The sequence below is a fragment of the Mesoterricola sediminis genome (genome assembly GCF_030295425.1).
Classification (GTDB): domain Bacteria; phylum Acidobacteriota; class Holophagae; order Holophagales; family Holophagaceae; genus Mesoterricola; species Mesoterricola sediminis.
In genome coordinates this window covers 3033079-3088245 of the sequence record NZ_AP027081.1, presented here as the reverse complement: position 1 = coordinate 3088245, position 55167 = coordinate 3033079, and the positions used below count along the sequence as shown (strand labels likewise).

Sequence of the window (55167 nt, the reverse complement as noted above, 5' to 3'; positions counted from 1 at the left end):
GACGGCCCCGGCGGCGGCGATCATGGCGCCGTTGTCGGTGCAGAACCGGGGCTCGGGCACGGCCAGGACGATGCCCAGCTTCGCGGCCAGGGCCTGGGCCTGGGCCCGCAGCTCGCTGTTGCAGGCCACGCCGCCGGAGACCACGAGGCTCCGGGCGCCGGTCTCCTCCCGCCAGCCGGGGACGGGCTTGAGAAGCCAGGAGGCCACCGTCTCCTGGAGGCTGCGGCAGAGGGCGCCCACGCGCGGGTCCTCCGCGCCGGCCGCGTCCAGCCCGGGCTCCTGGCCGATGCGGAGCCGCACGGCGGTCTTGAGGCCGGAGAAGCTCCAGGACGCCTTGCCGTCCCGGAACTTGGGGGGGGTGAAGGGGGCCGCGGCCTTGGCGGCCTTCCGGGCGCAGGTGTCCACGATGGGGCCGCCGGGATAGCCCAGGTTCAGCATGCGGGCCGTCTTGTCGAAGGCCTCGCCCGCCGCGTCGTCCCGGGTCTTCTGGAGGAGCTCCAGGCTCGTCCAGTCCCGGGCCAGGTACAGGTGGGTGTGGCCGCCGGAGACCAGGAGGGCCAGGGCCGGGAAGGGCAGGTCCGGCGCGCCGAAGCGGGCCGCGTTGAGGTGGCCGAGGAGGTGGTGGACCCCCACCCAGGGGATCCCCTCCCGCCAGGCCATGGCCTTGCTGGCGGAGAAGGTGGTCAGGAGGCAGCCCACGAGGCCGGGGCCCCGGGTGACCGCGATGCGGTCCATGGCCTTGAGGGGCAGGTCGGCCTTGGCGAGGGCGTCGGCGATGACGCCCCGGAGCTGGAGCAGGTGCTCGCGGGCCGCCAGTTCGGGCACGACGCCGCCATAGGGGCCGTGGATCTCGTCCTGGCTCTTCCGGGCCATGGAGAGGAGCTTCGGCCCCTCGGGGGTCTCGCGGATCACCGCCGCGGAGCAGTCGTCGCAGGAGGATTCGAGTCCGAGTACCAGCATTCAAGGATTCTACCGGAAACCCTCCCACCTTTCCGGGGGATGGAACCGGCACCGCCAGCCCGCCCAGCTGACCCGCTGGAAGGAGATGTGGAAGGGCCAGGGGACCCGGGCCAGCCAGGCCCGGAGCGCCAGCTGGAGGCGGAGCCGCTGGGCGGGTCCCAGGGCCGTGTCGGCCCCGGTCCAGGCCCCCGGGGCCCGGGCCTTCACTTCCACCAGGCGCAGCTCCCGCCCCCGCACGGCCAGCAGGTCCAGCTCGAAGCGTCCCGCCCGCAGGTTCCGCCCCACCAGGTCCCAGCCCCGGGCCCACAGGAGCCAGGCGGTCCCCGTCTCGCACATCCGCCCGTACCTGCGGGCCGCCGCGCCGCGATCCATGCCCCCGGGTGCCCCGGGGCGGACCCCGGTTCCCGGCCCCTGCCGGAGTCCCCCTCCGGCTTGGTAGACTGGCCCATGGCCGTCGTCCGGACCAACATCGACCGCAGTCCCGCCCTCCAGCGCAAGCTGGGGGACCTCCCCACCCAGCCCGGGGTCTACCTGTACCGGGACCAGGAGGGGGAACTCCTCTACGTGGGCAAGGCCAAGGTCCTGCGGAACCGGGTGCGGAGCTACTTCCACACCAAGGTCCTGGACGCCAAGACCCGCCGTCTGGTCGCTCGGATCTGGGACCTGGAGTTCATCGTCTGCGCCACGGAGCTGGAGGCCCTGGTCCTGGAGAACAACCTCATCCGGGAGCACCGCCCGCCGTACAACATCATGCTGCGGGACGACAAGAGCTACCCCTACGTGAAGCTCACCTGGAAGGACCCCTACCCCCAGGTCTTCGTCACCCGGAAGGTGCGGAAGGACGGCAGCCTCTACTTCGGGCCCTTCTTTCCGGCCTCGACGGCCTATCGAACAGCCGAGCTGGCCTACCGCTTTTTCCAGATCCGGGACTGCGACATCGACATCGACGGGAAGCGGGGCCGGGCCTGCATGAAGTACCAGCTCCACCGCTGCACCGCCCCCTGCATCGCCGCCGTCACCCAGGAGGCCTATCGGGAGCAGGCCAAGGAGGCCCGGCTCTTCCTGGAGGGCAAGCGGGACGAGCTCAAGACCCGGCTGGAGGCCGCCATGTGGGCGGCGGCGGAGAACGCCGCCTTCGAACAGGCCGCCCAGTACCGGGACACCCTGGCCCAGGTCGACGCCTGGTTCAACCGCCAGAAGGCCGCCACGGTGGACCAGGAGGACACGGACTACTACGGGAGCGCCGTCCTGGACGGACGCGCCTGCGTGCACCGCCTGGAGATGCGGGAGGGCCGCATGGTGGGGCGCCGGGAATACGTCCTGGAGGACGTGGAGGCCTTCGACGGGGCCGTCCTCGCCGAAGTCCTGAAGCGGGTCTACGCCGAGGAGCCCGTTCCCGCCCGCATCCTGGTGGAGACGGAGCCCGAGGACCTGGAGCTCCTGCGGGAGTGGCTCGGCGGCATGCGCGGCGCCCGGCCCCACGTGGCCGTGCCCCAGCGGGGCGAGAAGGTGGAGCTGCTGGCCATGGCCCAGGAGAACGCCCGCCTGGCCCTGGAGCGCAAGTTCGAGCCCGCCCGGCTCAACCAGGCCGTGCTGGAGGGCCTCCAGGCCTTCCTGGGCCTCGCGCGGCCGCCGCGGCGCATGGAGTGCTTCGACATCAGCCACGGCCAGGGCCGGGAGGTGGTGGCCAGCTGCGTCGTGTTCACGGACGGCGTCCCGGACCGCAAGGCCTACCGGCGCTTCAAGATGACCAATGAGCAGAACGACGACTTCGCCAACATGGCCGAGGCCGTGGGCCGGCGCTACCGGCGCATGCTGGACGAGGGGCGGGACCTGCCGGACCTGGTGCTCATCGACGGCGGCCTGGGCCAGCTCCACGCCGCCGAGGCGGCCCTGGCCGGCCTGGGCCTGGACCAGCTGGAGCGCGCCTCCCTGGCCAAGAAGGAGGAGCTGGTCTTCCGCCCCGGTTCCAGCGAGCCCCTGCGCATCCCGAGGACCAGCCCGGTGCTGCAGCTCCTCCAGCGCATCCGCGACGAGGCCCACCGGTTCGCCATCACCTACCACCGCATGCTGCGGGCGAAGCGGACCCTCCAGACGGAGCTCACCACCATCCCCGGGGTGGGGCAGGCCACCGCGAAAAAGCTCCTCCAGGCCTTCGGCTCGGTGAAGGGCGTGAAGGAGGCCGGGGAGGAGGCCCTGGCCGGGGCCGTGGGCAAGGCCGCCGCCGCCAAGGTGCGGGCCTGGGCCCAGGCGCAGGAGCCCTGACCCGCCCGGAAGCCGTTCCCCGCGACCCGGGTCCCGGATGAAAAACGGGGATGGGGCGGCGCGCCCCGACCCGGGGGCGCCGTCCCATCCCTGCCGTTCCATCCCCCCGGGAAGAGGGGGATGCGCCTACCGGACCCGGTTGGCCAGGCTGAAGGTCTGGGTCTGGCCCCAGGCCACGGCGGCGCCCTTGGTGTTGGACTTGTTCCAGAGGCACTCGCGGACCGTGAACTCCTTCTTCGCGGGATCGATGGTGACCACGTTGAAGGCGAGCTTCTTGGCGTCCTTGCCGGAATCCTTGCCCTTCACGGGGGAATCGCAGCGGAAGACGGGGATGGAGAGCTGGGTCATGCTGTTGTTGATCAGCACCGAGTTCTCGCCGTTCCAGGTGCGGTACTGGGTGAAGTTGTCATGCCCGTTGAACCAGGCGATGACGTTCTTGCGGGCCTTGAGGAAGGCGGCGAGGTCGGCGACCTCCTTGGTGGGCACGGTGGCCGTGGTGATCGTGGTGGCGGGGGCCACGATGTTCGAGGCGCTCATGGGATCGCGGAACAGGTTGGCGAAGCCCGCGCCGAAGGGGAAGTCGACGCCGGTGGTGGAGGGGTCGCGGAAGTTGGCGCCGTTCTGCTCCGGAGGCATGTGGGCGAAGAGCATCACCGGGGTGGAGGTGCCGACGCCGGACAGGTAGGCGGCGAGCTTCTCCTGCATCTCCGCGTCCAGCCACTGGTTGAGGAACACGAAGTGGACGCCGCCGTAGACCTTGGTGAAGAACACCTTGTGCTGGTTGTAGTCGAAGGTGGCGTTGGTGACGGGGGTGGCCGGGTTCATGCCCAGGTTGTAGATGCCCGCCAGGGCGGTGGGATCGATGCCGCCGATCAGGGTCTCGGGGCCGCCGAGGGCGTTGGCGACGTCGTGGTTGCCGGGGGTCAGGTGCTGGGGCAGGGCGTTGCCGTTGTTGTCCTTGAGGGTGACGCCCTCCAGCCACACCTTGGTGAACTGGGCCCAGCTCTGGGCGGCGGTGTTGCCGTTGTAGGAGCCGGACTGGGTGCGGCTGGCCATGTCGCCGGTGTTCGCCATGAAATCGAAGCTGCCGAAGACGGTGCCGGCGCCCACTCCGTAGTCGGAGGGGGCCGTGGCCGTGGACAGGGTGTTCACCGCGTCGCGCATGGCGGTGTTGACGTCCAGGGCGTCCACGGTCGTGCTGGCGCCCTGGAAGGCCGCCGCGGCGGCCAGCGCGTCGCCGAAGTGCAGGTCGGACACGTGGATGAACTGGATATAGGGGACCTGCTTGACGGTGACGGTGAAGGTGCGGGTCTGGGTCGAGGCCTCCTGGGCCAGGGTCGCGGTCAGGGTCACCTGCTTGTCGGCGCCGTAGGGGGGGCGGCGCACGACGCCCGCCGGGGAGACGACGCTGGGCAGGCTCGAGGTCCAGGTCACCGCGCAGCCGCTCCAGGTGCCCTTGGTGGGCAGCGTGAGGTTCTTGGTGACCGCCGCCGCGCTGTCGCCGGAGGCGTACGTGATGTCCAGGATGGAGGCGTCGGCCTCCACCTGTTCGGTGGACGAGGCGCGGTGCAGGTCGGTGCAGGCCACGGGGCCGAGCAGCATCCCGAGGACGAGGGCCGCGGGCACGAGGAGCTGGCCGGGGCGGCGGGGCCTCCGGAAGGGGAAGAAGGGGTGGGTCAAGGCATGCCTCCAGGGGTGGGCCGCGGAGCGTCCGCGGGCAGGGCTTCGCCGGGGCGGGGTCGCCCGGGCATCGGGAATGGGGAAGGGGTTCAGGCGGTGCGGAAGGCCTCGGTCAGGCGCTGAAGTTCGGTGGCCAGGAAGGCGAGTTCCTCGGCCGTTCGGTTCGTCTCCTGCATGGTCGCCACCAGCTCCGTGGTGGCCGACCCATGCCGTTCGGTGAGGGTGCCCATGGCCTCCAGGTGCGTCAGGAGGCGGCGGGTCAGGTCCGACTGGTCCCCCATGGCCCCGGCGATGTCGCGCACCTGGGCCCCGTTCTCGCGGATGTGGCCCTGGATGGTGTCGAGCCCGTCGTTGACCAGGGCCACGGCCTGGATGCCCAGGCGGACCCGTTCGGCGCTCTCGCCCACGAGGGAGGAGATCTCCTTGGCCGCGACCGCGCTGCGCTCGGCGAGCTTGCGGATCTCCTCGGCCACGACGGCGAAGCCCTTGCCCTGGGCGCCGGCCTTGGCCGCCTCGATGGCGGCGTTCAGGCTCAGCAGGTTGGTCTGGCGGGCGATGTCGGCGATGACCCCGGTGATCCGGCCGACCTGCCCGGAGCTCTCCTGGATCGCCTCCATGGCCTTGTCCGATTCGGAGGCGCTGGCCTGGGAGGCCCCCGCCGCGGACTCGGAGGCCTCGGCGATGCCGGAGAGGCGGGTGGCGCCTTCCTGGACGCGGCCGGTGATCCGGCCCATGTCGCGGACGAGGCCGTTGCCCTCTTCCATGATCATCCGCTGCTCCTGGGCGGAATGGCCGATCTCGTCGGTGGCGCCGGCGACCTCGCCCACGGTGGCGCTGAGCTGGGTGGCGGAGGAGGCGACCCGGTGGCTCACGTCGGTGATGGTGCGGATGTGGCGCTCGAGGTTGTCGATGACCTGGTTGAGGGCGTCGCGGGTGCGCCCCAGCTCACCGCCGCCCGGGGCCTCGCAGCGGCGGGAGAGGTCCCCCTCCTGGACGGCGCGCATGGAGGCCAGGAGCTGGGCGGCCTGGCGCTGGACCCCCCGGCCCAGGTAGGCCGTGAAGCCGAGGCCGATGACGACGGCGGTCATGGAGCCGGCCAGGATGGCCATCTCCCAGCGCCACGCCGCGGCCTGGTCCCGGACCACCAGATCCTCCCCCTCCTTCTGGAGCGCCTGGATGAGCTGGAGCAGGCGGTTGTAGCCCTCGCGCCGGAGGGCCGTATTGGCCTCGATGAGGGCGGGCAGGTCGGCCTGGCCCGCCTTGCGGGCCTGGTCCAGGATCGGCGGGAAGGCCTTCAGGTAGCCGCGCATGCCCTCGGCAATGACGCGCACGTCCTCCCGGGCCTGGGCGGACCAGTCCAGGGCCTCCAGGCGGGCCAGGGACTTCTCCAGGTCCGCCTCCACTTCGGCCAGGCGCCGCAGGCGCTTCTCCACGTACTCCGGGTTCCGGCCGGCCCCGATGAGGGACACGTGGATCACCCGGAGCACATCCGAATCGTGGAGCACCTGGGCGGCGGCGGCTTCCTTGGGAAGCTGCCCGCCCAGGACCCCCTGGCCGGCCCGGAGCCGGTGGAGGCCCTCCACGGCGAGCACGGACACCACCGCGAGGAGGAAGAGCTGGGAGGCCAGCAGGGCGAGGAACTGGGCGCCCAGATCGAGGTTGCGGAGGCGGCGGAGGGGGTTCATGGCGGGAGGCTCAGAGGAGGATCAGGGCATAGATGAGGGAGAGACCCACGAGGCCGGCCATGCCCGCGGCGGCGAGGTGGGCCGTTCTGCGGGTCCCGAAGATGTAGGTGTAGATGGCCTTCAGGATGTTGTTGCTGGCCGTGGCGATCACCACCGCCTGGATGACCTGGGTCCGGTCGATGCCCAGATCGCCCTGGAGGACGGTCACCACGAAGGGGGTGATGTCCGTGAAGCCGACGATGAAGGACATGGCCCGCAGGCCCATCTCCTTGAAGAAGAGCAGGGCGTACTTGGTGGAGAAGGAGACGGCCATGAACATGGCGGCGAAGAAGAGGGCCGAATTGATCTCCAGGGGGTTCCTGCGGAAGGACTCCTCGCCGGGCTCGGGGGCCGGCGGAAGGGGGGCGCTCGCGGCGTCCGGCGCGGGCGCGTCGGCGGGTGGCGCGGGCTCGGGCGGGGCGTCGCGGTTGATCCAGAGGCCGTAGGCGGCGGAGAGGAGGGCCAGGACGAGCAGGACCGGGGCCACGCGCAGGGCGTCCCGGGTCCGGAAGATGGCGACCAGGACGAGCACCCGCAGGTACATCATGGCGACCGCCAGGAGGATGGCGGCCGCGGCCTGGCGGTCCTTGCCTGGCTGTCCCTTGGAGCGCTTGGCCAGGACGAGCACTGCGACGGTGCTGGAATAGACGCCCCCCACCAGGCCCGTCAGGAGCATCCCCCGGCGGGGGAACAGGTAGGTCTGGAGGACGTAGCCGAGGTACGAGATGGTCGTGGTCACCACCACGGCCATCCAGATCTGGCGCGGCGTCAGGGGGAGGACGGTGAAGATGTGGCCCAGGGCGCCCGTGGTCGGGGCGGTGGCGGGGATGAGCGGGAGCACGACGCCGGCGATGGCCAGGAACTTGCACGCCGTCACCACCTCCCCCGTCTCCAGGCGGTCCGTGAACCGCCGGATGCGGCCCTTGGAGTGGAGCACGAAGAGGATGGAGACGGCGAAGAGCACGACGAACCAGTGCGGCTGGTGGAGGGTCACCGGGCCGATGGCGTACGTGAGCAGGGCGATGAGCACGCCGATGAGGCCCGGGCTCTTCTTCTGCCGGACCTTGTTGTTGTAGTAGACGATGAGGAAGGGGACGATCGCCGCCAGCCCCGTGAGGAACACGAACGGGCCGATGCCGGGCAGCTGGTAGAGCATGAAGCCCAGCATGCCGAAGAACACGAAGGTCCGGACGGTGCCGAACGTGTCGTACTTGCCCTCGCCCTCGTAGTAGTCCCGGAGACCGATCCCGATCAGGAAACTGGCAGCGATGGTGAGGAGGAAGGAGGCTACGAGGGGAGGAATCAAGGATGGCTCCCTGGGGGATCGGGCGCGGGGACGGATCCCCGCGCCCTCCGGTTGCTAGGCTTCCATGCCGATGACGCGCTTGGCGGCCCTGAGGTAGTTGGTGTTGGGCATCTCGGCGATGCCGAGGCCCTCGATCACCGTCTTCATGCCGGCGTAGTTCTCGCTCTCGGCGCAGGCGGACTCGACGAGGGCGCCGTTGAACCACACCTGGGCGTACTCGCAGATGATGCCTTCGATGGTGAAGCCGTAGCGCATCTTCTCGACCTTCACGGGCGTGAGGTCGGGGTGCTGGCGGGCCATGGCGATGAAGGCGTCGATGGTGTAGGTCTCCTCGGTGAGGTCCATCTCGACCTTGAGGTGGGACAGGATGGTGGCCAGGTCCTCCTTCTTGACGGGGAACTGGAACTTGCCGCGGGGCTGGAAGATCTCGTAGCCCTCGGGGGTCTCGCCGGTCTTGGTCTTGATGTCGAGGAGGCCGTCGCGCACCTTGACGTTGGCCTCGTTGGTGCGGGTGGAGAGGAAGTAGGTCTCGACGGGCATCTTGCGGGCCTGGAAAAGGACGGTCTTGCCGTTCCAGATCTTCGACTTGACCAGGTCGATGACGCCGTGGCCGAAGACGCGGAACTCGGCGCGGGGGAAGATCTTGGCGGCATCCTCGGCGGAGGTTGCGGTGTTCTTGGCGAAGGGGTCGGCCATGACGGCTCCTGTGGAAAGGGGGTGGGGGGACCGGGTCAGAAGGCCACGGCCACGTAGGCGAAGGAAAGCACGGCTGTCGCGCCCATGCCCGCCGCCACCAGGACGGCCGCTTTGCGGTTTCCGAAGAGGTGGGCGTAGACGGCCTTCATGAGGTTGTTGCTGGCCGTCGCGATGACGACGGCCTGGAGGACCTGGGGCTCGGAGATGCCCAGGTTGCCCTGGAGGACCGAGACGATGAACGGCACGATGTCCGAGGCGCCCACCAGGAAGGAGAGCATCCGGAGGCCCAGGTCCTTGAAGTGGAGGAGGACGTACTTCGTGACCACGGAGACCGTGATGAACATCAGCGCGAACAGGAGGGCGGCGTTGAGCTCCAGGGGGTTCTTCTCCTTGATCTCGGGTCCGTCCTCGGGGGTCTCGGCGCCGGCCTCCCGCGCTCCGCCGCGCCGGACGATCCAGGCCCCCGCCGCCGTGATGGCGGAGAGCACGAGGAAGGGCGGAACGAGCCGGAGGGCGCCCAGGGGCATGAAGGCGGCCACGAGGAAGAGGATCCGCAGATACATGGTGGGCGTCGTGAGGAGGATGGCCGCGGCGGTCTCCCGGGCGAGGGAGGGCTGGTGCCGGGTCTGCTTGGCGAGCACCAGGGTGGCCATGGTGCTCGAGTAGAGCCCGCCGATGACGCCGGTCAGCAGCATGCCCTTCCTGGGGTAGAGGTAGGTCTGCAGCACATAGCCGGCGTAGGAGATGGCGGTGGTGACGACGACGGCCATCCAGATCTGCCGGGGCGTCACGGGCAGGATCGTGAAGACCCGCCCCGCGAATCCGGTCTGGGGCACCGCGACCGGGATGAGGGGCAGGACGACCCCGGCGATGGCCAGGAACTTGCACGCCGTCACCACCTCCCCCGTCTCCAGGCGGTCCGTGAACTTCCGGATGCGGCCCTTGGAGTGGAGGACGAACAGGATGGTGACGCCGGTCGCGGCCAGGTACCAGTGCGGCTCGTGGATGGCCACCGGCCCGATGCAGTAGGTGAGCAGGGCGATGAGCACGCCGATGAGGCCGGGGCTCTGGCGCTGGGTCACCTTGTGCCGGTAGTAGACGACGAGGAAGAGCCCGAGGACGCCCATCGCCACCAGGAAGGCCCAGGGCCCCAGGACGGGGATCCGGTAGACCGTGATGCCGAGCATCCCGATGAAGATGAAGGTCCTGACCGTCCCGAACGTGTCGAACTTGGCCTCCTGCTCGTAGTACTCCCGGAGGCCGACGCCGATGAGGGCGCTGATGGCCAGGGTGAGCAGGAAGGGGGACAGCTGGGGTGGCAACAAGGAAACCTCGATCGATGGGACCCGGCCTTCAGGCCGGGCCCATGGGGGAAGACGGGGACATCAGGCCTTGGAGGAGGTCATGTCCCGGAACAGGAACAGGTAGAGCGCCGAGATGGCCGCGCCGAAGACGAGCCACAGGAAGGAGCGCCTGCGGGGAACGGCTTCGAGGAGCATGCTGGCCGAGTCGCCCTGGTCCGCGTCGTTGATGCGGAGGAGGGCCGTTTCGCGGCCCTCGGTCCGGCCGAGGCGGACGCGGGGTTCGATCTCGGTGCGGCCGGCCTTGGGCAGCGCCTCCTTGATGGTCTGGAAGCGGTAGCCCTGGGGAAGGCGGACCTCGACGGCGTAGTCGCGGATGACGGCGGCCTCGGTGTTGACGAAGGCGTGCTGCACCAGGCGGCTGTCGGCGGGGATGGTGGGCTTGGCGCCGGCCTTCGGGCGTTCGGCCTTGAACACCCCCTCCGCGGTGAACGCGAAGGAGAAGGTGCAGGCCGCGGACCCGGGCGGGAGGGTGACCTTCACCCCGCCGTGCTGGGCCTCGAGGCCCAGACCTTGGGGACCGTCCAGGGTCCGCAGGGCGGACATCCTGAACCCGACGGGGAGGTTGAAGGGGGCGCCGGAGGCGTCGGCGACGGAGACCGTCGCCACGGCGGAGGCCGTGCCGTCGGGGGCCACGTCGACCCGGGTGGCGTACTGGCGGATCTCGGCGGCGCCGGAGGCCAGGGCGCAGGTGAGGAGGAGGAGGCTCGGACGGATCATTTCGGCATCGCCCAGAAGGAAGGCGTGATCCCGAGCCAGTGGAACCAGGTCGCGGCCGAGGCCACCAGCAGGAGGAGGCCCACCGTGCAGGTGGCCATCCCGAACTTGAAGTTGTCCATCACGGAGTACTGGTTGGTGGAGAAGAGGATGACGTTGGGCTTGCCGCTGATGGGCAGCCCGACCACCCAGTCGATGCAGAGGGCGGCGGGGAGGGCCATGGAGACCGGGTCCCAGCCCAGGGCCTTGGACATCGAGATGATGATGGGGATCATGATGATGGTCCGCACCGTCTTGGACGTGGTCAGGAGGTGGCTGTACATCATCACCGCCATGACGATCGTGAAGGCCGCGCCGAAGGGGATGGAGCGGAGGTTCATGCCGCCGAAGAGCGTCCGGACCCCCCACTCGGCCGCGCCGGTGTCCTCGAGGGCCAGGCCCCCGGCGTAGGCGCCGGCGGAGAAGATGAGGAGGTGCCAGGGGATGTCCGCCTCGGCCCACTGCAGCACGCCGTAGCGGGGGAAGAGGACGAGGACCGCGCCGATCAGGGCCGCGAAGGGCGCGCTGATCTCCACGCCGAACCAGCGCATGTGGAAGATGTCCGTCATCCAGAGGAAGAGCACAATGCCGAAGATGACGATGGCCTTCTTCTCCTGGCGCCCGAGGGGGCCCATGGCGCGGTGCTGTTCCTCCACGAGGGCGAGGCCGCCCTCGATGTGGGGCACCTGGTCCTCGGGCTTGATCGGGAAGATGAACTTCTGGCCGATGAACCACATGATGAGCATGGACATGATCGCGATGGGCGCGCCCAGCCGCATCCAGTCCATGTAGTAGACCCGGTGGCCCGTCATGCTCTGGATGAAGCCGACGGCCACGAGGTTCGCGGAGGACCCGGTCATGGTGATGGAGCTGAGCACCGAGATCCCGGCCAGGTTCAGGAGGAGGAGGTTCCGACCGAAGTTGGTGGGGTTCTGCTCCGTCGAGCCGTAGATGGTGGCCACGACGATCATCAGGGGGAGGGTCATCACGCAGCGGGCCGCGGTGGCCGGGATGAGGGGGGCCAGGGCCAGCTGGAGGATCACGAAGGCCAGGAGGGCCCAGGAGGCCTTGCGGCCGAAGCGCAGGATGAGCCAGAGGGCCATGCGCTTGGCCATGCGGGTCTTCACCAGCATGGAGCTGAGGATGAAGGCCAGGAGGTTGAGCCAGATCACTTCCATGCCCAGCACGTCCATCAGCGGCTTCGCGGGGGAGGTCCGCGTGATCAGCAGCAGGAACATGAGGATGAGGGAGGTGACGTAGGTCGGGAAGGGCTCGGTCACCCACCACACCAGGGCCAGCGCGAAGCAGGCCGCGCCCGTCTGGGCGGCGCCGGTCAGGCCGGCGCCCGCGGGGAGGTAGAAGACCAGGAGGAAGAGGGCGATGCCGCCCGGAAAGCCCAGGTAGCGCATCCACCGCTCGGTGGGGCTCTGGGCGGCCCGCGTCTTGGAGGAGAGGACCATCTTCTCCATGTCCAGGAGTTCCTGGAGCGTCGGGGCTGCGTTTGCTTCAGCTGCCATGAGTCCGTCCGGAAAGCCGGGCCGCCCATCGAATGGGCGGCCCGGAAGGGATTATGCCTTGCCCCAGCTCTTGAAGGGGTTCTTGAGCAGGTTGGAGTTGAAGTAGCGGGGGTCGCTGGAGACTTCGGCGCCGATGAAGGCGGGCAGCTCGATCTTCTCGTCCTCGGAGGCCAGCTCGACCTCGGCGACGACCAGGCCCTCGTTGTCCCCGTGGAAGACGTCGATCTCCCAGGTCTTGCCGCCGTGGACTTCCTTGTGGCGGTGCTTGTCGATCAGGGGCTGCTCGCAGAGGTTGTCGAGCAGGATGGCGGCGTCCTCGACGGGGACCGCGTACTCGAACTCGGACCGGGTGACGCCGGTGGTGACGCCCTTGATGGTGAGCTTGGCCTTGGTGCCCTCGATGCGCACGCGCACCACGCGCTCCTTCTGGGAGTTCAGGTAGCCCTGCTTGAAGTGCACGCCGCCGTCCTGAGGGACCCAGGTGTCCAGCTTGACGAGATACTTGCGTTCGATTTCTTTGGCCATGCGGGGCCTCCTCGGTGGGAATGGAAGGGGGGTGCTCCGGAAGGCCGGGGGGGCCTTGGAGAGGGAAGGCCCGCCCGGAGGGCGCCGGAGCGCCTCCGGGCGGGGTCTGTCCGGTCTAGAAGTTGACCTGGACGCGCGCGGAGTAGATGTCGAAGCGCTCGTACGGGAGCTTGCTGCCGGTGGGGCTGTAGGCCTTGTTGGCCATGGCGTTCTCGTTGTTGCTCACGTGGGTGCGGTTGAGCATGAAACGGACGTTCTTGTTCAGGTAGTAGGTGAGGCCCACGCTCAGGTTGTGGGCGATGCCGCCCTTGACGGGGTCGACGGCGGTGAGGTCGTCCTGGTTCATGCGGCTGTAGCGGGCCACGATCTCCAGGGCCCCCTTCTTGCTCGGGCTGACCTTGCCGAAGAGGCCTTCGCTCTGGTCGTAGGTGCGCTGCCCGCCGAACATCCAGGACACCTGGCCGTAGTAGGTGTCGAACTTGTGGTCGATGACGCTGGCGGCCTGCTCAGCGGCGCTGGTGGCCACGAGCTTGGTGCCGTCCCACTTCTGCATCTGGGTGCCGCGGCGGAAGACCTTGGTCTGCTGGTACTCGCTCTGCCAGGAGAAGGGGCCCCAGACGCCCACGAACTCGAAGCCGTACTGGCTCCACTTGTCCACGTTCGTGACGGAGGCGTTCAGGAACTTCTCGCGGGCGACCTTGTTCTGCTCGGGGCGGCCCGAGAAGTCCACGGCGTAGACGCCGGGGGCGGCCGCGTTGGGCTTGCGGGTGACGGTGGCGACGCCGAGGTGGATGGCCTTGGCGGCGGACTTCATCACGGGGGTGAAGGCGGCGCGGGCGGCGTAGCCCCAGCCGTGGTTGTCGATGATCTTGTAGGACTTCACCAGGCCGGTGGAGTCGGTGTTGCTGTCCGCGGCCTCCTGGGCGTCGGAGGTGTCGTCGATGGCCTGGCCGAAGAAGTTGGCCTTGACCATCCAGCGGGTGCCCCAGGTCTGGTAGGCGATGCCGACGTGGCGATCAGGCGTCCAGATGTCGCTGTAGGAGCGCTCCATGAACCAGGTGGCGTTGGAGGAGGTGAGGGTGTCGAAGCCGAAGGGGGCCTTGAACTGGCCGATCTGGATCAGGGTGTTGTCGAAGCCCTGGTAGCCCAGCCACATGTCCTTGATGCCCACACTGCTCTCGGCGAAATCCACATCGCCCTCGGCCGCCCAGTCCTTGCCGAAGCCGGCCTTGAAGCTGATGCGGGCGCGGCGCATGAAGGTGCCGGCGGGGAGACGGTTGCGGGCGCCGTCGAACTGCACGGCGTCCAGGTGGAAGCGGCCGCCGAACTTGACGGTGACGCCGGACTCCTTGGCCTCTTCCTTCTTGGATTCGGCCTTGGTCAGCTTCTCGATCTTCTTCTCCAGGTCCGCGATGCGCTTCTCCGTGTCCGTGGACTGGGCGCAAAGGGGGCCGGCCATGAGGGCGAGCGCCAGGGGCGTGATGGGGAACTTCATGTTGACCTCCGGTTGGAAGGGGGCGAATCGGGGTTGGACATCCCGGTGGATGAGAAATAGGAAGATCCGTGCCAGAACGCGGCAGGGACCAACGGCTAGCAACTGCGAGGGAAGGGAGGGCGCTTGCTGCGGCGCGGTGCGGAATTCCACACGACCTTCATGCGGTGGCCCGCACGCGCCGGGGTTCAGCCGGCCTTTTCGGTGAGCGCGCCCAGGATGGTCTGGACGATGGTCGAGGTCTCCAGCTCCCGCACCTGGAGGAGGAGGCCCGTGCGCTCATAGTGGCCGACGAGGGCCGCGGTCTGTTCGCCATACACCTGCAGGCGGCGGGCGATGGCCTCGGGGGTCTCGTCCTCCCGCTGCACCACGGGCGCGCCGCAGAGGCGGCAGCGGTCGCCCTCCGCGGGGGGCTGGGTGCGGATGTTGTAGATGGCGTTGCAGGCCGTGTTGAAGCAGGTCCTGCGGGTGGACAGGCGATCCACGAGGACGGCCTCGGGGACCACGAGGTTGACGACCCGGTCGAGGGGACGATCCAGGCCCTTCAGCAGCAGGCCGAGGCTCACGGCCTGGGGGATGGTCCGGGGGAAGCCGTCCAGGATGAAACGGTCGCCGTAGCCCGCCTGGAACCAGGCTTCCATGAGCTCCTTGATCAGGCGGTCGGGGACGAGGTCCCCCCGGGCCATGAAGCCCTCCGCCTCGCGGCCCAGAGGCGTTCCGGCCTTCACGGCGGCCCTCAGCAGATCCCCGGTGGACAGGGTCTGGGACCCGTCCACGGCCGCGAGGGCCCTGGCCACCGTGCCTTTGCCGGCTCCGGGGGCTCCCAAAAGAACGATGCGCATGATCGTGTTCTCCAGCATCCCGCGGGGCCGGGTCCGCGGGGGACCCGGCCCCTCAGGGGGTTACTCGCCCAGGTTCTTGGCGCCGGGCCAGCGGTAGAGGTAGGGGTTGCCGTCCTTGTCGAGCTCGCGCTTGTCGGCGTCGGTGGTGACGGATTTCTCGTAGTCCAGGATGGCGTCGCCCAGGAAGCGGATGGCTTCGGCGCGCTCCTTGAAGCCGGTGGAGGACAGGAGCAGCTTGCCTTCCTTGTCCCGGCCCTTGTACGAGGTGAACCAGGTCTGGAGGATCGAGGTCACGCCGGGGAACTTGGCGTCCAGTTCGGCGATGCCCTTGCAGGCGAAGAAGGGGGTCCCTTCCATGGCCACGACGAGCTTGTTGTCCACTTCGCCGGTGTCCGTGAGGACGAGGATGCCGAGGGGGCGGCACTTCACGACGCTGCCCGTGGGCACGGAGGGGCCCAGGATGAGGACGTCGACGGGATCGCCGTCCCCGCCCTTGGTCTTGAGCAGGACGGAGCGGGGAACCGCGCCGTAGTTGCAGGGGTAGCCCAGGTACTGGACGTACCGGGGGGCGCCGTTCTTCTGCTCGATGGCGATGAGGCCGGTCTTGACGTCGGTCTCGAACTTGGCCGTGGTGCCGGCGGGGATTTCCACCAGGGCGTTCACGGTGCCGTCGAGGTTGATGGGATCGACGTCCACGAGCAGGTTCTTGGAGGCCTTCAGCACGACCTGCTGGGCCACGATGCCCTGCGGGGTCCCGGCGAGGACCGGCGCGGCGGCCGTGATCAGCAGGAGGCCGGCCATGGCGAGCCTGGGCTGGAGAATCTTGGAAAGGATGGATCGGGTGTTCATGGTTTCAAAGCTCCTGGGTCAAAGGTCCGAAGATCGGGCGGTTCCTACGAGGGATCGTCGTTGTGGGCGGCCTTCTGCTTCTTCGCCTTGGCCTTGGGCTTGGCGACCTCCTGGGGGGCGTCCGAGGCGGGGGTGACGATGATGTGCGGGCGGCTCTTCTTGACGGGGTCGTCATAGGCGAGCTTGGGGCTCTTCATGAGCTCTTCCTGCACGGGCTCGGGGGCGTACTCGAGCAGGTAGTACACGGGGCCCCAGGTGGCCTTGCCGGGCTCGACGGTGGCCATGATCAGCTTGGCCGCGTTGGCGAGCTGCTCCGGCGTGCGGTCCGTGTTGTGCTTGGTGTAGCGGCCGGACTTGTTGTTGATGGTGAAGGTGTTGGTGGCCTTGTCGTAGAGGATCTCGCCGCTGATGCGCCCGGGGGCGCCGGCCAGGGCGGAGACGTGGCCGTAGTTCTCGGTGGTGCCGGGCTTGCGCTTGGACTTGTCCTCGGGGCGGAAGAAGCCCTTCGCGTAGGTGCGGCCCAGGGGGTGGGCGGCTTCCTGGATGATGGCCACGCGGCCTTCGGCGTCGATCACCCAGTTGTAGGGGGCGTTCTTGGCGTCCAGGATCGCCGGGTACTCCTTGGTGGCCACCTGGAGGTAGGGGTTGATCAGCACTTTGCCGTTCCTGGTGGCTTCATAGTGCTTGATGTAGGCGGGCTGGCTCAGGAAGCCGTAGAGGGCGTCGAGCTTGTCCGGCTCCGCCTGGGCCAGGCCGGGCAGGGTGAGGCAGGCTGCGAGGGCGGCCTGGAGGGAACGGTTGAGGTATCGCATCGTCATGGTCCTCCGCTGGGGGGGAAAGGGGTTGAGGGGTCAGTGGGTGATGGGGCGGTTCATGAGCTTGCGGACCTTGGAGCCGCCCCACTTCTCCTGGTCCTTCATGGTGATGTCCTTGAGTTCGCCGAGGATGGCCTTCACGCTGAAGTCCTCGCCGCCCTGGTGGATCTGCGCCGCGTCATAGAAATCGAGGTCGCCGTAGCCGAAGGAGAAGTCGTAGAGGTAGGGCTTCTCGCCGGGCTTCACGGACCAGCCCTCCATGGAGACGCCGCAGGGCTCGGTGCCGGGCAGGTCCACGGAGCCGGGCCGCATGCGGGTGGAGTAGGCGCGGTTGCCCTTGAGGACGGTGTCCGCGGGCAGGCCGAGCTTCGCCAGCTCCGGCATGTACTTGCTGAAGTCGCCGAGGGTGAGCTTGCCGAGGTCGTCCAGGGCCACCGTGAAGGAGGTCCCCTTCTCGACGTAGCCGTTGAGGGTGCCGCCCGCGGCCGGGCCCACGTTCTCCTCGGCCTCCGTCTTCACCTTCTCGACGTTCGCGTTGGGGGCGACCGCCAGGGGCACCGCCATGGCCACGCGGGCGTCGGGGTTCACGGCCTTGACCGTGACGCTCACGGTGTGTTCGGGGATGCCCTTCTTGTACTTCTGGGTGATGCGGATGATGTAGCCCTTCTTCCAGAGGTCCTGGGCGGGCGTGTCGAAGTATTCCTTGTAGGACTGCTCCAGCTTGAAGGCGCCCTCGGCCTTCTCGGAGACCTTGAAGCCGTGCTTGGCCGCGGCGGCCTTGACGCGCTCCCAGATCATCCCCATGGCCGCTTCGGGCTTCTCGGGGAGGCGGGCGGGATCGAAGAGGAACTTGTATTCGCGGCCGCCCACGTCCTGGAGGACCGGGGACGGGTAGGTGGCGATGGTGCGCTGATAGAGGGGCCGGGCCTGCTGGGCCTGGGCCGGGAGGGCGGCCAGGAAACCGGCAACGATCAGCACGGGGACGAGGGGCCTGATCATGGTGGATGCTCCTTGGGAAAGGGACGTACGCGCCTGTTGGCTGGTTCCGCCGGGCCAGGGGCGGCCCGGGGAACCCTGGAAAGGGATAATCCCTCTAAGCAAGCATCGGGCCAGAGCCAAGTCGATCTAAAAATATTGAATTTAGGCCCGGGCGTGCGGACTCACCGGGGGGAGCCGTGCGGGTTTTCGCACGCGCCCGTGCGGGAACCCGCCCGCCGAACCGCCTTTCGGATCAGAGCGGGAGGCGACGGCCGTCGGGGAGGCCCCGCCAGGGCCGGCCCCCGGTCAGGAGCCACAGCTCCCCGGGGCGGCCGGCCTCCATGTCCGCGTCGATGCCGAAGACGCGGCCTCCGTGGAAGGCCTTCACCTCGCCCAGCACCACGTGGCCCACCACGATCCGGGCGACGCCGAAGGCGTCCAGGATGGCCTGGACCTCCTCGGGCGAGGCCTCCGCGGCGCCGCCCCGGGACAGGAGGCCGCGGTACCAGATGGGGCCCTGCTTGGTGAGGAGGAGGTCCTTGCCCGGGGCGTCCAGGACCCGGCGGAAGCGCGCATTGCACGCGGCCAGGGGCAGCTCGGCCTTGAGCAGGGCGGGGGCCACGCCCGCATGGACGAAGAGGGTGTCGCCCAGCTTCAGGAGCACCGGCTTGGCGCGGAGCCAGCGCCCCAGCTCCGTGTCGGGGCCGAGCAGCTCCTGGGGGCTGAGGCCCTGGTTCCGGTAGGCGGGGTGGAGGCTCCGGTGGTTCCCCCGCAGGGTCATGGCTTCGTGGTTCCCGAGCACCAGGTGGACCCGGCCGCCGGCGGCGGCGGCCTGGCTTTCCAGGCCCCGGATGAACCACAGCAGCTGGGTCACCTGGGGGCCCTTGTCGCACACGTCGCCGTTGATCACCAGGTGGCCGGTCCCGAAGGCCCAGTGGCCGGCCGCGTCCAGGATGCCCTGGGCGGCCAGGAGGCGGGCCAGGTTGTCCAGGTGGCCGTGCACATCGCTGACGGCGGCGATGCGCTCGGGGGCGGGGAAGTCGGCCTGGGCGGGCCCGGGGGCCTCCGGCGCCAGCGTGTGCACGGTCCCGGCCGCCTCCAGGCGCCAGGGCGCGGGCAGGTCGCGCTCCTCCCGGCGGCCGTCCCGGTACGTGAGCACCCGGGCCTGGTCCCCCTTCCACACCACGTGGGGGCCGTCCTCCGCCGGCGCGGCGGGGTAGGGCGGGGCGGCCAGGGCCAGGGTCGTGAGGACGGCGGGGAGGAGGCTGCGGAGCATGGGATCCTTCGGTCGGGGCCGGCCCCGGGGCCGGCGCGCGTGGTCCCGGCTTTTAGGAAAAAACGTGCCAAATTGTCCGTGCGGTCCTCCGCGCGTCGCGTGCTGGAATCCGCACGCCCGCGGCGGCGCCGTCAGTGCAGGCCGGGCGTGATGCCCAGCACCTTGAGGCGGTCGTAGAGGGTGCGCCGGGCCATGCCCAGGATCTGGGCGGCCTCGGTGACGTTCCCGGCGGTCTTCCGCAGGACGCGCTCGATGTGGGCCCGCTCCATCTCCTTGAGGGTGGCGAGCTCGGGGACGGATTCGCCGAAGGGCTCGCCGGGGGCGGGGGCCCGGTCCGAGATGCCCAGGTCGGCGCCCTCGAGCCGGTCGCCGCGCTGGAGGATCATGGCCCGCTCCAGGACGTTGGAGAGCTCCCGCAGGTTGCCGGGCCAGGGGTAGGCCATGAGGGCCTGCTGGGCGCACGGGGACAGGGTCACCTGGCCGCGGCCCATGCGGGAGGCCACCAGGCCCAGGATCCGCTCCGCCAGGACGGGGATGTCCTCGGGGCGCTCCCGGAGCGGGGGGATGCGCAGGGTGAGGGTGCTGATGCGGTAGAAGAGGTCGTCGCGGAAGGTCTTGGCGCGGACCATGTCCTCCAGGGCCAGGTTGGTGCTGGCGATGAGGCGGATGTCCACCACCCGGTCGCGCACGTCGCCCAGGCGGCGGAAGGTCTTCTCCTCCAGGGCCTTCAGGAGCTTGGGCTGGATGGCCGGGTCCATGTCCCCGATCTCGTCCAGGAAGACGATCCCCCGGTGGCCGACCTCCAGGAGGCCCTGCTTGGCGGCGACGGCGCCGGTGAACGCGCCCCGCTCGTACCCGAAGAGCTCGCTCTCGAGCAGCTCCCGGGTCAGCCCGGCGCAGTTGAGGTTGACGAAGGCCTCCTCGGACCGCGGGGAGTGGAAGTGGATCCACCGCGCCAGGACGCCCTTGCCCGCGCCGGTCTCGCCCAGGATGAGGATGGGGCTGTCCCAGGCCAGCATGCGGCGCGCCTGCTCCTCCAGGAGCCGGATGGCGGGGCTGGTGCCCTGGAAGGGATCCAGGATGCCGGCGCGCTCGCGGCTGGCGGCCTCCTGGCGCTGGCGCAGGCGCCGCTGCTCCAGGAGCCGCCGCACCAGCACGAGGAGGGCCTTGGACTCCACGGGCTTGGTGAGGAACTGGTCCGCGCCGTCCTTGATGGCGCGGACGGCCAGGTCGATGGAGCCGTGGGCGGTGAGGATGATGAACGGGAGGTCCTCGCTCATGCGCCGCACCTGGGCCAGGATGTCCAGGGAGGTGCCGTCGGGGAGGCTGTAGTCGGCCACCACCACGTCGGGGTTGACGGTGCGGAAGGTCTCCAGGGCGCGGCGGCAGCTGTCGGCCTCGAAGACCTCCAGGGCGCTGGCCCGCAGGAACGCGGCCATGCCGTGGCGGACCGAGGGGTCGTCCTCGATGAGCAGGATGCGGGGTTCACTCATGATCGGATTCCAGGGCCAGGGAGGCGGGTCGGCGGGGAACAGGCAGCTTGACGGTCACGATGGCGCCCCCCTGGGGGCGGTTGCCCACCTCGACGGAGCCCCCGTGCTCCTCGACCACGCGCTTGACGATGGAGAGGCCCAGGCCCGTGCCCCCCTTCCGCCGGGTGAAGAAGGGTTCGAAGGCCCGCGCCAGGGTGTCGGGCGCGAAGCCGCTGCCCTGGTCCTCCACGGCGAGGATCCACCACTCGTGGCCCTCCCGCGCCTCCCGGCGCCCGCGGAGCGCGACGCGCCCGCCCACGGGGGAGTGGTGCAGGGCGTTCTCCACGAGGTTCCGCACCACCTGGTGCATGCGCCGTCCGTTGAGGGGCAGCACGAGGCGGGGGTCGTCCATGCGCACGGTGACCTGGCAGCGCTTCTGGGCCGCCTGGGCCTCGCAGCTGCGCACGGCCTCCTCGAGGAGGGCGCGGAGCAGGCAGGGCTCCGGGTTCAGGGTGCGGGGCTCGCCGTAGTCCTTGAGGTCGTTCATGAGGCTCGTGATGCGATCCGCGCTCTCGCGCAGGGCCTCGACGAAGGGCATGTAGCGCGGCTCCTCGCCGAAGGTGGCCTCCATGGCGTCCAGGTTGATGGAGATGCCGTAGACGGGGTTGCGGATCTCGTGGACGACGCCGCCCACGAGGGCCCGGAGGGATTCCTCGGCCCTGCGCCGCTCGGTGATGTCGGTGCACATCCCCGTCATGCGGGCGGGGTTGCCCGCCTCGTCCCAGGCGACCACCTTGCCCGCGTCGAAGACCCAGACCCACTCCGCGGAGCCCCCGCGGAGGCGGTACTCCGCCTGGAACCGGGCCTGCCGGCCCTCCAGGTGCGCGTTCAGGGCGCCCTCCACCATGAGGCGGTCCTCCGGGTGGACGAGGGCGAGGCCCCCGGCCATGTCCGGGGCGACGCCGCCGGGATCGAGGGCCAGCATGCTGAACCAGCGGGGGCTCCGGTAGACCTCGTCCTGGGCGATGTTCCAGTCCCACAGGCCCTGCTGGGTCCCTTCCAGGGCGAGCGCGAGGCGCTCCTCCGAGGCCTTGAGGGCCGCCTCCGCGGCCTTGAGGGCGGTGATGTCGCGGGACACGGCGGCGATGCGGTGGATGCGGGACCACTTGTTCCGCACGGGGGTCAGGGTCGTCTGGAAGGTGCGGGACCGGCCCTCGACGAGGTGGTCCTCCTCGAAGAGGAGCGGCCGCGCCTCCTCGATGACCCGGCGGATGTGCGCGTCCATGAGGGCCGCGCTGTCGCCGGAGAGGCAGGCCTGGGGCGAGCGCCCCGCGAAATCCGGATGGAGGAAGCCCGAGGCGCCGCCCAGGGGCGGGTTGACGAACTCGAAGGTGAAAGCGCCCTCCTCCGAGACGTCCAGGACGTAGATCCAGTCGTAGAGGTTGGGGAAGAGGCCGTCGTAGGCCTTCTCCGCCAGGAGCTGGTCCAGCTGCGGGGCGTGGATGGGTCCGTTCATGGGCCTTCCACCGTCAGGCCGAGCTGCTCCAGGTCCCGCTTGGCCGCGACGCTGCCGGCCTTCGCGGCCTTCCGGAACCAGCGGATGCCCTCCCGGCGGTCCTGGCGGACATTGAGGCCGTTGTAGTACATCGTGCCCAGCATCCGCATGGCGGACGGGTCCCCCTCCTTGGCGAGGTCCAGGTAGGGCCGCACCGGCGGAGGCACCTCCGGGGCGCGCAGGGCGAACCCGCCCTCGCCGCCGAAGCCCAGGAAGTAGACGCCGACGGCGCCGCCCAGGAGGACGACGGCCAGCAGCCCGAACAGCCATTGGCGGGTCCGGGGCGGGCGCGGCGCCGGCTCCTCGAGCCGGGTCTCGGGGAAGGGCGCCCCCACCTTCATGGTCTTGGTGGCGCGGTCGGCGGGGTCGGGCAGGCCTTCAGGGGCGCTCATGGGGCCTCCTCGCCGGCGGCCTCCAGCCAGGCCTGAAGGCGGGGCACGAACACGAAGAACATGACCGTGGCCAGGGCGATGAAGGACCGGGCATACCGCTCCGCCAGGTTCCCGCCGAGGGCGTAGGTGGCCAGTCCGTAAAGGGCGCTCAGCTCGCAGAGGGCGGCGTAGAGCACGGTCTCGCGCAGGACGGCGCCGGGGCGGGCCTGGGGGGGCAGGGCGGCGAGGCCCGCCCGGGCCTTGCCGCTCCGCCACGTGATGAAGATCGCGGCGGCGAAGGTGAGCCCCGTGAAGGTGTAGCCCAGCTCCCGGGCGACGCCGCCCGGGGCCTCGGCCCCGGGCCGGATCACGGTCCCCAGCATGAGCTGGAGGAACAGCGGCCAGGCCACGCAGATGAAGAGGCCGATGCCGTAGGCGATGCGCCAGGCGCGGGTGATGGAGGGCGGATTCCCGTTGGCGTCCAAGGCATTCCTCCTAGGCGGCGCGGACCCGGATCTCGCCGAAGGCCTCGCTCTGGACGAGGAGGATCCTGCCCGTCCGGACCATCTCGAGGAGGGCGAGGAAGGTGAGCACCAGCTCCTCGCGGGAGCCCGAGGTCGCGAGGAGGCCGCCGAAGGCTTCCCAGCGCCCGTCCTCCAGCATCGCCCGGACCTCCGCGATGCGCTGTTCGAGGGTCTTGGGGGGGGTGCGGACCTGGACGGGGGGCGGGGGCAGGAGGCGCTTGAGGGCGTCCCGGTAGGCCCCCAGGAGGTCGAAGAGCGTGGCCTGGATGGGCTCCTCCTCGACCCGCGCGTGCTCCCGGATGTCGAGCCCGGCGGCGAAGACCACGTTCTGCCACTCGGCCTCGCGGGTGGAGAGCTCCCGGGCGGCCTCCTTCACCTGCTGGTAGTCCAGGAGGCGCTGCACCAGGTCCTCGCGGGGATCCTCCTCCCCCTCGTCGGCGGGGGGCCGCGGCAGCATCAGGCGGCTCTTGATCTGGAGGAGCTGGGCGGCCATGGCCACGAACTCGGCGGCGATCTCCAGGTTCAGCTCCTCCATCAGGTGGAGGTATTCCATGTACTGGCGGGTCACTTCGGCCATGGGCAGGTCCAGGATGTCCAGCTTCTGCTCCCGGATGAGGTGCAGGAGCAGGTCCAGGGGGCCCTCGAAGGAGGACAGGTGCAGTTCGAGGTCCCGGAAGCGGGTCTCGAAGCCCTTCGGGGGCTGGAAGCTGGGGGTCTCCCGCGGTGGTTCGGCCATGACAAATCATGATATCCGAATGCGATAGAATGGGCGCCATGGCGCGCCCTCCCGTACTGCCCGGTCCCCGTCCCTCCTGGCTGAAGGTCAAAGTCCCGGCCCCGGAGGTCACCGCGGAGGTGGAGGCCCTGGTCCGCTCCAAGAAGCTCGTGACGGTGTGCGAGGAGGCCCGGTGCCCCAACCTCCACGAGTGCTGGGGCGTGCACCGGACGGCCACCTTCATGCTCCTGGGCGACGTGTGCACCCGCCACTGCGGCTTCTGCAACGTCGGCAAGGGCCGGCCCGGGGAGGTGGACCCCCTCGAGCCCCAGCGGGTCGCGGAGGCCGTCGCCTCCCTGGGCCTGGCCTTCGCGGTGGTCACCTCCGTGAACCGGGACGACCTGCCAGACGGTGGAGCGGCCCATTTCGCCCAGACCATCCAGTGGATCCGCACCCTCCTGCCCGGCTGCGGCGTGGAAGTGCTCATCCCCGATTTCCGGGGCCGGGAGGGGGACCTCCACGCGGTCCTCCAGGCCGGTCCCGACGTGCTGAACCACAACGTGGAGACCGTCGCCCGCCTCTACCGGCGGGTCCGGCCCGACGCGGACTACGCCCAGAGCCTGGAGGTGCTCCGGCGCTCGGCTGCTTGGCGGGACGCGCATGCCCCCGGCCTTCGCGTGAAGAGCGGCATCATGGTGGGCCTGGGCGAGACCCCCGAGGAGGTCCTCGAACTCATGGGCCACTGGCGGGAGGCCTCCGTGGACGTGGCCACCCTGGGCCAGTACCTGCCCCCCTCGGCCCTCCACCTCCCCCTCCACCGCTACGTGGATCCCGAGGAATTCGAGATGTACCGCCGCAAGGGCCTGGAAATGGGCTTCCGGCGCGTGGAGAGCGGGCCGCTGGTGCGGAGCAGCTACCACGCGGGCGACTCGTACGGGGCCCCGGCCCGGGGTTGAACCGGCCGCCGGGGTCCGCCAAGCTGGACCCATGCGCAGACTGGCCGTCATCCACCACCGTCACCAGGACTGGGTCCCCGCCCTGCGGGAGGCCGAGCCCCGCCTGGACATCCAGGGCTGGCATCCCTCCCAGGCCCCGGACGCCGCCTGGCTTCGGGAGGCCGAGGGCCTCTTCACCTGGCGCATCCCCGAGGGCCTCCTGGCGGGCATGCCCCGCCTGGCCTGGGTCCAGAACTCCGGGGCTGGTGTCGATCACCTGGTGGGCCACCCCGGGATTCCGCCGGAGGTGCCCATCACCCGGGCGGATGGCCAGTTCGGGCTGTGGATGGCCCGCTACGTGGTGGGCCACCTGCTGGCGGGACCCCTTCGCATGGAGGCCTGCCGGGAGGCCCAGGCCCGGGCCCAGTGGTCCCCCAAGCTGCTGCCCGAGGACCTGACGGGGCGCGTGGCGCTGGTGGTGGGCTTCGGGCGGATCGGCCGTCAGATCGGTCGCGCCCTCCGCGAGCTGGGCCTGGCCGTCCACGGCTTCGTGCAGACCCCGCGGCCCGACCCCGAATTCGCCCTGCACGGCGTCGGGGACCTGGCCGGCCTGATGCCGGAGGCCCGCCTCCTCGTGCTCTGCGCCCCCCTGACCCCCGCCACCCGGGGCCTGGTGGACGCCCGGCTCCTGGCCCAGGCCGGCCCCGACCTGCTGCTCATCAACGTGGGCCGCGGCGAGCAGGTGGTCATCCCCGATCTCCTGGCCGCCCTGGACGCGGGGCGCCCCGCCGGCGCCGTCCTGGACGTGTTCCCCACCGAGCCCCTGCCCGCGGACGCCCCCCTCTGGGCCCACCCCCGGGTGACCGTGACCCCCCACCATTCGGGCCCCTCCACCCCCCGGGCCATGATCCCCGACCTCCTGGACAACCTCCGGCGCTTCGCCGAGGGCCGCCCCATCGTGGGGGCCGTGGACCGCGCGCGGGGCTACTGACGCGTCGATGCGCAAAAGCAGGCGCAAGGCCTGATTCGGCGCTTCTCGGCGCACGGGTCGTTACTTTCCTTTGCGGGTCTTCCCCCAAATTTGAAGGGTTGAGGTCATCCTTCACACCTGCCTGAAGGGCCTGCGCTCCCCATTGGGCAAGACCACCGTCAGGACCGGGGGCCGGAAGACGTACTTCCCTGGCACTGACAGGTCGAAGCCGATGAGCATGTGCTCCATGCAGGGGTTGTTCCGGATCCTGGTCACCGCTGCGTATGTGCGCCACCCACCGTTGGCGGGACCCGCCGGCACCTCGACCGGGATGGAGTACGCGGTCAGTGGATCCGGGTTGTTGCGCACGGTCATGGCGCTCTGGGTCAGGGAAAGGAAAGCCTCCTTCCCGCTGAGGCTTCCCCGGCCCTCATAGAGCACGTCCCAGGTCATCTCGAGGTCGCAATCCCCGGGGAAGCAGTCGGGACCCATGCGGCCCATGGCCCTGAGCAGGGAGGGCTGGCCCAGACTGATCCGAGGATAGTGAATCAGGATCTTGCCGGGTTCATTCCTGCCCGGAAGGAAGACGGCTGAGGCTTCCGATCCGGGAGCGGTGACAAGGCACCAGCTCTGGGGGAGGGTGGTCGATTTCATGTCGGATCCAAAGGTGAGGGAATAAGGGATCCGCCCTGGAGAAGCCCAGAGCAGGGTTCCGAGGACGCCGAAAAGCAAGAACTGGCGCAAGAGGGGAGGGACCCCATTCCCGGACCCTTCCGGAAAGCACGTGGACGGCTGGGCCTGGGCGGGAGGATAGAACGCCCTGATCTCGGAAAGATGCCTGGCCGCATCGGGGACCAGCCGCCAGGCTTCGCGGTCGGCCAGATCCTCCTTGATGCCATCTTCGGCCTGAACCCACCTGCGCACAGGCGTCCCCAACCAAGCCATCGCCTTGGACCAGCGCCTGAACAGCCAGCTGTTCGTCCATCGGAACTTCCCCAGGGACGTGCCACCGAAGAACCACTCCCAGGGGAGCAAGGCCCCGTAAAGGAGAAGGAGGAGCTTGCGCAGGTGATCGCCGCGCTTGAAATGGGCCAGTTCGTGGGCGAGGACTGCGCGCAGGCATTCAAGGGGCTGGCCGAATCCGGCCGGAACGGTTTCCCACCATGGGTCCCTCCCCCGGAACGCTTCTGGAACAAGCCCAGCCTCAAGGCAGATGCGCGGGCGAAGGCCACCAAGCAGATGGGCAATGTTTGCGATCTTGGAAAGGTGGAGGGTGGGCCCCGGGAGCCACCTCATCCAAAGGGGAGGCGCCAAGCGCCTCCTGAGGTCCTCCATGCCCAGGGCCTCCCGGAAGGCGGGCTCGGCGATCCTCGCCATCCCGGGGCTGGATTCGGCATCCGCGAAGGCGCTGTGTGCGATCATCTCCGCCAGCCAGCGAATGAAGATCAGCAGGACCAGGGCGACGAGGACGATCTCCCGGCCCAAGAGGGGGGAGGCCCAGTGGCTCCATCGCTCGGGCCCCGTCCGCTTCAAAAAACAGGTGACGAGGAGGGCGAGGGGAAACAACAGGAGGGCTCGGCGGACCACCCCGAGCCCCAGGTCCCGCGCGCTCCGCCGGCCTTCCAGGACCCAACGCCCCACCCACGCCGCCAGGAGGCAGGCCGCGGGAAAATAGAGCAGGACAAGCCAACTCACGGGAGTTGCCTCTTCCGGGCCCGCCGCTCGGCGAGCATCTCGTCGATCGTCCCATCCTCCACAAGGCCCTGGAGCTGGCCGACCAGCTGCCTTGGATCGGAAATCATCAGGCATCCGTCCACGAAGGGCTGCAGGACCTCGAACAGCTCCTTGCGCCGCTGCTTTGCGAACGCCGCGCCATCCAGCACCCAGAGGGTCTCCCGCCCGGCGGCGTCGCGCTGGTGCACCAGGCCCTTTTCCTTAAGGAAGGCAAGGACGCTGTAGATGCGATGGTAAAGGGCCCGTGGGGCCGGATGCGCCTCGAGGTCCCAGAGTTGCATCCGTTCGATCTCCCGCTGCATTTCGGCGATGGTGATGCCCTGTTCATGGAGTTCCAACAACCGGATGACAACCGGCAGGCTGTCCGGAAGGCGGTTACTGCGGGCCAATCGGGCATGTGGCATTTCAGATCCCATCCGTCGGCGCCGACTCCCACTTCAGGTCGATCAAGGCAGGCTTGAAGCCGTTGCGGAGGTACCAGGCGATGAAACGCTCCACCTCCCCTTCCGGGATGGGCGGGACGGCGGACGATTCCACGCGGGCCACCCGATAGTTCCGGAACTCGATCTTCCAGCCATCGGGAATGAACAGGAGGGGGCCGTAGACCACGTTCCTGGAGTCCTTTATCGTGCGCACGTCCGTATCGATCCGCATGGGCAGTTCCAGGACACCTCGACTCCCCTCTTCGCCGAGAAAGACGTTGCGGGTGTAGAAGGTGTGCAGCCTCTGCTGGCCGTCCACGTCGATGGTTCCCTGCTCGGAGGCGGCCACTTTCACGGCAGGAAGTTCGGTCGCGGATGGCGTCTTTTCCAGGACGTTCCATTCCAGGGATATCTGGATGGCCTTCGCCCCGAAAGGGATCAGCTTCTCATGTTCAAACAGGCCCAGGGGAACCCGGATCGTCGCGCAGCCCGAATGCGCGCTTGCATCGGTGGTATCGACAAGCAGGCCATCGGGGAGAAGGCCGCCCTCGCCTGGAATCGCCTTGAACTTGACGGAGGGGTCGAATCCATGGGGAGAAAAACCGATGATCTGCTTCTTCATAAGGAATCTCAAAAGCTCTGTCGAGTCCACCCCACCGGCCCTGGAGGCGACCCAGGACAGGATGGCCAGGGGGATTATCACTGACAGAATCCAATATGGCAACTTATTAGCATCTATGTCCATTTTTTGGGACTTTTTTATGTATTGAAAATTGAACCCGATACCCATTTGAAAATAAGCATGACCTGACATGATTGAGGTTTGAGCTACATATGTCTGATCACCTGACTGTCCGTACCGTTCGGCCAATTCCCGTTCGATGGACCGGCGAATGGGACCCACGATCGGCAAGAGCAACAGGTTGGCCTGGGAGAGCCACCACAGGAGCATGAACGCGAGGTAACGCCGCGACCGGACCATTCCGGCCAGGGCCTCCAGCATTGGCAGGACCCTATCCTCAGGCTGGGCCGCAAGTTCCACCGGCACGTAGATGCGGTTCGGATTCAACCCTACAAGCACCGGCTGCGGCAGGTTCTCCGTCAGGAGCAGCGGAACCCGCAATCCCAGCCTGGCGTCCAGACCTCCCTGCAGTTGCCGAAGGCCCGCCCGGGCCTCCTTGAACCGCCGCGCCGATTCCCGGGAGGCGTGGAGATCCGTTTCACTCGCACAGCGCCCCAGGTCCTTCTGCGCCTTCACCTGGGATCCGACCCGGATGAGCCCCGCGACGGCCAGAGCGCCCGCAATGGAGAGAACGGCCATCCCCAGGATGTACTGGGAATCCCTGTGCCTCAGGTAGCCCGCATCCTGTCGGCACGGAACAGCGAAGGGGAGGAACTGGGTGGCTACGAACGCATAGCCCATGACCAGCCCAGGCGCCGACTTTCGATTGAAGCCGCCCGGCCTTCGCACCCACCACCCGTAGAACCAGAAAACCAGATACCAGAGAACCAGGTGAAGGGACATGTATTCGCATAATTTCCAAATCATATAAACACCACGTTATCCGACATGCATTCATAATCAGAAACCACCACAATATTAATAATATGCATAAGATAGTTACTATATTTTTATATATATTTTGTGACTCATGCCCCGCTATTTTATGGTCATTTTTTTGTTGCCATTTCTCCGAGAAACACTCACATTGAGGCCCATGGTTGGGCCATAGATGCTATCAGATCGTTGGGTCTCGCCTGCATTTCAAAATTTAATGATTTTTTAAACCATTAAATACAAGTGAGCGATCATCAATCAATCGCTGCTTGGTCGGAGGCCACAATTGCGAATCTTCCAGCTCGTCAATCCGGGTGACCCCGGGTTTGCCAAGGCATTGGGCCTGATCCGGTCCACCTATGCCAAGGCCTTTCATTCCGAAATCTCCCCCAGGCCAACCCTGGTTCTGACCCTTTCCGAGTCAGGAGAGGGAGATCAGGAACTGCTGGCCTGCGTCACCTTGTCGGCTGGCGATGAGCGGCCCTTTTTTCTCGGAGCATTACTTCCACGAGCCGGCGGAATCCGCCTTCAGCCGGGCCCTGGGGGGCCCCGTGGACCGGAACCAGATCCTTGAGGTCGGGGGGCTGGCGGCGACCCGGAACGGCGCCGGCAAGGACCTGGTGAGCCATACGCCCTGGTTCGTCCTCGGGCTCGGGTACCGTTTCGGGCTTGTGACCGCCACGCGGCAGGTACGCCATCTTCTCAGCAAGGCGGGCATGGAATTCCTTCCCATCGCCGCGGCGGACCGGGCCGCCCTGCCCCAAGCCGACCAATCCGTCTGGGGGGACTATTACGAGAATGACCCCATCACGGGCGTGATCGACTTCCTCGCTTCCTGCCAGGAGGTGGCCACCAGGCGAATGGCCAAGTACCAGGTCGGAGACATGCTGATGCGGATCCGGGAAAGGAAGGCGGGCTGAAATGCGTCAGCGCCTCCTTCATCGCCTCCTCACCAGCGATGCTCCGGCCGTCCAGAGGCTGGGATCGCCTGAAGCCTTGTCCTATCGTCAACTCGGCTGCGCTGTCGCGGCCCTTCAGGGCCTGCTGATCCGGGAAACCGCGTCCAAAGCAAAGCCCCGGCTGCGCGTGGGCCTTTTCATGCCCAACGGGCCGGAGTGGGTGTGCGCTGACCTGGCCCTGCTGCTGGCCGGGCATTGTGAGATCCCCGTCCCGCTGGAGTTCACACCCGAGCAGGCCAGTTCTCTGCTGAAGGACGTGGATGTGTGTCTGGTCACACCCGCTGAACGGGATGCCCCCCAGATGGCCTGCGTCCCTCGGCAGCGAAGAATCGTCGTGCGGCTGGAGAACCTGCATTGCAAACCGGGCGAGAGCTTGTCCATGGCTTCGGATCCCGCCCGGCCTCCCCGCGACCCTGCCATCGCCAAGGCCATCCACACCTCGGGTACGACTTCTGAGCCCAAGGGTGTCCTGCTCTCCTTCAAGGCTATCGAGGCGAAGGTTGACACGCTGTCCACCCTGATCGGTGAGAGCCGGCTCCGGCGGTATCTCAGCCTCGTGCCCCTGAGCCTGCTCCTGGAGCAGATCTGCGGAATCTACCTGACCCTCTCCGCAGGAGGGACCCTGATCCTGCTTCCGACCGGGGAGAAACCCCTCACGGGTGGTGGCCACCCGGCTGGGCATTTCATTCCCTTCCTTCGGAAAGCGCAGCCGACATTCATGGTCGTGCCCCCCGCCGTGGTGGAAGCCATGAAGGACCATGCCCTCGAAGGATGCCTCGCAAACCTGCCGCTCAGGCTCGATCTTTTCGGCACTCCGTTCCCGCCGCTCATCGCCTGCGGCGGCGCCCCCATCGCCCGCACCACCCTTGAGACCCTGGCCGGCCTGGGGCTGGACATTTTCGAAGGCTACGGCCTCAGTGAAACGGCCTCCGCCGTCTCCTGGAACCTGCCCGGCAGCGCCAAGCTCGGGTCCGTTGGACGTCCCCTCCCGGACTGCGAGGTCGCCCTTTCCGGGGAAGGCGAACTCCTCGTGCGCACTTCCACCCCCTTTTCGGGCTACCTGGGCGCCGATCCCGGCGCCTGTGCCGTGAGGCCCGACGGATTCCTGGAAACCGGCGACCTGGCCTCGATCGACGAGGATGGGTTCATCCACATCCGGGGCCGGAGGAAGAACGTCTTCATCAACAGCGCCGGCCGAAATGTCTCTGCGGAATGGATCGAAGGGATCCTGGCGGGAATGCCGGAGATCCAGGCTGCAGTGGTGTTCGGGGAAGGACAGGCCCATCCCGTCGCCATGATCGTCCCCGGGGCCCGGGCCAGCCCCGAGGCCGTGCTCCGGGCCGTCGCCAGGGCCAATGCTCGATTGCCGGACTACGCGCGCATCCGGAACTTCACCACACGGCCCCCTGGCTCCAGGGACCTCCAGCCCTTCTTCACCATCACGGGCCGCCCTCGCCGCGACCAGCTGGGCGCGGCCTTTTCACAGACGATCGCCGAGCTGAGCCGCTCCATTCATCCACACCTTTGAAGGATTGAGATCCATGAACTACGCAGCAATGATGAGCATCAAGTATTCCAGCGACTGGCTCGCGATGCCCCGGAAGGACCGGAACCGATTCAACGAGGAGATCCTCGCGCCCATTCTCGCGAGGTTCGCCGGGAAAGTGAGCGTGCGATTCTTCGACGCCGAGGCGTTCTCTGCCGATGTCTCCGACTTCGCCCTGTTTGAATTCGGAGATCCGAAGGACTACTACTTCCTGATCGAGGAACTGAGGGACACCGAACTCTATACCAAGGAGTGGCTGTCCGTGAAGGGGATCCTCCTGGGGATCGAGGATGGCTACCAAGCCTTCGAAACCACGGCGGCAGCCCATTCAGGTCAGGGAGCGTGATGCCATGGACTCCATCCAGACCATCACAGACATCAACCAGCGCCCGGACTTGCGGACCTTCCACCCGGATGCCCTGCCATGGCCTTCCAAACTGGACCCTGCCGAGCATGCGTTCTGCAGTCGCGTGTGCGGGTTCCCGACGATTCGCATGAACGAATCCCGCGCATATTGGGGCAAGGAACTTGCCCAGCTGGCTGACATCGAGCGCCATGTTTCGATCTGCCTCGGCCTCATCAGCGGCTTTGCATCGGACTCCGGGCTGCTGGGCGGGGTCCCGATGATGAACGCGATGCTCCGCTTCGCAGCGGAGGAATACCAGCACGCCAACATGTTCTACCGCTACGTGGAACTCCTCATCGGACAACCCCTCGATCTCTCGGGGGAATCGCTTGAACACCGCCTTGGCCTTTTCCTGGGCCCGGAATCCCCGGGAGCCAAGCTCGTTGCGCTGCTCGCCTCCGCCTATCCGGGGGAGACGGTGATCACCCTCTTCGAGCATCGGGTCCGACTGTTCGACCCGACCCAGCGCCACTTCGCCACCCGCATGCTGGTGGCTCACGGGCTGGATGAGGCCCGCCACATCCAGTTCGACCATTATGTCCTGGGCCAGCTCGCGCCATCCCTGGACGATGGGGAATGGGCGGACGCCCGACGCCTATGCAGGAACATGGAGGCGGCCAACCACGCCCTCGCGGAGCGCTATGAGGCCCGGATGCGTCAGATCCTGCCCTGCGAATTTGTGGAGGGGAATACCGCGGCCCGGATCCAGCGCCACTTCTCCCAGAAGCTCCTAAGGGAAACCCTGGCGGGCCGAACCTTCCGATTGGCGGACCAGGCCCTGTCCAGCCAGGACCGGGCCTTGGTGATGGACTTCACCGGGAGGGCGTCCATCCACCCGGGAGGAGGCTCAACGTGGCACTGAACGCATCCGCCTCCTCTGCCGGTATTGTCATGGGCGTGAGCCTGGCCGCCCTGCTCCTGGCCGCCATGGATAGCACCGTGGTGAGCACCCTCCTCCCTGCCATGATGAGGGATCTGGGGGGATCAGGGACTGCCCCGTGGCTGGTTTCCGGATTCATCCTGGCCCAGACCTTGGCAGCGCCCCTGTTCGGGAGCCTGTCGGACGCCGTCGGAGTTCGTACGGCATTCGCCTTGGCCTGCATTCTCTTTGCGATGGGCTCTGGCTGGGTGGCCTTGGCGCCCAGCGTCTCCATGGCCATCGCCGCCCGGATCCTCCAAGGCCTCGGCGCCGGTGGCATCGTCATCCTTGTCTATACCTTCGTCGCGCAGGCCAGCGGCCCCAACGACCGGCCGAAACGGCAGGGGATGATCAGCGGCATCTGGGGCATCGCGGCCATCCTGGGCCCTCTGCTGGGAATGGCCGTCGAATTCATGGCCGGATGGCGGTGGGTCTTCCTCCTGAACCTGCCCATCCTCGGAGTACTCCTGTATCTGCTCCTGACCCGGCTCCCCACCCTTGATCAGCCGGCGGGCACACCAGCCCTGGATCCGGTCGGGCTTGTACTGATTTCCCTGGGTGTGACCGCAGGGCTCCTGGCCATGACCCCGGCATCCACGGGTCTGGCCGCCCCATGGCGGACCATCTGCATCCTGGCCGCCGCTGGCATTGCAGGTGTCCTTGCGGTCCGATGCCTTTCGAAGGCTCCTGAAAGGACGGCCCTCATCTCTGGGCCTGGGATGGCGGCGATCGGGGCCACGGCGGCCGCGGCGTTCATCCTCTATGCCACCATCACTTTCCTTCCCATTTTCCTCCAAACCGACCTGCACAAGCCGGTCGCCGCAGCCAGCATGATTGTCCTGGCGGGTTCCCTGGGCTGGGTCCTCGGGTCGTTGGCCTGTGGGCGAGTCCTGGCCAAGCTGGGGTACCGCAAGGTGGCTCTGGCAGCAGCCGTCCTCATGGCCACCGCCTGCGCCCTCCTCGGGCTCAGCGCCCTCATGGAATGGTGGCTTGGGCTGATGGGCGCCGAGTTCCTGCTGGGCCTGGGAATGGGCGGAGTCGCCAATACCACTCTCCTCGCAGCGCAGAACCATTCGGCCCCGGGGAGGCTGGGGACCACGACCGGGACGATCCAACTGGCCCGGTCCCTGGGAGGCGTCATCGGAGTCAACCTGTTTGCGGCCCTCACCAACCTGATGAACTCCAGTACGCCATGGGCCCTGAGCATGGGGTCGTCCGCCCCCGGAACCCAGGGTTATGCCCTGGCTCTGTTCAGCCTGTTGCCTGTCGCGGCCCTGGCGGCCATCGCCGCCCTGAAGCTGCCCATCACCTATGCCACGGCCGGGAAGGAAATGTCCTCATCCACTGCCGCCGGGACAGGAGAACAATCATGAGAGCCAACGGGTTCAAGCTTGGTTCCGCGCCAGGCTTCGACATCATCGCCACCGAACATGGGCATTCGATCCTGGATATTCCCCAGACGTTGCTTCTCAGGCAATTAAAGCGCCGGGGTGCCGTCCTGTTCAGGGGATTCCGGGTCGATCTGGGGACCTTTTCGGCCTTCGTCCGAAAGGCCAGCCACAGGACCGCCATCGATCCCGCCAGGGCATGGTTCGCACCGGACGTACAACGGGTCGACGCAGGGACCGCCGCCGTCGGCCTCCATTGCGAGAACGGCACGACGCCCCGGGTCCCCGATGTGGTCTGGTTCTATGCTGCCATTGCCGCCCGGGAGGGGTCCCAGACCACCCTGTGCGAGGGACGGGCCGTCTGGTACCGGCTTGCCCCCGCTGTGAAACGCCTGTTCCTGGACCACCAGGTCCTCTACGAGCGCACCGTGCCCGAGGACCTCTGGACCCGCTACCTTCAACACGAAATGCCCAGCCTGCCGGAAGGCTCCCGACTGGACCAGGCCCAGGTCGACCGGTTTTGCGCGTCGGTGCCCGGAACGAGGATGACCGTCAACCTGGACCGGAGCCTTAGCGTGTCCGTGTGCGCCGCCCTGGCCCACCCCACTCGGTTCAGCCCCCGGATCGCCTGGGCCAACAGTCTCCTCGGGCCCTCCTACAACTACCAGGCGCCGCGCATCACGCTGGACAACGGACGCCCCATCCCTGCCTGGGCCATGGAGGAGATCACCCGGGTCACGGATGCTTGCACCGAGGCCATCCCCTGGCAGGATGGGGACGTGGTCGCCATCGACAACACGCGAACCATGCATGGGCGAAGAAAGATCCTGGATTGCCGCAGGACTTTGTATACGGCCCTGTCTTATGTGTGAAGTGGGACCATGGACTCTGGCTGGGTTGAAATTCATCGTGAGGATTCGTTATTTTTTCCCTACCCTGTGGAAGGATGGATTTGCCCATGCGTGGCGATCGGCAAAAACGTCGATCCCGATCGCTTATCGCTCCTGCACGCAGTGAGGGTGATTCGCCGCAAGCTGCCGCGTTTCGCGTCTCTCCCCCCCTCGGGAGAGGCCGGCATGCCATCAGAGCGTCCGATCTGAGCTGCTGAGCGAACCTGCAGGCTGTAGCCGCGACCCAATGAACCCCAGGGCCATCAAGAGGAAGATGAGCAGCTGACCGACCCGACTACGAAGTCGAGCCGGGACAAGGCGAGTCGAATTCGAAATCGAAGTCATGGACCCACCTCAGCCCCGGTACCGGAAACCCCCAAAGGGCATCGCCGGCGGCCTCGGTGATTCATTGTACCGACCGTATTGACCCTAGGCGGGTGCCCGGAGGGGCACGAAGGCCACCGGGAGGAGGGCCAGGTAGCGGGGCCCCTCGGGGCCCCGCCGCGCCAGCACCAGGTCCTGGCGGCCGGAGCGCTCCAGGGGCAGGAGGATGCGGCCCGCGGGCGCCAGCTGGTCCCACCAGGCGGCCGGGATGGCCTCCGCGGCGCAGCTGGCCAGGATGGCGTCGAAGGGGGCGGCCTCCGGCCAGCCGAACCGGCCATCCCCGCAGCGGAGGGTGACCGGGGGGCCGCCCAGGGCCGCCAGGGTCCGGCAGGCCCGGGCGACCAGGGCGGCCTCCAGCTCGATGCCATGGACCGAACCCGCGAGGCGGGCGAGGACCGCGGCCATGTACCCGCAGCCCGACCCCACCTCCAGCACCCGCTCTCCGCCCCGGAGGCCGAGGGCCTCGGCCATGAAGGCGACGATGTAGGGCTGGCTGATGGTTTGGCCGAAACCCAGGGGCAGGGGCCGGTCGGCGTAGGCCAGGCCGGCCAGGGCGGGCTCCAGGAAGGCGTGGCGGGGCACGGCGGCCATGGCCGCCAGCACCCGGGGATCCGCCACCCCCCGGTCCCGGATCTGCTCCGCGATCATCCGGGCCCGCTCAGATTCCTGATCGGTGGTGTAGGATATCGGAGCCTTCCATCCAGGAGCATCCATGCGCGCGCTTCCCTTCTTCGTCGCCCTTCCGGCCGCCCTGGCCCTCCAGGCCCAGCCCACGGTCGTCAAGCCCTACCAGCCCAGCCCCGCCGCCAGCGTCTCCCAGGACCTCGGCGCCAGCACGGTGAAGATCGACTACAGCAGCCCCGCCGTCAAGGGGCGCAAGATCTGGGGCGGCCTCGTCCCCTACGACCACATCTGGCGGGCCGGCGCCAACAACGCCACCGTGTTCACCTTCAGCGACCCCGTGAAGATCGGCGGGAAGGAGCTGGCGGCGGGCTCGTACGCCTTCTTTGCCGTGCCGGGGGAGAAGGCGTGGAAGCTCATCTTCAACCGCAACCCCAAGCAGTGGGGCGACTACACCCACAAGGACGAGGAGGACGTGGTCAGCTTCGAGGTGAAGCCCATGCCCATGCCCCACCTCCAGGAGCGGCTCACCTACGCCCTCGCCGTGAAGAGCGACACCGCCCTGGTGGCGACCCTGGCCTGGGAGAAGGTGGCCGTGGCCTTCGAGATCGGCCTGGACGCTCCGGGCCTCTACTGGGCCTACCTGAACCGCACCCTCGCCGGCGCGAAGCCCGACGAGTACGTCCCCTTCCTCCGGGGCGCCCGCTACTGCCTGGACAGCGGCACCCACCTGGACCAGGGCCTGGCCTGGGCCGACCAGTCCATCAAGGCCAAGGAGACCTACGGCAACCTGGAGACCAAGGCCCGCCTCCTCCACAGGACGGGGCGCGCCGCCGAGGCCCTGCCGCTCCTGAAGAAGGCCCTGGACCTGGCCGTGGCCGCCCAGGTCCCCCAGGACTACACGGACGGCCTGAAGAAGACCCTCGCGGACTGGCAGGGCAAGTAGGGGTGGCCGACGATTTCCTGGCCCGCATCCCGGGCCTGCCCGAACCGGACCTGCGCGCCTACCTCGCCGGCGCCCGCCGCTACCGGCGGGAGGCCGTCGAGGCGGCGGCGGCCGAACTCCAGCGCCGGGGCCTGCCCCTCTCCCCCGGGGAATGGGCGGCGCTCCGGCCGGAGCCGGAGCCGCCCCGCACCGGCCTCTTCCGGGACGCGGCGGGGCCGCGGCTGCCCCGGATCCGCCTCGTCACCGGCCTGATCCTGGGCGCCGGCGCCGCCGGGGCCCTGGCCGCCCGGATCTGGGCCGTCCGCCAGGACCTGCCCTTCGAGCTCGAGCCCACCGACAGCAAGGTCTACCTGCGGCAGATGGAGATGGTGGCCGGGAAGTCCAACCTGGTCGCCAGCCAGCTGCGCCACGGGTGGGAGGCCCTCTGGGCCCCCCCCGCGCTCCCCTGGACCCTCCTCGTCCTCGCCCTGGCGCTGGCCGGGGCCTTCTGGCGGGTCACCACCCGGCCCTGAGTCCGGTCAGACGCCCCGGGTCTCCGCCCCCCAGACGAGCTTGTGCAGCTGGAGCTGGAAGCGCACGGGGAGGCCATCCGCCACGATGCGCTCCGCCAGCCAGGCCGGGTCCAGGGCGCCCCACACGGGGCTGAAGAGCACGTCGAACCGGTCCAGGACGCCCTTCTCCAGGCACCAGGCCCGGGCCCAGGCGTAGTCCGCCTCCGAGGTCAGCACCAGCTTCAGCTCGTCCTGGCCGGGCACCAGGTGGGCCAGGTTGGACTCCAGCCACCGGGCGGATTCCCCGCTGCCGGGGGTCTTCCGGTCCACGATCTTCACGACCCGGGGGTCCACCCGGCCGATGTCGTGGCTGCCGGCGGTCTCCAGGGCCACCTCGTAGCCCGCGTCCAGGAGCGCCGACAGGAGGGCCGGCGCGTCGGGATGGGCCAGGGGCTCGCCCCCGGTCAGCTCCACGAAGGGGGCATTGGGGCCCTTCCCCGGGGCGCCCGCCATGGACCGCACCCGGGCCAGGATGGCCTCCAGGTCCATGAATTCCCCCTCATGGAAGGCGTAGGTGGTGTCGCAGTAGCTGCAGCGGAGGGGGCACCCGGTGAGGCGGATGAACACGCAGGGCCGGCCGGCCCTGGAGCCTTCGCCCTGGATGGAATGGAAGATTTCATTGACTTTGAAGCGCAAGCGTCCGACTCCTTAGATCCAGCGGGTGCCGCCGTCCAGGGTGATGACCTCCCCGGTGAGGTAGGGGCTCTCGGCGGCGAAGGTGAGGCTCCGGGCCAGGTCCTCCGGGGTGCCGATGCGCCCGGTCAGGCTCCGGGACGCCAGGAAGGCGGGGTCGTCCTGGGGGCCGGGCAGGGCGGTGCCCAGGGCGTGCCCCACCACCCGCACCCGGGGCGCCAGGGTCCGGGCGAGGCCCGGGACGAGGGCGGCGAGGCCGGCCTTGGCGGCGGAATAGGGGAGGCGCTTCCGGAAGGGCTTGTGGATGGCCGTGTCGAGGAGGAACTGGAGGCACCCGCCGTCCGCCAGGTGAGGGGCGACGGCCTGGGCGACCAGGAGGGGAAAGGTGAGGTTCACCCGCCAGAGGTCCTCGAGGTCCTGGGGGGTCCAGGCGCCCAGGGGCGTCTCGGGGAAGGTGCCGCTCACGACGACACACGAATTTAGGCGCACGCCGGCCGCCCCCAGGGCCTCGAGATCTGCCATCATCGAAGGGACAAGCGCGGGGCTTGCCGCATCCCAGAGCAAGCACCTCACGTGTGACTGTTTGGAAAGTTCAGAGATCCACGCTTCCTCGCCCTCCCAGGGCGCGGAGGACGTGAGGACCAGATCGTGCTCCGGGGCCAGGGCCTCCGCAAGCCTGCGGCCCAGCCGTCTCCGGCCTCCCACCAGCAGCCACCAGGTCCGGTTCTCCCCGTCGGTCTTCCCCATGCCCTAAGGTTACCTTGTCCCCCTCCCTTCGAGCCATCCGCTGGAAATTGGTCCTCAGCAGCGTCTTCGCGCTGGTGCTGGCCCTGGGCTCCTTCTACCTCAACAACTGGGTCTACGCCCCCTCGGACGACCAGTGCACCTGGAAGCCCGTGGGCAAACGGGTGGTCATCGCCGAGATCCTCCCCAACGGGGAGGCCGAGACGGCCGGCCTCCTGGACGGGGACGAACTCCTCTCCATCCACGGCCGGAAGGTGGACGCCCGTCACCTGACCGACGCCCAGCGGTACATCAACGCCCAGCCCGAGGGGCGCATCCTGATCTACACCGTGCTGCGCGAGGGGCGCATCCTCCGCCTGCCGGTGAAGATGGTCAAGAGCTTCGACCGCACGAGCCTGCTGGTCCTGGTGTCGGCCCTCGTGGCCTGGGCCATGGGCCTCCTGGTCGTGGTGTCCTCCCCCTCCCGGAAGATCGCGCGCCACTTCTACTACATCGGCATCGTCTCCCTCCTGGTGACCGTGCTGGTGGGGGTCGGGCCGGCCCTGGACGCGGTGTCGCTGCCCCTCCTCGTGCCGATGATCCTCACCTCGGCCCTGGCCCTGGGCCTGGCGCCCCCGCTGTGGCTCCACTTCTTCCTCCGCTTCCCGCACCCCTTCCCCCTGCGCACCAACCGGCACTTCCTGGCCGCCCTCTACGGGTTCTCCCTGGGCGGCGGCGTCCTGCTCGGCCTGCGGCTCCTGCTGCGCACCTTCGACCGGAACGAGTTCTTCCAGGAGGTGTTCGTCTACCTGGACCAGAGCTGGATCGGCCGGGTGGTGGGCATGGCCACCCCCGCGGTCGCCATCACCGGCCTGGTGCTCTTCTGGATCGGCGCCTTCAAGCTCCAGGGCAGGAAGCGGGCCGGCCTCATCCCCACCCTCCTGTTCTCCACGGCCATCATGGCCGACCTGTTCGCCTTCAACGTCCTGCAGCGGATCGCCGGGGCCAGCCTCATCTTCCAGCGGGAGGCGTGGATCTTCTTCCTGCCCCTGCCGCTCCTCCCCCTCTCCTTCGCCTACGCCATCTTCCGCCACGGGTTCTTCGACGTCCGCCGCGCCCTGCTCCGGTGGGTCACCTACTTCGGCGTCCTGGGGATCACCCTGGCCCTCTACCTGGGGGGCCTCGCGTACCTCTTCGCCCAGGGCATCCAGGTCGTCCCCTCCGCCTGGGTGGGCGTGCTCGTCGGCATCTCGGCCATCCCCATCGGGTGGCTCCTGAGGTGGATGCTCCAGGCCCTGCGCCGCATCTTCCGCCGGGACCTCCACACGGCCCGGGAGGTCATCCTGGGGAATCTGCGGGAGACCCGCAAGCGCTTCTCCGAGGAGGCCCTCCTCGCCAGCCTCGCGGACTCGATCCGGGAGGCCTACCGGCCCCACGTCCTCCTCATGCTGGGCGTGGACCAGCGCCGCCTCGTGCTGCCCCCCGTGCCCGACCCCGACCCCGAGGATCCCTTCGCCGAGCAGCTCGCCCGGCCCGCCGTCCTGGAACTCCCCCTGGACATCCTCCGCCACGCCCGGGAGAACCGCGAGGTCGTCCTGGGCATGGGGAGCGACGAGGCCGACTGGGTGCGGGAGCAGGGCGAGGCCCTGCGCGCCCACCTGGACGCGCTGGAGGTCCAGGTCCTCGCGCTGATCATGGTGAACGAGGAGCCCCACGCCGGCCTGATGCTCGGGGGCAAGTACGCCGAGCTCAACTACGGCCGCGAGGACCGGGAACTGCTGCGCGAGGTGGCCATCGCCGCCGGGCAGCTCCTCGAGACCGCGGTGCTCCACCGCCGGATGCTGGACCAGGGCCGCATCGAGCAGGAGCTCCAGACCGCCCGGGCCATCCAGGAAGGCCTGATCACCAGCGTCCCCCCCGACATGCCGGGCTTCCAGGCCGCCCTTCGCCTCAGCCCCGCCCTCGAGACCGGCGGCGACCTCCTCTGGGTGGGCCGCAGGCCCTCGGGGAGCTGGATCGCCGCCGTGGGCGACGTGAGCGGCAAGGGCCTCGCGGCGGCCCTCTACATGAGCCAGGCCATGGCCCTGCTGAAGATGGCGGCCCACCAGGAGGGGATGTCCTTCGAGGAGATCCTCCCCACCCTGGACCGCACCCTCCGGAGCCTCATGGGCCCCCGGGACTTCCTCACCCTCTCCCTCCTCGAGTGGGACCGGGACGGCCGCTACCGGACCGCCCGGGCCGGGCATCCGCCCCCGCTCCTCGTGAGCGGCGCCCAGGCCTGCGACGCCCGCGAAATGGAGATCCCCGGCCGCGGGCTGGGCCTCCGCCCCTGGCGGGACGGGAACTGGGTCGTCCAGGAGGGCGTCCTGGAATCCAGGCAGTGGCTGGTGATGTACAGCGACGGCCTCACCGAGGCCATGAACAGGCAGGGCGAACTCTACGGTGTGCGGCGCCTCCGGGACCAGGTCCAGCGGATCTGGGGCACGGGATCGGTGCGGGCCGCCTGCGAAGCCGTCTTCCACGACGTCACCGCCTTCGACGCCCAGAACCGGGATGACCGCACCCTCTTCATCCTCTCCAGGGAGTCCGCATGAACGAACCCCGACCCCGCACCGGCCTCCCCACCTGGCTGGGGGGGACGCTCCTCGTCCTCCTGGGCTTCCAGGTGGGCCTCCTGTGGATGCAGGGGAGCCTCCTGGAACGCCAGCACGGGGACCTGGTGGCCATGCGCCAGGACATCCAGGACCTCGCCGAGAGCCTCGACCAGCTCACCGGCGCCTACGACGGGAGCGAGGACGGGACCGCCCGGCCCTCCAGCGCCGCCCCGGCGGGACGCCGCCCCCTCGTGCGGGTGCGCCTGCAGGAGCAGGACAAGGATTCGAACGTGCCCAAGGACATCGCGGACCAGCGCCAGGCCGAGCGTGACGCCCTGGCCAAGGCCCGGGAGGTCCAGAGCCGCCTCTCCCTCGAAGAGAACGCCCGCAAGGCCGAGGAGAAGGCCCGCCGGGAGGCCGAGGGCCGGCGCTACCGCCCCCTCGTGTGGGGCGGCGTGATCGTGGCGCTGGCGGCCCTCTTCCTGCGATCCTGGCTGAGGAACCGGGGCTGAGCATGTCCTTCCACCAGTACCTCCAGGAAGACCCCGCCTGCGGCCGGCTCCTGGAGGGGGCCGTGGCCGCCGTCGGGCCCCTGATGGAGGACCCCGACCCGGCGCCGGTGGTGGCGGCCGTCGAGGCCTGGGCGGACACCCTCGCGGGCCGGATGCCCCTGCCCTGGAACGTGCACGCCGCGGTGGACGCCCTGAACCACTACCTCTTCACCGAACTGGGCCTGCAGGGCGACCGCGAGACCTACGACGACCCCGCCAACGCCGTCCTCCCCGCCGTCCTCCACCGCCGCCGGGGCATGCCCATCACCCTCTCCATCCTGTGGCTGGAGGCGGCCCGGAGGCTGGGCTTCCAGGCCCTGGGCATCGGGCTCCCGGGCCACTTCGTCACCGCCATCTCGCTGGACGTGGGACGCCTCTACTACGACCCCTTCAACGGGGGCCGGAGCATCGGGGAGACCGAGGCGGCCCGCCTCGTGACGCAGGCCACCGGGGGGCGCGCCGCCTTCCACCCCGCCATGCTGGCGCCCCTGGACAACCGCGCGATCCTCACCCGGCTCGTGCGCAACCTCCACATCCGCTTCGCCCGCACCGCCAACTGGGACGAAGCCCTGTGGACGGCCACCCACCTGGTGCTGCTCCAGCCCGAGGACGGGGGGGCCTACCGCGACCGCGCCTTCGTCCGCCTCAAGCGGGGCGACGAGGCGGAAGCCCTGGCCGACCTGCAGGAGGCCATCCGCCTCAGCCCCGAGGGCGACCCCGGGCTCGCGGCCTGGCTCGACAAGCTCCGGAGGGACTGATGGATCTCGCACGCTTCCTGGAACTCGCGCGCAACCACGGCTGGCAGGGCCTGTCCCTCTGGGGCGTGCTCCTGGCCCAGGCCCTCCTGTGGGCGGGCCTGGTGCGCCTGCACCTCGCCCTCCACCGGGAGGAGGCCCCCTGGGAGGAGTGCGTGGGGAAGATCCGCTCCGCCTTCCTGCGCCGGGTCAACGGCGAGGAGGAGCTGCAGGAGCTGAAGGTCCACGCCTACGCGCCCATCGTGGACAAGCTGGTCCGGATGAACTTCGCCGAGGCCAAGGCTCCGCTCATGGAGCGCTGGCTCCTCCTCAAGTGGAAGACGCAGGAATGCCTGCGCCCCTACTGGATCCGCTGGGGCCACCTGATCATCGCCTTCGGCGTCGTCGTGTGGTTCCTCAACGGCCTCCGCCTCGACCTCGGCCTGGACCCCCTCAAGCGCACGCCGTGCGACCCGCGCCTGCTGTGGGTCTGGCTGGGCTACTCCATGATCCTGGCCTGGAAGCTGGTGCGCCTCCACGGAAACCTCGTCCGCGTCCAGCGCTCCCTGCTCGTGCCCCGCCGGGACGAGTGACCTCAGAGGGAGGGATCCTCCTTGAAGTCCAGCATGTGGCCCGACTTGCTGGCCTTCGTCTTGAGGTAGCGGAGGTTGTAGGGGTTCGCCGCCAGCTGGTGGGCCTCGCGCTGGACGTGGATCCCGGCCTCCTCGAGGGCGTTGATCTTGCGAGGGTTGTTGGTCAGGAGGCGGACCTTGTGCACGCCGAAGAAGCGCAGCATCTCGACCGCGGACTCGTAGGTGCGCAGGTCGTCCTGGAACCCGAGCTCGTGGTTGGCCTCGACGGTGTCGAAGCCCTGCTCCTGGAGGGCGTAGGCCTTCAGCTTGTTCAGGAGGCCGATGCCGCGGCCCTCCTGGCGGAGGTAGAGCACGATGCCGCCGTGCTCGCCGATGTGCCGCAGGGCGGCCTCAAGCTGGGCGCGGCAGTCGCACTTCAGGCTGCCCAGGACGTCGCCGGTCCAGCACTCGCTGTGGATCCGGACATTGACCCGCTTGCGGGCGTCGATGTCGCCGGAGACGATGGCGAGGTGCTCCTTGCCGGTGAGCTTCTCGAGGAAGCCGTAGACGACGTACTTGCCGAAGATGGAGGGGACGTTGGCCTTCGCCACGAAGGGGACGGATTCGGCCTCGAACTTGGTCACGACCTCGAGGGGGGAATCGGGCGGGAGGCCCAGGTTGGGGGCGCTGCTGCTGTCTTTGGGGGCCATGCTGGTGTCCGCGTGTAAAGGTTCGGGAATACTGCCGTCAAATGGGGTGCTGCGGGGGACCGGGGTGCGCCGCACAAACGATCCTGGAATGTCAAACGTGGGAGACGCCGGCCGCCATTTCGGCGAGGACGGCGGCGTCCAGGTCCTGCTCGGCCCGGGCGAGGGGGCCGTCCAGCTTCGCGCCCGAGGCCAGGCGGTGGCCGCCCCCCCCGAAGCGCTTGCAGATGGCGTTGACGTTCACGGCCTCCCGGGATCTCAGGCTGGCCTTGACCCGCCCGTCGGGGAGCGCGTACAGGAGGCAGGCGACCTCGACCCCCTTCACCTCGAGGGGCCGGTTCACCAGGCCTTCCATGTCGTCGTGATCGGCCCCGCAGGCGTCCAGATCGGCCTGGGCGAGGCTGATGCGGGCGTAGCGGCCCTCCGCCTGAATGGTCATCCGCTCTAAGGCCCGGCCCGTGAGGCGGAGTTTCTCCAGCCGCCCCTGGTGGTAGAGGTTCCGGTAGGTCGCCGCCGGATCCACCCCTTGCTCGATGAGCTGGGCGGCGATCCGGTGCACCCGGGGGGTCGCGTTGGAGAACCGGAAGTTGCCCGTGTCCTCCACGATGCCCGCGTAGAGCGCCTGGGCCATGGGGGAGGGCAGGGGGAGGGGCATGCGCAGCGCGGCCAGTTCATACACCAGCTCGGCGCTCGCCGAGGCGGCGGGATCCGTGAACTCGGCGTCGAAGCCCGCGGGGGCTTCCTTGAGGTGATGGTCCAGGCAGATCCGGGCGGCCCGGGTCGCCTGGAAGGCGGGGAGCAGGGGGCCCAGGCGGTGGGGCTCGGAGGCGTCCACGACAGCCCAGACGTCCGGCCAGGACGCCAGGTCCGCGTGGCGGCCGGTCAGATCCAGGGCCTCCACCCAGCCGTCCGGGTCCAGGAACCGCAGGAAATCGGGCAGGTGGGGGGCGACCACGATGCGCACCTCCTTGCCCTGGGCCCGGAGGTAGTGGGCCAGGCCCACCATCGCGCCCGCACCGTCTCCGTCCGGGTTCTCATGGGTGGTGAGGAGGATCCGGCGGGGCTGTTCCAGATAGGCGGCGAAGCGGTTGAGCATGGGGTGATTCCCGACCTCTTTGATCAAGAATACCTCGTTCATGAGAACAAGGGGTAAAAAATGCGAGCGGCGCCTAGAGCTGCTCTTTCTTGCTTTCCAGGCTGCCTGGAGTGAACGACTTGAGTTCACTGACCACATCCGCCAGCATCGCCCGCTTGACCGCATAGGGCAGGAAGGCGCTCTTGAAACCCATGATGATGAGCTCCTTGATTTCATCCAGGGTGAAGCCCAGGGACTGGTGGAGGTGCAGGTACTCCTCGCTGACGGTGGTGCGGGTGACCATCCGGTTGTCGGTGTTCACCGTGACCCGCAGGCCCAGGTCGTAGAAGAGGCGGATCGGGTGATCGGCCATGGTCTGGACCGCGCGGGTCTGGACGTTGGAGGAGGGGCAGCACTCCAGCGGGATGCGGTGGTCGTTGACGTAGTTGAGCAGATCCCCGTTCTCGATCAGGCGCACCCCGTGGCCGATGCGGTGGGCGCCGCACAGGTGGATGGCCTGGTGGATGCTCTCGGGCCCGTACGCCTCGCCGGCGTGGAGGGTGCAGTTGATGTTGTTGGCCAGCACGCGGCTGAAGGCCTCCCGGTGCTTCTTGGCCGGGAAGTCCTCCTCGGCGCCGGCCAGGTCGAAGCCGACGACGCCCTTGTTCTTGAAGGCCACGGTCAGGTCCGCCAGGCGGTTGCTGAGCTCGGGGCTGATGTGCCGGATGCCGCAGAGGATGACGCCGGTGCGGATCGCGCATTCCTTCTCCGCCTGCGCGAGGCCCTCCAGCACGGCCTGCACGATGTGGTGGAGGGTCATGCCCTTGGCCTGGTGGAGGATGGGGCTGTACCGGACTTCCATGTAGCGGACGTTCTCGGCCGCGGCGTCCACCGCCAGCTCGTAGGCGGTGCGCACGAGGGCGTCGTAGGTCTGCATCACGGACAGGGTGACGTCGAAGGCCTTGAGGTAGTCGACCAGGCTGGTGCACTCGTCCCCGACCTCCACGTGGGGCCGGAGGGTGTCGATGCTGTCGCCGGGAAGCTTGACGCCCTGCTCCTCGGCCAGCTCCAGGATGGTCTGGATCCGGAGGCTCCCGTCGAGGTGGACGTGCAGATCGGTCTTGGGCAGGCGCTGGATGTCTTGGAGGGTCAGGTTTCGCATCCCTCAGTCTAGCGCTACGTGTGGATCTGGGCCACCTTGGTCCGGATGGAATTCTCGTCCGCCTTGTCGACGCAATCCGCGCAGAGCCCGAAGATCTGGAGGCTGTGGTGGAGCGGCTTGAAGGTGCGCTCCTGGCAGATGGCCTCCTGCAGCGTCTCCAGGTCGGGGCGGTAGAACTCGATCACCTTGTTGCACGCGAGGCAGATCAGGTGATCGTGATGCTCATTCTCATGCGCGGCTTCGTAGTTGGCGTGGCTGGAACCCAGGCTGCTCTTGCGCACGAGTCCGCATTGCACCAGGAGATCGAGGGTCCGGTACACCGTCGCGCGGCTGATGTCGCGACCGAGACTCTTCAGCTCCGCGTGGAGCTCCTCGGCGTCGAAGTGCTTGTCCTTGCGGAAGATGGTCGCCAGGATTTCCATGCGCTCACCCGTGAGCTTGAGCTTCTTGCTCCGGAGGTAGGACTCGAACCGGCTGGCCTCCGTGGAAGGGGCTCGGGACGGCAGCGGGGACTGGGGGGACATGGATGCTCCGGTCTGTGGATGTCGGTAAAGGGGCTCCAAAAGAATCCCCATTCATTCATAATACAGATTAAATTGATTTCGATCCCCCTTTTAAAGGAGTGTGTATGGCTTTGATACACATCAAGTGCGGTCCACTCTCCTCCGATCAGAAGAAGCGCATCGGGGGCCGCGTCATCGATGCCTTCCACGAGGAAGGGATCCCCGCGAGCTCCGTGATCGTCCTCTTCGGCCAGGAGGAGACCGATCTATTGCTGGAGGGCGGGTTGCTCTTCGAGGCCAGGGCCCGGGAAGCGGCGCCCGCGCCGGTCCCCGCCCGGCCCACGCCCCCGCCGGCGCCCTCGGCGGCCCCCGAGCCGGATGAATCGTTTAAAAACAAGCTCCGCCGCAACAAGGGCGAGCTCCACGCCCTTAAGGAACAGCTCATTGGTTTCCTGCAGACCGAAGGCGCCCTCAGCAGCTTCCAGGCCCAGGAGATGATGGGACTCAAGACCTGCGACTGGGCCCCGGCGACCCTGCGCCGGTTCTTCTCCGAACTGGAGGACGAGGGCGTGATCCAGAAACAGGGCCAGAAGCGGGGCACCCGGTACGTGTGGAAGGGCCTCAGCGGCCTCCACGCCGCCGCCCCGGCCCGCCTCATCAAGCGGAACGAGGAGGACCCCGCGGAGGTGGGCGGATGAGCGCCGCCCTGCTCCTGCCCGTGGGCGAGAGCCTCTGGAAGCTGGGCCAGCCCTGGTGGGAGTTCGTGCTCCGGGCCGCCCTGGTCTACGGCTTCCTGCTGGGGATCCTGCGTCTCACGGGCAAGCGGCAGGTGAGCCAGATGTCCCCCTTCGACCTCGTGCTCCTCCTGGTGCTCTCCAACGCGGTCCAGAACAGCATGAACGCCGGCGACAACACCGTCACGGCCGGCCTGGTCCTCGTCACCGCCCTCGTGGCCATCAACGCCGCCATGGGCTGGCTCACCTTCCGGTTCAAGCGCGTGGAATCGCTCGTGGAGGGCCAGCCCCTGCTCCTCGTGCACAACGGCGCCGTGATCCCCGCCGCCCTGGCCGAGGAGCGGGTCACCCGGCACGAACTCATGGCCGCGCTCCGGGCCGTGGGCCTCACCTCCCTGGACGAGGTCCACGTGGCCGTCCTGGAATCCAACGGCCACATCAGCGTGATCCCGCGGGTCCGGACGCCGGAGGCCCCCGGGGGGAGCGGCCTCAGCGGGTGAAGAGGGCCAGCCCGGACAGGGTCAGGGCGATGCCCAGGACCTTGCGCAGGGTCAGGGGCTCCTTGAACCCCACGACGGCGATCGCCACGAGCAGGATGGCGGCCACGCCGTTGACCGCGGCCCCGGACCACTGGAGGGAGCCCCCGCTGCGGTAGGCGAGCAGGAATCCGATCTCGATGAGGAAGGCGCCGGCGGCGATGGCGAAGACGGGCCAGGCCAGGACCTGCCCGGCGACGGAGCCCTGGCCCGGCGCCGAGAAGAAGGGCACCGACACGGCCGACAGCAGGAAGGCCGCGCCGTACACGCCCATCAGGACGACCATGGGGTTGGAGGCGTGGCCCAGGGCGCGCTGCCCCAGGTGGTAGACGGCGTTGCCGATGGCGGCCAGGAAAAGGAACAGGAACAGGGGCTTCAAGGGGGGGGCACCTTCAGGCTTTGGGTTTCTTGGGTTTGGGCAGGGGCAGCTCCGCGGCCGTGGCCCGGGCGAGGGGGGCGAGCCAGTCCGGATCGTCCCAGCGCTCCGGGGGGATGCACATGCAGGGCTTGGCGCCGGGGTAGGGGGCCGCGTACGGGGCCTCGGGGAAGAGGCGGCGGCCGGCCTCCGTGGGCTTGAAGAACAGCTGCTCGTCCGCAATGATCCCGAACATCCGGCCGTCCAGGAAGAGGCCGTACTCCCCGAACATTTTTTTCGCGCTGACCGGGCCGGCCTCCTGGAGCTGATCGACGAGGAAGGTCATGGTTCGTTCGCTTGTGGCCATGGGGCCTCCTGCCATCAATGGCGCGGGGGGGCCCGGGGACGGGCCGCCGATCCCTCACAGGGTGAGGGCCCAGTATGGCCCCGGGCCCCGGTCCGGCCAAGGGCCTTGCGCCGGGGGCCAGGGGTCGTAAGCTTCCGGCCAGGACGGTGCGTTCAAACCGCGTATTTACAGCTTTTATTACTAATTCCTATCCAGGTGCTCCCGCCACCCTCACCCCCCGCCCCTACGGGCGGGTGGCCTGCGGCTTGGACGGCCCGTCCCCCAGCCCCACGCCCCCTCCCGGGGGGGCCGTTCCCATGAAAGGAAGTCATGCGTCCCACGATCCTCCTCCCCCTGACGGCGGCCCTGGCCGTCCTCCAGGCCCAGGGCCGGCCCGATCTCCCCCCGCCCCCCACCGCCCCGCCCGCGGCGGGCGCGGAGGCGCCGGACGCGGCCCGCGGACGGGACGCGGAGGCCGCCCCCACCCTCGTGAAGGGCACCGCGCGGATCCTGGACGTGACCCAGGCCCACGCGAAGGTCCGGGCCGCGCTGCGGGGCACGGACCACGCCCCGCGGGCCCAGGCGGACGCCTGGATCCGCCCCAAGGGCGATGGGGCGCGGGTCCTCGCCCGGATCCGCGACCTGCCCCCGGCCCGGGACCTGGGGGGCGACGCCCTCACCTACGTCCTCTGGAGCATCTCCCCCGCCGGCAAGGCCACCAACCTGGGCGAGGTGGCGCCCCGCCACGGCAGGGCCCGCATCGAGGCCGACGTGGAGGCCCAGGTCTTCGGGCTGGTGGTCACGGCCGAACCCTACTTCGCGGTGGCCCGGCCCGGCGACATGGCCGTCCTGACCCTCGCCGGCGTGGACGGCCCGAAGGGCACCCCCGAGCTGGCGGAGGCCGCCTTCGAGCAGGTGCACCGCCCCGCCCAGGCCCTGGGCCTGGCCGAGGGCGAGGTGCCCGGCGGCGATCCCAAGGCGCCCCTGGACCTGCAGCAGGCCCGCAATGCCGTGCGCATCGCCCGGGCCGCGGGCGCCCCCACCCACGCGGGCACCCCCTTCGGCCGCGCCGAGGCCCTGCTGGCCCAGGCGGAGGCCCCCAAGGGCAGCGCCCGGGAGCGCGCCCTGGCCGCCCGTGAAGCCGTGCGCATCGCCGAGGATGCCCGGGACGTGGCCTGCCAGGGCCAGGAGGCCCTCCGCGTCGCCGAGGCCAAGCGCGAGGCCGAGGCGCGGGTGGAGGCCGCCCGCCTCGAAGCCGCCCGGGCCGCCGAATCGGACGCCAAGGCCCGCATGCAGGCCTCCCAGGCCCAGGCCGAGGCGAGCCAGGCCCAGGCGGAGGCGGACCAGCTGCGGGGCCGGCTGCGGGAGCAGCTGAACAGCGTCCTCCAGACCCGGGAGACCGCCAAGGGCCTGATCGTGAACATGTCCGGGGTCCTGTTCAAGACCGGCAAGGCCGAGCTGACCCCCGCCGCCCGCGAGAAACTGGCCAAGATCGCCGGCATCCTCACGGCGCACCGGGGCCTGCGCATCGAGGCCGAAGGCCACACCGACAGCACGGGCACGGAGGCCTTCAACCGGGTCCTGTCCGAGAAGCGGGCCGAGGCCACCCGGGCCTTCCTCGTCAGCCAGGGGGTGCGCCCGGAGGCCATCACCTCGCGGGGCTACGGGGAGGCGAGTCCCATCGCCACCAACGACACCCCCCAGGGGCGCCAGGAGAACCGGCGCGTGGAACTGGTGGTCACGATGGAGAAGCGCCCTTGAGGGACCGCAGGGTCGCGGCGGCCTGGGCGTCCCCGGCCGCCGCCGCCCGCTCCAGCAGACCCTGGGCCGCTTGCCGGTCCTGGGGAACGCCCAACCCCAGGGCCAGCATGGTGCCGAGGCAGCCCATCGCCTGGGCATTGCCCTGGTCCGCGGCCTTCCGGAGCCAGCGGGCGGCCTCCTGGCCATCCGCGGGTCCCCCCTCGCCCAGGAGCCACATGGCCCCCAGCTTCGTCTGGGCCTCCGCGTTGCCCTGCTCGGCGGCGCGGCTGAGCCAGGTGCGCGCGGCGGGGAGGTCGCGGGGGCCGGGGTCGCCGGCGTAGCAATGGTCGGCCAGCCGAACCTGGGCCTCCACGTCGCCGCCCTGGGCCGCCTCCCGGAACCAGGCCACGGCCTGGCCCACGTCCCGGGGAATCCCGTCCCCGTCCTCCAGCATCATGGCCAGCACCGACTGGGCCTGGGCATCGCCGGCCCGGGCCGCCCGGAGGAACCACGCGGCGGCCTGGACCGCGTCCCGCGCGACGCCTTCGCCCAGGTAGAGCATGGAGCCCAGGCGCGTCTGGGCCTCCCGGTCCCCGGCCTCCGCGTCGCGGCGGCAAGCCAGGGTGCCCGGATCCTCGGTCTCCGGGTCCGCGGGCAGCGGAACCCGGGCGAGGGCGATCGAGGGGGTTTGGGGGCCCTGGAGGCCGCCGGACGTGGCCAGGGGCAGGCCGAGGGCCAGCAGGGTGGAAAGCCCGAACAGCATGAACGCTCCTTGTGCGTGGGGCGAGGCTCGCCGGGAGGCTGACCTGGCCGTTGCCTTCCTATCGGTCGGTCCCCGGCCCCGCAGGAGGCCCTAAAAGCAGGCTGGCGGCGACTTGGCGAGCGCCGGACCCGGGGGGCGGCCTTGTCTTTCCTTGGCCCGCAAGGGCTTCGGGCCGCCTGTGATCCAGCTCACGATGCGCGGGCGAAGCGCGCCCGCAGGGACCGGAAGACCAGGGGCAGCACCACCATGGCCGTCAGGACCAGGGCCACCGCCGTCTCGGGGTTCTTGACGCGGTCGCTGAGGCGGAGGGTGGCGAAGGCCACGACGGCGTAGTAGAGCAGGTCGCCCGCAATGGCGAAGACCCACCCCAGGACGGGGCCGTAGCCGGCCGCCAGGGCGGAAGCGCGCCCGGTTATGGGATCCATGCCGAAGGAGATGAGCACCAGAGCGGCGGGGCCGGCGGGGGACCCCCGCAGCGGTTCCGCCGTGCGCGCCCGGGCCTCGCGCCAGGCCGCGCGGAACCGCTCGGGGAAGGGGATGCGCCCCCCGAGGCGCACGAGGCCGCGCAGGATGGGTTCGAACAGGAGGGCCTGCACCACGTCGGAGGCGGCGTAGAGGGCGGCCGTCAGGGGCCAGGCCAGGCCCTGGGCGCGGGCGAGGAGCACCCCGGCCGGGATGCCCCCGCCCACGGGGATGAGGAAGAGCAGGAAGACCGCACCCATGGTCAGGCGAGGAACCAGGGGCGCGGGCTCACGCCTCCTCCCAGAAGGTCTCGGCCGCGTCCCGGAAGGGGACGCAGCAGATCCAGCCGCGGTGGAGCCGGCCCTTGCGGTCCCGGGCCGTCACCCGGTACACGGGCACGTGGGTGGCGATGGCCGAGGCGAAGGGGCCCCGGGGCAGCCAGCACAGGTCCGCGCGCACGAGGTCCCACCCCTGGGCCGCCACGGCCCCCGCCAGGGTGCGCCGCGCCTGGGCGAGGCGCGCCCGGTTGTACCGGATGGCCCAGGGCACGGTGAGGACCAGGAGCGCCAGGACGAAGAGGGCGAGGATGGCACGGACGGGCATGGCGGGCTCAGAGGGTCAGGCGAAGGAAGACCTGCCGGCCATCCCAGCGCTTGCTGTGGCCGCTGAAGCCGAACGAGGCGTAGATGCGGTTGGACGCCTCGTTCCGCTCGTTGGTGTCCAGGCCCACGGTCACGGCGCCGCGCTCCCGGGCGGCCATCAGGGCGGCCCCCACCAGGTCCCGGCCCACGCCCCGGCCCCGGTGGGCCGGATCCACGTAGAGGTCCTCCAGGGTCGCGTCCAGGCCGCCGGCCCACATGGACAGCCGGAAGCGGAGGAGGACGTACCCCGCGGGGCCGTCCGCCGTTTCGGCCAGGAGGAAGAGGGCGTCCGGGGCCGCCAGGAGCTGCGCGATGGCCTCCCGGAAGGCGGCTTCGGTGGGGGTGGCGCGCTGCAGGTGATCCCGGAAGGCGATGGCCAGCCGGGTCAGGGCCTCCGCGTCCGCCGCCACGGCAGGTCTCACATGCTGCTGGATCGCCGCCATCACGGGGACCTCCGGGGGACCCTGCCAGGATACAACGGGGGGCGGGTCCGGTCGCCGGGCGGGGGCGGCGAGACGCTTGTTTGTTAGGTAGGTTGGTCGTTGGATTGAAATGAATAATTTGTAATTCGCCCTTCCGGCGTCGGCTCCGCCGCCTATCTTTGCCACCATCCGACCCCGGAGCCCGCCCTGGTCCCCTCCCGCCCGCCCCAGCCCCCCTCCCTGGATCCGACCCCCGCCCGGGAGGCCCGGGCCAAGGCCGCGCCGCCGGCCATGCGCTTCCTTCCCGTGCCCTTCCTGAGGGGGACGGCCATGACCATCACCGCCCTCCACCTCTGTCCCGCCCGGGTCCACCTGGCGGTGATCCGGGACGGCTGCGGGCTGGATGTGTACAACCGCCTCACCCTCCGGGCCCTGGACCTGGGCGGGGAGGTCCAGGCGCGGGCCGTGGCCTTTCGCCCGGACCCTTGCGAGGCGGCCGGAGCCGGACCCTCCCCGCGCACGGAACTCGTCCTCCTGGGGCCCGCCGGCAGGGACGACCTGCGCCGCCTCGCCCTCCAGGACGGCCGGGAGCTCCCCCGCCTGGCCTGTCCCGGGGCCTCCGCCGTCCAGTACAGCGGCGACGGCCGGTTCCTGGCCGCGGGGGGGACGGGGGGGAAGGTCCAGGTCTGGCACCTGGACCCGGCGGGCCTGCGGCCCGAGCGGGTGCTGGACCTGAGCTGCGGCGCAGCCGTCCAGGCGCTGGCCTTCCACGCCGAGCACCCCACCCTGTACGGCCTCCTGGAAGGCGGCCGCCTGGCCGCGTTTGAACTGGCTCCCAGCCCGGCGGCGCCCCTGGCAGAACTCCTGGCCTCCCGGGCCCCCGACGTGAGCTTCACCCACCTGGCGGCGGGTCCGGGCGGCTTCGCCCTGCATCTGGCCGGCGCCGACGGGCGGGTCTACGTGGCCGACACCGCCACGGGGGAGGTGGGGTGCTTCGATCCGGAGGTGGGGGCGATCCTGGATCTCCAGGTCCTGCCCACGAGCGGCTGCCTCTGCGTGCGGGGGGCCCACGCCGTCTATGTGGCGCCCCCCCTCCTCCCGGGGCAGGGGGAGCACCTGGGCCTCCACTGCCCCTTCGACCAGCGGACCTACGCGGCCTGGGAGCTGGGCGCCGACGCCCTCCTCGTCTTCCACGCCGGCGAAGCCGCCTGATCCCCGGGCCTTCCCCGGCGCGGCCCGGCCCCTGAAGGCTGACGCTTCCAGGGGCCGGTTCGACGTCGTCGGTGCGGACTAGGCGTGCTGCTTGAGCTTGTCCTTGCCGCCGAAGGTGTGGTCCCAGAAGACCACCACGGGGCTGGCGATGAAGATGGAGCTGTAGGTGCCCGTGATGACGCCCACCACCAGGGGGAAGCTCAGGTCGCGCAGGGCGTGGCCGCCCCAGATGAAGAGGCAGAGGGCCACGAACAGCACGCTGAGGGAGGTGAGGATCGTGCGGCTCAGGGTCTGGTTGATGGAGTCGTTGACCAGCTTCACGATGTCCACCCGGCGGTACTCGGGCTTGTGGCTGTTCTCGCGGATGCGGTCGAACACCACGATGGTGTCGGCCATGGAGTAGCCGATGAGGATGAGGAAGCTGGCCACCACGGGGACGCTGAACTCGAACCCGAAGAGCACGAAGAGCCCCAGGGCCATGAGCACGTCGTGGATCAGGGCCACGATGCCGCCCACCGAGAAGCTCACGGTGAACCGGAAGATGACGTAGAGGAGGATGGCCAGGAGGGCCCAGCCCACCGCCGAGAGGGTCTTGAGGGTCCACTCGCCGGAGATGGAGGGTGAGAAGCTCTCGTTCTTCAGGATGGTCAGGTTGCCCAGGCGGTAGTCCTTCTCCAGGCTGGCCCGGAGGGGGGCCGGCAGGTCGGAGGGGAGCTGGTTGTAGTCCGTCATGGGGCTGGCCTTCTCGCGGGCGCGGATGACCTTGTTCACCCAGGGCTCGTAGGTCTGGCGCA

57 protein-coding genes (2 of these 57 cut by a window edge) are annotated in these 55167 nt (G+C 69.3%); 19 read left to right on the top strand and 38 right to left on the bottom strand.

Annotation, left to right across the window (positions count from 1 at the left end; translation table 11 throughout):
• Both tsaD and R2J75_RS13570 read right to left on the bottom strand, forming a co-directional pair.
• Positions 1–960: the 5' portion of a tRNA (adenosine(37)-N6)-threonylcarbamoyltransferase complex transferase subunit TsaD gene (tsaD, locus tag R2J75_RS13575; protein ID WP_243334889.1), read on the bottom strand. The gene continues 63 nt to the left of window position 1, outside the view; only the first 960 of its 1023 coding nucleotides appear in the window; the start codon lies at positions 958–960; its stop codon lies off the left edge, out of view.
• A 9-nt stretch (positions 961–969) separates the two neighbouring features.
• Positions 970–1332: a YraN family protein gene (locus tag R2J75_RS13570; RefSeq protein WP_243334891.1), complete on the bottom strand. Its 363-nt coding sequence runs from the start codon at positions 1330–1332 to the stop codon at positions 970–972.
• Between the two features lie 60 nt (positions 1333–1392).
• Between R2J75_RS13570 and uvrC the strand changes: the two genes are divergently transcribed.
• Positions 1393–3225 carry an excinuclease ABC subunit UvrC gene (gene uvrC, locus R2J75_RS13565; RefSeq protein ID WP_243346243.1) on the top strand — a complete coding sequence of 611 codons (1833 nt, stop codon included), beginning with the start codon at positions 1393–1395 and terminating at the stop codon, positions 3223–3225.
• 126 nt (positions 3226–3351) lie between these two features.
• On the opposite strand, the gene R2J75_RS13560 is transcribed toward uvrC, so the two are convergent.
• The 19 genes from R2J75_RS13560 to R2J75_RS13470 all read right to left on the bottom strand — a co-directional run bounded on the left by R2J75_RS13560 (position 3352) and on the right by R2J75_RS13470 (position 23700).
• Positions 3352–4905 carry an immunoglobulin-like domain-containing protein gene (locus R2J75_RS13560; protein ID WP_243334896.1) on the bottom strand — a complete coding sequence of 518 codons (1554 nt, stop codon included), beginning with the start codon at positions 4903–4905 and terminating at the stop codon, positions 3352–3354.
• Positions 4906–4994: 89 nt separating this feature from the next.
• Positions 4995–6590, bottom strand: coding sequence for a methyl-accepting chemotaxis protein (locus R2J75_RS13555; RefSeq protein WP_316410379.1), 1596 nt, complete (start codon positions 6588–6590; stop codon positions 4995–4997).
• 10 nt (positions 6591–6600) lie between these two features.
• Complete coding sequence (locus R2J75_RS13550; protein ID WP_243334901.1) at positions 6601–7935, bottom strand: MgtC/SapB family protein; 1335 nt, start codon at positions 7933–7935, stop codon at positions 6601–6603.
• A 54-nt stretch (positions 7936–7989) separates the two neighbouring features.
• The gene (locus R2J75_RS13545) at positions 7990–8631 is read right to left on the bottom strand and encodes a hypothetical protein (protein WP_243334903.1); all 642 of its coding nucleotides are present in this window, start codon (positions 8629–8631) and stop codon (positions 7990–7992) included.
• A gap of 35 nt (positions 8632–8666) precedes the next feature.
• On the bottom strand, positions 8667–9956 hold the full coding sequence (locus R2J75_RS13540) for an MgtC/SapB family protein (protein ID WP_316410378.1): 1290 nt from the start codon (positions 9954–9956) through the stop codon (positions 8667–8669).
• A gap of 60 nt (positions 9957–10016) precedes the next feature.
• Entirely contained in the window at positions 10017–10712 is a 696-nt protein-coding gene (locus R2J75_RS13535; RefSeq protein WP_316410377.1) for a hypothetical protein, read from the bottom strand.
• Positions 10709–12265, bottom strand: coding sequence for an SLC13 family permease (locus R2J75_RS13530; protein ID WP_243334909.1), 1557 nt, complete (start codon positions 12263–12265; stop codon positions 10709–10711). The genes R2J75_RS13535 and R2J75_RS13530 overlap by 4 nt, the downstream gene beginning before the upstream one ends.
• Before the next feature lie 51 nt (positions 12266–12316).
• Positions 12317–12790 (bottom strand): CYTH domain-containing protein, encoded by a 474-nt coding sequence (locus R2J75_RS13525; protein WP_243334911.1) that lies wholly within the window; start codon positions 12788–12790, stop codon positions 12317–12319.
• Between the two features lie 115 nt (positions 12791–12905).
• A complete protein-coding gene (locus R2J75_RS13520) occupies positions 12906–14285 on the bottom strand; it encodes an OprO/OprP family phosphate-selective porin (protein ID WP_243334914.1) in 1380 nt (459 codons plus the stop codon).
• A 185-nt stretch (positions 14286–14470) separates the two neighbouring features.
• Entirely contained in the window at positions 14471–15124 is a 654-nt protein-coding gene (locus R2J75_RS13515) for an adenylate kinase family protein (RefSeq protein WP_316410376.1), read from the bottom strand.
• Between the two features lie 60 nt (positions 15125–15184).
• On the bottom strand, positions 15185–15973 hold the full coding sequence (locus tag R2J75_RS13510) for an inorganic diphosphatase (RefSeq protein ID WP_243334918.1): 789 nt from the start codon (positions 15971–15973) through the stop codon (positions 15185–15187).
• 44 nt (positions 15974–16017) lie between these two features.
• A complete protein-coding gene (locus R2J75_RS13505) occupies positions 16018–16791 on the bottom strand; it encodes a hypothetical protein (RefSeq protein WP_243334921.1) in 774 nt (257 codons plus the stop codon).
• 33 nt (positions 16792–16824) lie between these two features.
• The gene (locus R2J75_RS13500; RefSeq protein WP_316410375.1) at positions 16825–17787 is read right to left on the bottom strand and encodes a hypothetical protein; all 963 of its coding nucleotides are present in this window, start codon (positions 17785–17787) and stop codon (positions 16825–16827) included.
• 232 nt (positions 17788–18019) lie between these two features.
• Positions 18020–19042 (bottom strand): metallophosphoesterase, encoded by a 1023-nt coding sequence (locus R2J75_RS13495; protein WP_243346247.1) that lies wholly within the window; start codon positions 19040–19042, stop codon positions 18020–18022.
• Between the two features lie 131 nt (positions 19043–19173).
• Entirely contained in the window at positions 19174–20535 is a 1362-nt protein-coding gene (locus R2J75_RS13490; protein WP_243334927.1) for a sigma-54-dependent transcriptional regulator, read from the bottom strand.
• Positions 20528–22030 carry a PAS domain-containing sensor histidine kinase gene (locus R2J75_RS13485; RefSeq protein ID WP_243334954.1) on the bottom strand — a complete coding sequence of 501 codons (1503 nt, stop codon included), beginning with the start codon at positions 22028–22030 and terminating at the stop codon, positions 20528–20530. The genes R2J75_RS13490 and R2J75_RS13485 overlap by 8 nt, the downstream gene beginning before the upstream one ends.
• Positions 22027–22461 carry a tetratricopeptide repeat protein gene (locus R2J75_RS13480; RefSeq protein WP_243334956.1) on the bottom strand — a complete coding sequence of 145 codons (435 nt, stop codon included), beginning with the start codon at positions 22459–22461 and terminating at the stop codon, positions 22027–22029. The genes R2J75_RS13485 and R2J75_RS13480 overlap by 4 nt, the downstream gene beginning before the upstream one ends.
• The gene (locus tag R2J75_RS13475; RefSeq protein WP_243334958.1) at positions 22458–22925 is read right to left on the bottom strand and encodes a hypothetical protein; all 468 of its coding nucleotides are present in this window, start codon (positions 22923–22925) and stop codon (positions 22458–22460) included. The genes R2J75_RS13480 and R2J75_RS13475 overlap by 4 nt, the downstream gene beginning before the upstream one ends.
• A 10-nt stretch (positions 22926–22935) precedes the next feature.
• On the bottom strand, positions 22936–23700 hold the full coding sequence (locus R2J75_RS13470; RefSeq protein WP_316410374.1) for a segregation and condensation protein A: 765 nt from the start codon (positions 23698–23700) through the stop codon (positions 22936–22938).
• Positions 23701–23729: 29 nt separating this feature from the next.
• Between R2J75_RS13470 and lipA the strand changes: the two genes are divergently transcribed.
• Together lipA and R2J75_RS13460 are read left to right on the top strand one after the other, a co-directional pair.
• Positions 23730–24635 carry a lipoyl synthase gene (gene lipA, locus R2J75_RS13465; RefSeq protein WP_394365847.1) on the top strand — a complete coding sequence of 302 codons (906 nt, stop codon included), beginning with the start codon at positions 23730–23732 and terminating at the stop codon, positions 24633–24635.
• 31 nt (positions 24636–24666) lie between these two features.
• The gene (locus R2J75_RS13460; RefSeq protein WP_243334964.1) at positions 24667–25605 is read left to right on the top strand and encodes a D-2-hydroxyacid dehydrogenase; all 939 of its coding nucleotides are present in this window, start codon (positions 24667–24669) and stop codon (positions 25603–25605) included.
• Between the two features lie 111 nt (positions 25606–25716).
• Here the strand turns inward: R2J75_RS13460 and R2J75_RS13455 are convergent, their stop codons facing one another.
• The 3 genes from R2J75_RS13455 to R2J75_RS13445 form a co-directional block, all read right to left on the bottom strand.
• Entirely contained in the window at positions 25717–27150 is a 1434-nt protein-coding gene (locus R2J75_RS13455; protein ID WP_243346249.1) for a M48 family metalloprotease, read from the bottom strand.
• 125 nt (positions 27151–27275) lie between these two features.
• A complete protein-coding gene (locus tag R2J75_RS13450; RefSeq protein WP_243334969.1) occupies positions 27276–27722 on the bottom strand; it encodes a hypothetical protein in 447 nt (148 codons plus the stop codon).
• A 1-nt stretch (position 27723) separates the two neighbouring features.
• Positions 27724–29265 (bottom strand): hypothetical protein, encoded by a 1542-nt coding sequence (locus tag R2J75_RS13445; protein WP_316410373.1) that lies wholly within the window; start codon positions 29263–29265, stop codon positions 27724–27726.
• A gap of 467 nt (positions 29266–29732) precedes the next feature.
• Between R2J75_RS13445 and R2J75_RS13440 the strand changes: the two genes are divergently transcribed.
• Genes R2J75_RS13440 through R2J75_RS13415 form a run of 6 tightly spaced genes read left to right on the top strand, consistent with a single transcriptional unit; the run spans position 29733 to position 35388 of the window.
• Positions 29733–30218 (top strand): thermostable hemolysin, encoded by a 486-nt coding sequence (locus tag R2J75_RS13440; RefSeq protein WP_316411606.1) that lies wholly within the window; start codon positions 29733–29735, stop codon positions 30216–30218.
• A gap of 1 nt (position 30219) precedes the next feature.
• Positions 30220–31785, top strand: coding sequence for an AMP-binding protein (locus R2J75_RS13435; RefSeq protein WP_316410372.1), 1566 nt, complete (start codon positions 30220–30222; stop codon positions 31783–31785).
• 13 nt (positions 31786–31798) lie between these two features.
• Positions 31799–32149 (top strand): darcynin family protein, encoded by a 351-nt coding sequence (locus tag R2J75_RS13430; RefSeq protein ID WP_243346253.1) that lies wholly within the window; start codon positions 31799–31801, stop codon positions 32147–32149.
• Positions 32150–32153: 4 nt separating this feature from the next.
• Positions 32154–33071, top strand: a complete 918-nt coding sequence (locus R2J75_RS13425) for a ferritin-like domain-containing protein (protein WP_316410371.1) — start codon at positions 32154–32156, stop codon at positions 33069–33071.
• Complete coding sequence (locus tag R2J75_RS13420) at positions 33062–34501, top strand: MFS transporter (protein WP_316410370.1); 1440 nt, start codon at positions 33062–33064, stop codon at positions 34499–34501. The genes R2J75_RS13425 and R2J75_RS13420 overlap by 10 nt, the downstream gene beginning before the upstream one ends.
• Positions 34498–35388 carry a TauD/TfdA family dioxygenase gene (locus R2J75_RS13415; protein ID WP_316410369.1) on the top strand — a complete coding sequence of 297 codons (891 nt, stop codon included), beginning with the start codon at positions 34498–34500 and terminating at the stop codon, positions 35386–35388. Before R2J75_RS13420 ends, R2J75_RS13415 begins: the two co-directional genes overlap by 4 nt.
• A gap of 447 nt (positions 35389–35835) precedes the next feature.
• Here the strand turns inward: R2J75_RS13415 and pcm are convergent, their stop codons facing one another.
• Positions 35836–36504, bottom strand: a complete 669-nt coding sequence (gene pcm, locus R2J75_RS13410) for a protein-L-isoaspartate O-methyltransferase (RefSeq protein ID WP_279341919.1) — start codon at positions 36502–36504, stop codon at positions 35836–35838.
• Between pcm and R2J75_RS13405 the strand changes: the two genes are divergently transcribed.
• Positions 36503–37357: a DUF2911 domain-containing protein gene (locus R2J75_RS13405; protein WP_243332746.1), complete on the top strand. Its 855-nt coding sequence runs from the start codon at positions 36503–36505 to the stop codon at positions 37355–37357. The genes pcm and R2J75_RS13405 overlap by 2 nt on opposite strands.
• 2 nt (positions 37358–37359) lie before the next feature.
• Positions 37360–37869, top strand: a complete 510-nt coding sequence (locus tag R2J75_RS13400; protein WP_316410368.1) for a hypothetical protein — start codon at positions 37360–37362, stop codon at positions 37867–37869.
• A 6-nt stretch (positions 37870–37875) separates the two neighbouring features.
• Here R2J75_RS13400 and R2J75_RS13395 read toward each other — a convergent pair whose 3' ends face one another.
• Positions 37876–38544: a radical SAM protein gene (locus R2J75_RS13395; protein WP_243332758.1), complete on the bottom strand. Its 669-nt coding sequence runs from the start codon at positions 38542–38544 to the stop codon at positions 37876–37878.
• Between the two features lie 12 nt (positions 38545–38556).
• Positions 38557–39288, bottom strand: a complete 732-nt coding sequence (locus tag R2J75_RS13390; RefSeq protein ID WP_243332760.1) for an SDR family oxidoreductase — start codon at positions 39286–39288, stop codon at positions 38557–38559.
• Positions 39289–39302: 14 nt separating this feature from the next.
• On the opposite strand from R2J75_RS13390, the gene R2J75_RS13385 reads away from it, so the two are divergent.
• From R2J75_RS13385 to R2J75_RS13370, 4 genes are read left to right on the top strand one after another with little or no spacing between them, the layout of a single operon-like run.
• Positions 39303–41858, top strand: coding sequence for a SpoIIE family protein phosphatase (locus tag R2J75_RS13385; RefSeq protein ID WP_243332762.1), 2556 nt, complete (start codon positions 39303–39305; stop codon positions 41856–41858).
• A complete protein-coding gene (locus tag R2J75_RS13380; protein WP_243332764.1) occupies positions 41855–42370 on the top strand; it encodes a hypothetical protein in 516 nt (171 codons plus the stop codon). The genes R2J75_RS13385 and R2J75_RS13380 overlap by 4 nt, the downstream gene beginning before the upstream one ends.
• Positions 42371–42372: 2 nt before the next feature.
• Positions 42373–43167 carry a SirB1 family protein gene (locus R2J75_RS13375; protein ID WP_316410367.1) on the top strand — a complete coding sequence of 265 codons (795 nt, stop codon included), beginning with the start codon at positions 42373–42375 and terminating at the stop codon, positions 43165–43167.
• Complete coding sequence (locus R2J75_RS13370; protein WP_243332767.1) at positions 43167–43736, top strand: hypothetical protein; 570 nt, start codon at positions 43167–43169, stop codon at positions 43734–43736. The genes R2J75_RS13375 and R2J75_RS13370 overlap by 1 nt, the downstream gene beginning before the upstream one ends.
• Before the next feature lie 2 nt (positions 43737–43738).
• Here the strand turns inward: R2J75_RS13370 and ribA are convergent, their stop codons facing one another.
• The 4 genes from ribA to R2J75_RS13350 form a co-directional block, all read right to left on the bottom strand.
• Complete coding sequence (ribA, locus tag R2J75_RS13365) at positions 43739–44425, bottom strand: GTP cyclohydrolase II (protein ID WP_243332769.1); 687 nt, start codon at positions 44423–44425, stop codon at positions 43739–43741.
• 91 nt (positions 44426–44516) lie between these two features.
• Complete coding sequence (locus R2J75_RS13360) at positions 44517–45545, bottom strand: DHH family phosphoesterase (protein WP_316410366.1); 1029 nt, start codon at positions 45543–45545, stop codon at positions 44517–44519.
• Positions 45546–45591: 46 nt separating this feature from the next.
• A complete protein-coding gene (gene add, locus R2J75_RS13355) occupies positions 45592–46659 on the bottom strand; it encodes an adenosine deaminase (RefSeq protein WP_243332773.1) in 1068 nt (355 codons plus the stop codon).
• Positions 46660–46673: 14 nt separating this feature from the next.
• Positions 46674–47183, bottom strand: coding sequence for a Fur family transcriptional regulator (locus R2J75_RS13350; RefSeq protein WP_243332775.1), 510 nt, complete (start codon positions 47181–47183; stop codon positions 46674–46676).
• Positions 47184–47287: 104 nt separating this feature from the next.
• Between R2J75_RS13350 and R2J75_RS13345 the strand changes: the two genes are divergently transcribed.
• A complete protein-coding gene (locus R2J75_RS13345) occupies positions 47288–47860 on the top strand; it encodes a hypothetical protein (RefSeq protein ID WP_243332777.1) in 573 nt (190 codons plus the stop codon).
• Positions 47857–48396: a DUF421 domain-containing protein gene (locus tag R2J75_RS13340; RefSeq protein ID WP_243332786.1), complete on the top strand. Its 540-nt coding sequence runs from the start codon at positions 47857–47859 to the stop codon at positions 48394–48396. Before R2J75_RS13345 ends, R2J75_RS13340 begins: the two co-directional genes overlap by 4 nt.
• Here R2J75_RS13340 and R2J75_RS13335 read toward each other — a convergent pair.
• Positions 48386–48811: a hypothetical protein gene (locus R2J75_RS13335; RefSeq protein ID WP_316410365.1), complete on the bottom strand. Its 426-nt coding sequence runs from the start codon at positions 48809–48811 to the stop codon at positions 48386–48388. The two genes, R2J75_RS13340 and R2J75_RS13335, sit on opposite strands and share 11 nt — an antisense overlap.
• 13 nt (positions 48812–48824) lie before the next feature.
• Positions 48825–49154 (bottom strand): TfoX/Sxy family protein, encoded by a 330-nt coding sequence (locus R2J75_RS13330; protein WP_243332791.1) that lies wholly within the window; start codon positions 49152–49154, stop codon positions 48825–48827.
• A gap of 309 nt (positions 49155–49463) precedes the next feature.
• Here R2J75_RS13330 and R2J75_RS13325 point away from each other — a divergent pair, with 309 nt between their 5' ends.
• On the top strand, positions 49464–50894 hold the full coding sequence (locus R2J75_RS13325) for an OmpA family protein (RefSeq protein ID WP_316410364.1): 1431 nt from the start codon (positions 49464–49466) through the stop codon (positions 50892–50894).
• Here the strand turns inward: R2J75_RS13325 and R2J75_RS13320 are convergent.
• From R2J75_RS13320 to R2J75_RS13305, 4 genes are all read right to left on the bottom strand, one after another.
• Positions 50872–51636 carry a tetratricopeptide repeat protein gene (locus R2J75_RS13320; protein ID WP_316410363.1) on the bottom strand — a complete coding sequence of 255 codons (765 nt, stop codon included), beginning with the start codon at positions 51634–51636 and terminating at the stop codon, positions 50872–50874. The two genes, R2J75_RS13325 and R2J75_RS13320, sit on opposite strands and share 23 nt — an antisense overlap.
• Before the next feature lie 188 nt (positions 51637–51824).
• Positions 51825–52358, bottom strand: coding sequence for a hypothetical protein (locus tag R2J75_RS13315; RefSeq protein WP_316410362.1), 534 nt, complete (start codon positions 52356–52358; stop codon positions 51825–51827).
• 28 nt (positions 52359–52386) lie between these two features.
• Positions 52387–52701: a hypothetical protein gene (locus tag R2J75_RS13310; protein ID WP_243332798.1), complete on the bottom strand. Its 315-nt coding sequence runs from the start codon at positions 52699–52701 to the stop codon at positions 52387–52389.
• A 7-nt stretch (positions 52702–52708) separates the two neighbouring features.
• On the bottom strand, positions 52709–53182 hold the full coding sequence (locus tag R2J75_RS13305) for a GNAT family N-acetyltransferase (protein ID WP_243332857.1): 474 nt from the start codon (positions 53180–53182) through the stop codon (positions 52709–52711).
• A 309-nt stretch (positions 53183–53491) separates the two neighbouring features.
• Between R2J75_RS13305 and R2J75_RS13300 the strand changes: the two genes are divergently transcribed.
• Positions 53492–54373, top strand: coding sequence for a WD40 repeat domain-containing protein (locus R2J75_RS13300; protein WP_243332799.1), 882 nt, complete (start codon positions 53492–53494; stop codon positions 54371–54373).
• A 78-nt stretch (positions 54374–54451) separates the two neighbouring features.
• Here R2J75_RS13300 and secF read toward each other — a convergent pair whose 3' ends face one another.
• Positions 54452–55167: the 3' portion of a protein translocase subunit SecF gene (gene secF / locus R2J75_RS13295; protein WP_243332802.1), read on the bottom strand. The gene runs 487 nt beyond the window's last position; the window shows 716 of its 1203 coding nt (coding positions 488–1203); the start codon falls outside the window, past its right edge — the gene reads right to left on this strand; its stop codon occupies positions 54452–54454.

Coding starts and splice junctions, on each gene's coding strand:
- pcm (WP_279341919.1), bottom strand. CDS start 36,504: ATGGATGCTCCTGGATGGAAGGCTCCGATATCCTACACCACCGATCAG.
- R2J75_RS13320 (WP_316410363.1), bottom strand. CDS start 51,636: ATGCTGTTCGGGCTTTCCACCCTGCTGGCCCTCGGCCTGCCCCTGGCC.
- R2J75_RS13530 (WP_243334909.1), bottom strand. CDS start 12,265: ATGGCAGCTGAAGCAAACGCAGCCCCGACGCTCCAGGAACTCCTGGAC.
- R2J75_RS13345 (WP_243332777.1), top strand. CDS start 47,288: ATGGCTTTGATACACATCAAGTGCGGTCCACTCTCCTCCGATCAGAAG.
- R2J75_RS13485 (WP_243334954.1), bottom strand. CDS start 22,030: ATGAACGGACCCATCCACGCCCCGCAGCTGGACCAGCTCCTGGCGGAG.
- R2J75_RS13375 (WP_316410367.1), top strand. CDS start 42,373: ATGTCCTTCCACCAGTACCTCCAGGAAGACCCCGCCTGCGGCCGGCTC.
- R2J75_RS13325 (WP_316410364.1), top strand. CDS start 49,464: ATGCGTCCCACGATCCTCCTCCCCCTGACGGCGGCCCTGGCCGTCCTC.
- R2J75_RS13430 (WP_243346253.1), top strand. CDS start 31,799: ATGAACTACGCAGCAATGATGAGCATCAAGTATTCCAGCGACTGGCTC.
- R2J75_RS13405 (WP_243332746.1), top strand. CDS start 36,503: ATGCGCGCGCTTCCCTTCTTCGTCGCCCTTCCGGCCGCCCTGGCCCTC.
- R2J75_RS13555 (WP_316410379.1), bottom strand. CDS start 6,590: ATGAACCCCCTCCGCCGCCTCCGCAACCTCGATCTGGGCGCCCAGTTC.
- R2J75_RS13490 (WP_243334927.1), bottom strand. CDS start 20,535: ATGAGTGAACCCCGCATCCTGCTCATCGAGGACGACCCCTCGGTCCGC.
- R2J75_RS13515 (WP_316410376.1), bottom strand. CDS start 15,124: ATGCGCATCGTTCTTTTGGGAGCCCCCGGAGCCGGCAAAGGCACGGTG.
- R2J75_RS13330 (WP_243332791.1), bottom strand. CDS start 49,154: ATGGCCACAAGCGAACGAACCATGACCTTCCTCGTCGATCAGCTCCAG.
- R2J75_RS13305 (WP_243332857.1), bottom strand. CDS start 53,182: ATGGCGGCGATCCAGCAGCATGTGAGACCTGCCGTGGCGGCGGACGCG.
- R2J75_RS13350 (WP_243332775.1), bottom strand. CDS start 47,183: ATGTCCCCCCAGTCCCCGCTGCCGTCCCGAGCCCCTTCCACGGAGGCC.
- R2J75_RS13315 (WP_316410362.1), bottom strand. CDS start 52,358: ATGGGTGCGGTCTTCCTGCTCTTCCTCATCCCCGTGGGCGGGGGCATC.
- R2J75_RS13495 (WP_243346247.1), bottom strand. CDS start 19,042: ATGCTCCGCAGCCTCCTCCCCGCCGTCCTCACGACCCTGGCCCTGGCC.
- R2J75_RS13380 (WP_243332764.1), top strand. CDS start 41,855: ATGAACGAACCCCGACCCCGCACCGGCCTCCCCACCTGGCTGGGGGGG.
- R2J75_RS13480 (WP_243334956.1), bottom strand. CDS start 22,461: ATGAGCGCCCCTGAAGGCCTGCCCGACCCCGCCGACCGCGCCACCAAG.
- R2J75_RS13450 (WP_243334969.1), bottom strand. CDS start 27,722: ATGCCACATGCCCGATTGGCCCGCAGTAACCGCCTTCCGGACAGCCTG.
- R2J75_RS13545 (WP_243334903.1), bottom strand. CDS start 8,631: ATGGCCGACCCCTTCGCCAAGAACACCGCAACCTCCGCCGAGGATGCC.
- R2J75_RS13340 (WP_243332786.1), top strand. CDS start 47,857: ATGAGCGCCGCCCTGCTCCTGCCCGTGGGCGAGAGCCTCTGGAAGCTG.
- R2J75_RS13570 (WP_243334891.1), bottom strand. CDS start 1,332: ATGGATCGCGGCGCGGCGGCCCGCAGGTACGGGCGGATGTGCGAGACG.
- R2J75_RS13300 (WP_243332799.1), top strand. CDS start 53,492: ATGACCATCACCGCCCTCCACCTCTGTCCCGCCCGGGTCCACCTGGCG.
- lipA (WP_394365847.1), top strand. CDS start 23,730: ATGGGCGCCATGGCGCGCCCTCCCGTACTGCCCGGTCCCCGTCCCTCC.
- R2J75_RS13390 (WP_243332760.1), bottom strand. CDS start 39,288: ATGGGGAAGACCGACGGGGAGAACCGGACCTGGTGGCTGCTGGTGGGA.
- R2J75_RS13435 (WP_316410372.1), top strand. CDS start 30,220: ATGCGTCAGCGCCTCCTTCATCGCCTCCTCACCAGCGATGCTCCGGCC.
- R2J75_RS13460 (WP_243334964.1), top strand. CDS start 24,667: ATGCGCAGACTGGCCGTCATCCACCACCGTCACCAGGACTGGGTCCCC.
- R2J75_RS13415 (WP_316410369.1), top strand. CDS start 34,498: ATGAGAGCCAACGGGTTCAAGCTTGGTTCCGCGCCAGGCTTCGACATC.
- R2J75_RS13500 (WP_316410375.1), bottom strand. CDS start 17,787: ATGATCAGGCCCCTCGTCCCCGTGCTGATCGTTGCCGGTTTCCTGGCC.
- add (WP_243332773.1), bottom strand. CDS start 46,659: ATGCGAAACCTGACCCTCCAAGACATCCAGCGCCTGCCCAAGACCGAT.
- R2J75_RS13470 (WP_316410374.1), bottom strand. CDS start 23,700: ATGGCCGAACCACCGCGGGAGACCCCCAGCTTCCAGCCCCCGAAGGGC.
- R2J75_RS13370 (WP_243332767.1), top strand. CDS start 43,167: ATGGATCTCGCACGCTTCCTGGAACTCGCGCGCAACCACGGCTGGCAG.
- R2J75_RS13310 (WP_243332798.1), bottom strand. CDS start 52,701: ATGCCCGTCCGTGCCATCCTCGCCCTCTTCGTCCTGGCGCTCCTGGTC.
- R2J75_RS13425 (WP_316410371.1), top strand. CDS start 32,154: ATGGACTCCATCCAGACCATCACAGACATCAACCAGCGCCCGGACTTG.
- R2J75_RS13510 (WP_243334918.1), bottom strand. CDS start 15,973: ATGAACACCCGATCCATCCTTTCCAAGATTCTCCAGCCCAGGCTCGCC.
- R2J75_RS13445 (WP_316410373.1), bottom strand. CDS start 29,265: ATGTCCCTTCACCTGGTTCTCTGGTATCTGGTTTTCTGGTTCTACGGG.
- R2J75_RS13505 (WP_243334921.1), bottom strand. CDS start 16,791: ATGACGATGCGATACCTCAACCGTTCCCTCCAGGCCGCCCTCGCAGCC.
- ribA (WP_243332769.1), bottom strand. CDS start 44,425: ATGGCCCCCAAAGACAGCAGCAGCGCCCCCAACCTGGGCCTCCCGCCC.
- R2J75_RS13525 (WP_243334911.1), bottom strand. CDS start 12,790: ATGGCCAAAGAAATCGAACGCAAGTATCTCGTCAAGCTGGACACCTGG.
- R2J75_RS13520 (WP_243334914.1), bottom strand. CDS start 14,285: ATGAAGTTCCCCATCACGCCCCTGGCGCTCGCCCTCATGGCCGGCCCC.
- R2J75_RS13535 (WP_316410377.1), bottom strand. CDS start 10,712: ATGATCCGTCCGAGCCTCCTCCTCCTCACCTGCGCCCTGGCCTCCGGC.